This window comes from Pedobacter sp. MR22-3 (assembly GCF_026240075.1).
In the GTDB taxonomy this organism is placed as follows: domain Bacteria; phylum Bacteroidota; class Bacteroidia; order Sphingobacteriales; family Sphingobacteriaceae; genus Pedobacter.
In genome coordinates this window covers 346,028-403,698 of the sequence record NZ_JAPIVF010000006.1, presented here as the reverse complement: position 1 = coordinate 403,698, position 57,671 = coordinate 346,028, and the positions used below count along the sequence as shown (strand labels likewise).

54 protein-coding genes (1 of these 54 cut by a window edge) are annotated in these 57,671 nt (G+C 38.6%); 22 read left to right on the top strand and 32 right to left on the bottom strand.

Annotated features, from left to right (window positions below; translation table 11 throughout):
* Positions 1-132 precede the first annotated feature (132 nt).
* From lepA to OQ267_RS16965, 4 genes are all read left to right on the top strand, one after another.
* A complete protein-coding gene (gene lepA / locus OQ267_RS16980) occupies positions 133-1,920 on the top strand; it encodes a translation elongation factor 4 (protein ID WP_088301437.1) in 1,788 nt (595 codons plus the stop codon).
* 86 nt (positions 1,921-2,006) lie between these two features.
* Positions 2,007-2,888, top strand: coding sequence for a bifunctional 5,10-methylenetetrahydrofolate dehydrogenase/5,10-methenyltetrahydrofolate cyclohydrolase (locus OQ267_RS16975; protein ID WP_088301438.1), 882 nt, complete (start codon positions 2,007-2,009; stop codon positions 2,886-2,888).
* Between the two features lie 147 nt (positions 2,889-3,035).
* Positions 3,036-3,185: a DUF6364 family protein gene (locus OQ267_RS16970; RefSeq protein WP_265837080.1), complete on the top strand. Its 150-nt coding sequence runs from the start codon at positions 3,036-3,038 to the stop codon at positions 3,183-3,185.
* A 114-nt stretch (positions 3,186-3,299) separates the two neighbouring features.
* Entirely contained in the window at positions 3,300-3,557 is a 258-nt protein-coding gene (locus OQ267_RS16965) for a hypothetical protein (protein WP_265837078.1), read from the top strand.
* Positions 3,558-3,791: 234 nt separating this feature from the next.
* Here OQ267_RS16965 and OQ267_RS16960 read toward each other — a convergent pair whose 3' ends face one another.
* Positions 3,792-4,127 carry a Rieske (2Fe-2S) protein gene (locus OQ267_RS16960; RefSeq protein WP_265837076.1) on the bottom strand — a complete coding sequence of 112 codons (336 nt, stop codon included), beginning with the start codon at positions 4,125-4,127 and terminating at the stop codon, positions 3,792-3,794.
* 105 nt (positions 4,128-4,232) lie between these two features.
* Between OQ267_RS16960 and OQ267_RS16955 the strand changes: the two genes are divergently transcribed.
* Both OQ267_RS16955 and OQ267_RS16950 read left to right on the top strand, forming a co-directional pair.
* Positions 4,233-4,856: a 7-carboxy-7-deazaguanine synthase QueE gene (locus OQ267_RS16955; RefSeq protein WP_265837074.1), complete on the top strand. Its 624-nt coding sequence runs from the start codon at positions 4,233-4,235 to the stop codon at positions 4,854-4,856.
* Between the two features lie 37 nt (positions 4,857-4,893).
* Positions 4,894-6,780, top strand: a complete 1,887-nt coding sequence (locus tag OQ267_RS16950) for an OmpA family protein (RefSeq protein WP_265837072.1) — start codon at positions 4,894-4,896, stop codon at positions 6,778-6,780.
* A gap of 28 nt (positions 6,781-6,808) precedes the next feature.
* Here OQ267_RS16950 and OQ267_RS16945 read toward each other — a convergent pair whose 3' ends face one another.
* The 3 genes from OQ267_RS16945 to recQ form a co-directional block, all read right to left on the bottom strand.
* Positions 6,809-7,525, bottom strand: coding sequence for a YqjF family protein (locus OQ267_RS16945; protein ID WP_265837070.1), 717 nt, complete (start codon positions 7,523-7,525; stop codon positions 6,809-6,811).
* A 2-nt stretch (positions 7,526-7,527) separates the two neighbouring features.
* Positions 7,528-8,340, bottom strand: a complete 813-nt coding sequence (gene kdsA, locus OQ267_RS16940) for a 3-deoxy-8-phosphooctulonate synthase (protein WP_265818151.1) — start codon at positions 8,338-8,340, stop codon at positions 7,528-7,530.
* Between the two features lie 89 nt (positions 8,341-8,429).
* On the bottom strand, positions 8,430-10,619 hold the full coding sequence (recQ, locus tag OQ267_RS16935; RefSeq protein ID WP_088301444.1) for a DNA helicase RecQ: 2,190 nt from the start codon (positions 10,617-10,619) through the stop codon (positions 8,430-8,432).
* 91 nt (positions 10,620-10,710) lie between these two features.
* Between recQ and OQ267_RS16930 the strand changes: the two genes are divergently transcribed.
* The gene (locus OQ267_RS16930) at positions 10,711-11,679 is read left to right on the top strand and encodes a KpsF/GutQ family sugar-phosphate isomerase (protein WP_265837069.1); all 969 of its coding nucleotides are present in this window, start codon (positions 10,711-10,713) and stop codon (positions 11,677-11,679) included.
* Between the two features lie 14 nt (positions 11,680-11,693).
* Positions 11,694-12,785: a mannose-1-phosphate guanylyltransferase gene (locus OQ267_RS16925; protein WP_265837067.1), complete on the top strand. Its 1,092-nt coding sequence runs from the start codon at positions 11,694-11,696 to the stop codon at positions 12,783-12,785.
* A gap of 101 nt (positions 12,786-12,886) precedes the next feature.
* Here the strand turns inward: OQ267_RS16925 and rlmB are convergent, their stop codons facing one another.
* Positions 12,887-13,657, bottom strand: a complete 771-nt coding sequence (gene rlmB, locus OQ267_RS16920) for a 23S rRNA (guanosine(2251)-2'-O)-methyltransferase RlmB (RefSeq protein WP_265837066.1) — start codon at positions 13,655-13,657, stop codon at positions 12,887-12,889.
* Between the two features lie 350 nt (positions 13,658-14,007).
* Between rlmB and dnaB the strand changes: the two genes are divergently transcribed.
* Positions 14,008-15,588 carry a replicative DNA helicase gene (gene dnaB / locus OQ267_RS16915; RefSeq protein ID WP_265837064.1) on the top strand — a complete coding sequence of 527 codons (1,581 nt, stop codon included), beginning with the start codon at positions 14,008-14,010 and terminating at the stop codon, positions 15,586-15,588.
* A gap of 193 nt (positions 15,589-15,781) precedes the next feature.
* On the opposite strand, the gene chrA is transcribed toward dnaB, so the two are convergent.
* Together chrA and OQ267_RS16905 are read right to left on the bottom strand one after the other, a co-directional pair.
* Positions 15,782-16,999: a chromate efflux transporter gene (gene chrA / locus OQ267_RS16910; protein ID WP_088301449.1), complete on the bottom strand. Its 1,218-nt coding sequence runs from the start codon at positions 16,997-16,999 to the stop codon at positions 15,782-15,784.
* Between the two features lie 41 nt (positions 17,000-17,040).
* Positions 17,041-17,376 (bottom strand): tetratricopeptide repeat protein, encoded by a 336-nt coding sequence (locus OQ267_RS16905; protein WP_265837062.1) that lies wholly within the window; start codon positions 17,374-17,376, stop codon positions 17,041-17,043.
* Positions 17,377-17,438: 62 nt separating this feature from the next.
* Here OQ267_RS16905 and OQ267_RS16900 point away from each other — a divergent pair, with 62 nt between their 5' ends.
* The 5 genes from OQ267_RS16900 to OQ267_RS16880 all read left to right on the top strand — a co-directional run bounded on the left by OQ267_RS16900 (position 17,439) and on the right by OQ267_RS16880 (position 22,597).
* Positions 17,439-18,176, top strand: coding sequence for an electron transfer flavoprotein subunit beta/FixA family protein (locus OQ267_RS16900; protein WP_029284248.1), 738 nt, complete (start codon positions 17,439-17,441; stop codon positions 18,174-18,176).
* 79 nt (positions 18,177-18,255) lie between these two features.
* Positions 18,256-19,224 carry an electron transfer flavoprotein subunit alpha/FixB family protein gene (locus OQ267_RS16895; RefSeq protein WP_265837061.1) on the top strand — a complete coding sequence of 323 codons (969 nt, stop codon included), beginning with the start codon at positions 18,256-18,258 and terminating at the stop codon, positions 19,222-19,224.
* 75 nt (positions 19,225-19,299) lie between these two features.
* Positions 19,300-19,914, top strand: a complete 615-nt coding sequence (locus tag OQ267_RS16890) for a bifunctional nuclease family protein (protein WP_265837059.1) — start codon at positions 19,300-19,302, stop codon at positions 19,912-19,914.
* A 156-nt stretch (positions 19,915-20,070) separates the two neighbouring features.
* Positions 20,071-21,456: a nucleoside permease gene (locus OQ267_RS16885; RefSeq protein ID WP_265837058.1), complete on the top strand. Its 1,386-nt coding sequence runs from the start codon at positions 20,071-20,073 to the stop codon at positions 21,454-21,456.
* Between the two features lie 19 nt (positions 21,457-21,475).
* Complete coding sequence (locus tag OQ267_RS16880) at positions 21,476-22,597, top strand: DUF3667 domain-containing protein (RefSeq protein WP_088301453.1); 1,122 nt, start codon at positions 21,476-21,478, stop codon at positions 22,595-22,597.
* Positions 22,598-22,755: 158 nt separating this feature from the next.
* On the opposite strand, the gene OQ267_RS16875 is transcribed toward OQ267_RS16880, so the two are convergent.
* The 9 genes from OQ267_RS16875 to OQ267_RS16835 form a co-directional block, all read right to left on the bottom strand.
* A complete protein-coding gene (locus tag OQ267_RS16875; RefSeq protein WP_265837056.1) occupies positions 22,756-24,045 on the bottom strand; it encodes a citrate synthase in 1,290 nt (429 codons plus the stop codon).
* Between the two features lie 134 nt (positions 24,046-24,179).
* On the bottom strand, positions 24,180-24,710 hold the full coding sequence (locus OQ267_RS16870) for a DUF3347 domain-containing protein (protein WP_265837054.1): 531 nt from the start codon (positions 24,708-24,710) through the stop codon (positions 24,180-24,182).
* Between the two features lie 96 nt (positions 24,711-24,806).
* Positions 24,807-25,355 carry a hypothetical protein gene (locus tag OQ267_RS16865; RefSeq protein ID WP_265818158.1) on the bottom strand — a complete coding sequence of 183 codons (549 nt, stop codon included), beginning with the start codon at positions 25,353-25,355 and terminating at the stop codon, positions 24,807-24,809.
* Between the two features lie 151 nt (positions 25,356-25,506).
* Positions 25,507-26,028 (bottom strand): outer membrane beta-barrel protein, encoded by a 522-nt coding sequence (locus OQ267_RS16860; protein ID WP_265837052.1) that lies wholly within the window; start codon positions 26,026-26,028, stop codon positions 25,507-25,509.
* 116 nt (positions 26,029-26,144) lie between these two features.
* Positions 26,145-27,071: a tRNA (adenosine(37)-N6)-dimethylallyltransferase MiaA gene (gene miaA / locus OQ267_RS16855; RefSeq protein WP_265837051.1), complete on the bottom strand. Its 927-nt coding sequence runs from the start codon at positions 27,069-27,071 to the stop codon at positions 26,145-26,147.
* Between the two features lies 1 nt (position 27,072).
* Positions 27,073-27,870: a hypothetical protein gene (locus OQ267_RS16850; protein ID WP_265837050.1), complete on the bottom strand. Its 798-nt coding sequence runs from the start codon at positions 27,868-27,870 to the stop codon at positions 27,073-27,075.
* A gap of 52 nt (positions 27,871-27,922) precedes the next feature.
* Positions 27,923-28,285: a hypothetical protein gene (locus OQ267_RS16845; RefSeq protein WP_265837048.1), complete on the bottom strand. Its 363-nt coding sequence runs from the start codon at positions 28,283-28,285 to the stop codon at positions 27,923-27,925.
* 49 nt (positions 28,286-28,334) lie between these two features.
* Complete coding sequence (locus OQ267_RS16840; protein WP_265837047.1) at positions 28,335-29,429, bottom strand: MBL fold metallo-hydrolase; 1,095 nt, start codon at positions 29,427-29,429, stop codon at positions 28,335-28,337.
* A 100-nt stretch (positions 29,430-29,529) separates the two neighbouring features.
* On the bottom strand, positions 29,530-30,480 hold the full coding sequence (locus OQ267_RS16835) for a helix-turn-helix domain-containing protein (protein ID WP_265837045.1): 951 nt from the start codon (positions 30,478-30,480) through the stop codon (positions 29,530-29,532).
* A 153-nt stretch (positions 30,481-30,633) separates the two neighbouring features.
* Between OQ267_RS16835 and OQ267_RS16830 the strand changes: the two genes are divergently transcribed.
* The 3 genes from OQ267_RS16830 (at position 30,634) to OQ267_RS16820 (ending at position 34,195) form a co-directional block, all read left to right on the top strand.
* Complete coding sequence (locus OQ267_RS16830; RefSeq protein ID WP_265837043.1) at positions 30,634-32,712, top strand: TonB-dependent receptor plug domain-containing protein; 2,079 nt, start codon at positions 30,634-30,636, stop codon at positions 32,710-32,712.
* Between the two features lie 11 nt (positions 32,713-32,723).
* On the top strand, positions 32,724-33,797 hold the full coding sequence (locus OQ267_RS16825) for an HmuY family protein (protein WP_265837041.1): 1,074 nt from the start codon (positions 32,724-32,726) through the stop codon (positions 33,795-33,797).
* 116 nt (positions 33,798-33,913) lie between these two features.
* Positions 33,914-34,195, top strand: coding sequence for a pyrimidine/purine nucleoside phosphorylase (locus OQ267_RS16820; RefSeq protein WP_265837039.1), 282 nt, complete (start codon positions 33,914-33,916; stop codon positions 34,193-34,195).
* A gap of 59 nt (positions 34,196-34,254) precedes the next feature.
* Here OQ267_RS16820 and OQ267_RS16815 read toward each other — a convergent pair whose 3' ends face one another.
* Positions 34,255-35,526, bottom strand: coding sequence for a M16 family metallopeptidase (locus OQ267_RS16815; protein ID WP_265837038.1), 1,272 nt, complete (start codon positions 35,524-35,526; stop codon positions 34,255-34,257).
* Positions 35,519-36,763, bottom strand: a complete 1,245-nt coding sequence (locus OQ267_RS16810) for a M16 family metallopeptidase (RefSeq protein WP_265837036.1) — start codon at positions 36,761-36,763, stop codon at positions 35,519-35,521. Before OQ267_RS16810 ends, OQ267_RS16815 begins: the two co-directional genes overlap by 8 nt.
* Before the next feature lie 165 nt (positions 36,764-36,928).
* Here OQ267_RS16810 and OQ267_RS16805 point away from each other — a divergent pair, with 165 nt between their 5' ends.
* The 3 genes from OQ267_RS16805 to OQ267_RS16795 all read left to right on the top strand — a co-directional run bounded on the left by OQ267_RS16805 (position 36,929) and on the right by OQ267_RS16795 (position 39,425).
* Complete coding sequence (locus OQ267_RS16805; protein WP_265837035.1) at positions 36,929-37,558, top strand: hypothetical protein; 630 nt, start codon at positions 36,929-36,931, stop codon at positions 37,556-37,558.
* Between the two features lies 1 nt (position 37,559).
* Positions 37,560-38,237, top strand: a complete 678-nt coding sequence (locus OQ267_RS16800; RefSeq protein ID WP_265837033.1) for a hypothetical protein — start codon at positions 37,560-37,562, stop codon at positions 38,235-38,237.
* Positions 38,238-38,300: 63 nt separating this feature from the next.
* Positions 38,301-39,425 carry a CofH family radical SAM protein gene (locus OQ267_RS16795; protein WP_265837032.1) on the top strand — a complete coding sequence of 375 codons (1,125 nt, stop codon included), beginning with the start codon at positions 38,301-38,303 and terminating at the stop codon, positions 39,423-39,425.
* A gap of 1,366 nt (positions 39,426-40,791) precedes the next feature.
* Here the strand turns inward: OQ267_RS16795 and OQ267_RS16790 are convergent.
* The 14 genes from OQ267_RS16790 to OQ267_RS16725 all read right to left on the bottom strand — a co-directional run bounded on the left by OQ267_RS16790 (position 40,792) and on the right by OQ267_RS16725 (position 56,241).
* Positions 40,792-41,868: a phytase gene (locus OQ267_RS16790; RefSeq protein ID WP_265837031.1), complete on the bottom strand. Its 1,077-nt coding sequence runs from the start codon at positions 41,866-41,868 to the stop codon at positions 40,792-40,794.
* A 4-nt stretch (positions 41,869-41,872) separates the two neighbouring features.
* Positions 41,873-43,129: a right-handed parallel beta-helix repeat-containing protein gene (locus OQ267_RS16785; protein ID WP_265837029.1), complete on the bottom strand. Its 1,257-nt coding sequence runs from the start codon at positions 43,127-43,129 to the stop codon at positions 41,873-41,875.
* Between the two features lie 23 nt (positions 43,130-43,152).
* Positions 43,153-45,930 carry a TonB-dependent receptor gene (locus tag OQ267_RS16780; RefSeq protein ID WP_265837028.1) on the bottom strand — a complete coding sequence of 926 codons (2,778 nt, stop codon included), beginning with the start codon at positions 45,928-45,930 and terminating at the stop codon, positions 43,153-43,155.
* A gap of 260 nt (positions 45,931-46,190) precedes the next feature.
* Positions 46,191-47,795 (bottom strand): tetratricopeptide repeat protein, encoded by a 1,605-nt coding sequence (locus OQ267_RS16775; protein ID WP_265837026.1) that lies wholly within the window; start codon positions 47,793-47,795, stop codon positions 46,191-46,193.
* 155 nt (positions 47,796-47,950) lie between these two features.
* Positions 47,951-48,544, bottom strand: coding sequence for an NAD(P)H-dependent oxidoreductase (locus OQ267_RS16770; protein ID WP_265837024.1), 594 nt, complete (start codon positions 48,542-48,544; stop codon positions 47,951-47,953).
* 75 nt (positions 48,545-48,619) lie between these two features.
* A complete protein-coding gene (locus OQ267_RS16765; protein WP_265837023.1) occupies positions 48,620-49,162 on the bottom strand; it encodes a Crp/Fnr family transcriptional regulator in 543 nt (180 codons plus the stop codon).
* Positions 49,163-49,263: 101 nt separating this feature from the next.
* Entirely contained in the window at positions 49,264-50,373 is a 1,110-nt protein-coding gene (locus tag OQ267_RS16760) for an AI-2E family transporter (RefSeq protein ID WP_265837022.1), read from the bottom strand.
* 51 nt (positions 50,374-50,424) lie between these two features.
* A complete protein-coding gene (locus OQ267_RS16755; protein WP_265837021.1) occupies positions 50,425-51,783 on the bottom strand; it encodes a paraquat-inducible protein A in 1,359 nt (452 codons plus the stop codon).
* A 40-nt stretch (positions 51,784-51,823) separates the two neighbouring features.
* Positions 51,824-53,149 carry a paraquat-inducible protein A gene (locus tag OQ267_RS16750; RefSeq protein ID WP_265837019.1) on the bottom strand — a complete coding sequence of 442 codons (1,326 nt, stop codon included), beginning with the start codon at positions 53,147-53,149 and terminating at the stop codon, positions 51,824-51,826.
* Between the two features lie 115 nt (positions 53,150-53,264).
* Positions 53,265-53,486, bottom strand: coding sequence for a hypothetical protein (locus OQ267_RS16745; protein ID WP_265837018.1), 222 nt, complete (start codon positions 53,484-53,486; stop codon positions 53,265-53,267).
* Between the two features lie 104 nt (positions 53,487-53,590).
* Positions 53,591-54,019 (bottom strand): EamA family transporter, encoded by a 429-nt coding sequence (locus OQ267_RS16740; protein WP_265837016.1) that lies wholly within the window; start codon positions 54,017-54,019, stop codon positions 53,591-53,593.
* 48 nt (positions 54,020-54,067) lie between these two features.
* Positions 54,068-54,334 (bottom strand): DUF3072 domain-containing protein, encoded by a 267-nt coding sequence (locus OQ267_RS16735; protein ID WP_088300401.1) that lies wholly within the window; start codon positions 54,332-54,334, stop codon positions 54,068-54,070.
* Positions 54,335-54,563: 229 nt separating this feature from the next.
* On the bottom strand, positions 54,564-55,670 hold the full coding sequence (locus tag OQ267_RS16730; protein ID WP_265837014.1) for a hypothetical protein: 1,107 nt from the start codon (positions 55,668-55,670) through the stop codon (positions 54,564-54,566).
* A complete protein-coding gene (locus tag OQ267_RS16725) occupies positions 55,654-56,241 on the bottom strand; it encodes an RNA polymerase sigma factor (protein ID WP_265837013.1) in 588 nt (195 codons plus the stop codon). Before OQ267_RS16725 ends, OQ267_RS16730 begins: the two co-directional genes overlap by 17 nt.
* Positions 56,242-56,458: 217 nt before the next feature.
* On the opposite strand from OQ267_RS16725, the gene OQ267_RS16720 reads away from it, so the two are divergent.
* Positions 56,459-57,313, top strand: a complete 855-nt coding sequence (locus OQ267_RS16720; RefSeq protein ID WP_265817818.1) for a hypothetical protein — start codon at positions 56,459-56,461, stop codon at positions 57,311-57,313.
* Positions 57,314-57,315: 2 nt separating this feature from the next.
* Positions 57,316-57,671 carry the 5' portion of a c-type cytochrome gene (locus OQ267_RS16715; RefSeq protein WP_265817817.1) on the top strand. The gene runs 13 nt beyond the window's last position, so 356 of the gene's 369 nt are visible here — the first part of the coding sequence; the start codon lies at positions 57,316-57,318; its stop codon lies beyond the right edge, outside the window.

The window sequence follows — 57,671 nt, the reverse complement described above, 5'->3', positions numbered from 1 at the left end:
TTTTTTCATCAGGAGCAGCAAAAAGCAGGACGACCTTCACTTAAAACTACTGAATTTGCTTTTCAAATATTTAAAAAACCAGCCATTTTTCCATCTTACAAATTCCATTAAAAACTATATCTTTGCGCAAAGATGAAGCATATACGTAATTTTTGCATTATTGCACATATCGACCATGGTAAGAGTACTTTGGCTGATAGGTTATTAGAATATACAGCGACGATTTCGCAGCGTGAAGCGCAGGCGCAATTGCTCGACAATATGGATTTGGAGCGCGAGCGGGGCATTACGATTAAAAGTCATGCCATACAAATGAATTATAAAGTTGGAGATATTGAATATAACTTCAACCTGATTGATACCCCCGGACATGTCGATTTTTCGTATGAAGTTTCGCGTTCAATTGCAGCATGCGAAGGTGCTTTGCTTATTGTTGATGCTTCTCAGGGTATTCAGGCACAAACCATTTCGAACCTATACCTGGCTTTAGAGCATGACCTTGAAATCATCCCGATTTTAAATAAAATGGATTTACCAGGTGCCATGCCAGAAGAAGTTAAAGACCAGATTATTGATTTAATTGGTTGTAAACGTGAGGATATTATTCCCGCATCCGGCAAAACTGGTATGGGTATTCCTGATATTATTCAAGCCATTGTAGACCGGGTTCCAGCACCTGTCGGTGATCCGGAAGCACCGCTCCAAGCATTGATTTTCGATTCTGTTTTTAATTCATTCAGAGGGATTATCGCCTATTACAAAGTAGTTAACGGTGAGATTAAAAAAGGAGATAAAGTAAAATTTATTAATACAGGCAAGGAATACCTGGCTGATGAAGTGGGTATTTTAAAACTGGATATGGCGCCACGTAACGTGGTCAAAACAGGCGATGTGGGTTATATTATCTCAGGAATCAAAGAAGCCCGTGAAGTGAAGGTTGGAGATACCATTACCACTGTTGCAAGACCATCATTAGATGCTATTCAGGGTTTTGAAGAGGTTAAACCAATGGTTTTTGCGGGTATTTATCCTGTTGACACTGATGAATTTGAAGAACTTCGCGAAGCGATGCACAAGTTACAGTTGAATGATGCCTCTATTGTTTTCGAACCGGAAAGTTCAGCAGCTTTAGGCTTTGGTTTCCGTTGTGGATTCCTGGGCATGCTGCACATGGAGATTATCCAGGAACGTTTGGAGCGTGAATTCGATATGACCGTAATCACTACGGTTCCTAACGTATCTTACATCGCGCACACCACTAAAGGCGATGAAATTATTGTTAACAACCCCTCCGACTTACCAGATCCAAGTAAACTGGATTCGGTTGAAGAACCTTATATCAAAGCCAATATCATTACCAAAGCTGAATTTGTAGGGCCTGTAATGTCGCTTTGTATACAGAAACGTGGTATTATCGTGAACCAGTCTTACCTGACATCTGATCGGGTAGAGCTTATTTTTGAGATGCCAATGGGTGAGATTGTATTCGATTTCTATGATAAACTGAAAACAATTTCTAAAGGTTATGCTTCTTTCGACTACCACCAGACCGGTTACCGTAAATCAGATTTGGTTCGTTTAGATATGTTATTGAATGATGAACCAGTTGACGCTTTATCATCTTTGATCCACCGCAGTAATGCTTACGATTTCGGAAAGAAAATCTGCGAGAAACTGAGAGAATTAATTCCCCGTCAGCAGTTTGAAATTAAAATTCAGGCATCTATCGGTGCTAAAGTAATCGCACGCGAAACGCTTAGTGCTTTGCGTAAAGATGTAACTGCTAAATGTTATGGTGGCGATATTTCACGTAAACGTAAGTTGTTAGAAAAACAGAAAAAAGGTAAAAAACGCATGCGCCAGGTTGGAAATGTAGAAATTCCACAAACAGCGTTTATGGCAGTTTTGAAATTGGATTAAAATAGATTGGAGATATTAGATTTGAGATTGGAGATGATAACCGTCTAATCTCAAACCTAATATCCAATGTCTCACATCTCATAAGAATGAAATTATTAGACGGTAAATACGTATCAGAAAAAGTTAAAGTTCAGATTGCAGAAGAGGCTGCAGAATTTTTAAATAAAAGCGGACGCAAACCTCATTTGGTCGCTATCTTAGTTGGTAACGACGGTGGAAGCGAGACCTATGTAGCTAGTAAGATGAAAAACTGTGAAAAGGTAGGTTTTAAATCTTCACTACACCGATACGATACCTCGGTGACAGAAGCTGAATTGCTAGCAAAAATTGAAGAAATTAATCAGGATGAGGATGTGGACGGGTTAATTGTTCAGTTACCTTTACCAAAGCATATAGACCCTGAAAAAGTTACCGAAAAAATTGACCATAGAAAAGATGTGGATGGCTTCCATCCTGTTAATCTGGGTAGAATGATGCGTAATTTACCGTGCTTTATCCCGGCAACGCCTTATGGCATTTTATTGATGCTGCAGGAATATAATATTGACACCACCGGGATGCATTGCGTTGTGGTCGGTAGAAGTAATATTGTAGGCAGTCCGATGAGTATTTTAATGGCGCGTAATGCTAATCCAGGAAATTGCACCGTAACACTCACACACTCCCGTACAAAAGATTTGAAGGAGCAGGTTTTGCAGGCAGATATCATCATTGCAGCAATTGGTAAAAAGAACTTCATCACAGCTGATATGGTGAAACCAGGTGCAATTATTATTGATGTGGGTATCAACCGTGAAACGTCTACAGAAACAAAATCAGGCTTTAAGCTTTATGGTGATGTTGATTTTGAAAATATAGCGCCGATTTCATCTTACATCACGCCTGTTCCAGGTGGCGTTGGTTTAATGACAATTGTTGGCTTACTGAAAAATACACTCGCCTCAGCAAGGAAAGAAATCTATAACTAGGTAGAGGCTATAAAGATTGAGGGCGTAAGGTAAAATCTCATCATTATAAAATCACAAAGGCAATTCAAACATTTGAGTTGCTTTTTTTACGTGTAAATACTTTTTATTATACGTAAAGCAATTATATTTATTCGTAAACATGATGTTATGGATTCGAAACTTACCTTAAGCTTTAACCGGGATGTGGTTACAAAAGCTAAAAAATATGCTGCTGATCATAACATTAGCTTATCCCGCTTAATTGAGCATTTACTAATGCAAGTTACATCCGGTGATTATAAATCCCTTGAAGATTAGCCCATTTCTGATTGGGTAAGTATGGTTGCAGAGGGAGAAGTAGAATACAAAAAAACAGTAAAAGCTAGCAGAAAGGCCTCAAAAGATGAATTCTTTTCTTCTAAAAAGTAGTTGATGAAGATATTTTTAGCTGCAAATGTGCTTACTTCCGTTTTAAATAAAGAATACCCGCTTTTTACATGTTCTTCGAGGATTTTAAGTTTGGCATCACATCCAAAATTTGAAGTTTACACTTCGCCGCTTTGTTTGGCAATTGCTTTTTACTTTGCTGAGAAGAAACATAAACCTCAATTGGCGAAGCAGAAAATCGATTTACTCTGTCAGCATATTAAAATTGCAGGAAATATATCAAAAGGTGTTTTTGATACATGATCAAATAAATCCATCCACGATGTTGAAGATGGCCTGGAATATTATGCAGCGGAAGCAGTTGGTTGCACCTGCATCATTACAGAGGATATTAAAGATTTTTATTTGCAGAACTGGAAATTTTAAATTGCCAGGAGTTTTTTAAAAAACATTTGCGGTAGGAACAAAGGTAAATGAGCAAAGATCAAGGATTCAAACCAACCCTTCTCTTTTATTTGCTCCTTGTTCTTTTATTTATCAATCCCAAAGCTTACTCCACCAACTCTCCTCAAAACCAATATATAATCCATCTTCCCGAAGCTCTGTTGGATAAAGATTAATGTAATCTCCTTGCCCTTCTGCTCCTCTTCCACTTTCTAAATCATATTCATAGCGATGAATCGGACAAATCAGCTGACCATTTTTGCACCAGCCACCAGAAAAATGACCACCGGCATGCGGACAATGAGATTGTGTCGCTGTAATTTTATCATCATTATTAATGATACAAAGCTGTTTTCCATTGACTTCAACAGTTATAATTGAATCAATAGCAGGAATTTGAACTTTATTCAACGCTTTAAACCACTTCATTGACCTAAAATAAGAATTTAAATATCAGTGTTATTTCATCTTTGCATTAATTTTTAGATGAGGAACATTTCCACCATATTTTTTAGGATATTTGCATCCTCAAAAATGAAACAACAGATACCAGAAGACGGCACATTACTTCCTTTAATGGAAGAGTTCTACACGATACAAGGCGAGGGATTTAATACTGGCAAAGCGGCCTATTTCATTCGCCTGGGTGGCTGCGATGTGGGCTGCCATTGGTGTGATGTGAAAGAAAGCTGGGATGCCGAAATGCACCCGTTAACACCTGCTGATGTGATTGTTGAACATGCAGACAAGTTTCCAGGGAAGGCGGTGGTTATTACGGGTGGTGAACCGTTAATTTATAACCTGGATTATTTAACTAACAAGCTAAAAGAAAGAGGCATTTTAACTTTTATCGAAACTTCTGGTGCTTACCCCCTTTCCGGAAACTGGGATTGGATTTGTTTATCGCCAAAGAAATTTAAAGCCCCTCGACCAGATATCACCCCTTTTGCGCACGAATTAAAAGTTATCGTTTTTAATAAAAGTGACTTCAAATGGGCTGAAGAATATGCGGCAATGGTATCTCCAACCTGCAAATTATACCTGCAGCCGGAGTGGTCGAAATCAAAAGAAATTACCCCATTGATTATTGAATACGTAATGGCTAATCCAAAATGGGAAATTTCACTTCAAACGCATAAATTTTTAAATATCCCTTAAAAAGCAATACATTAGCTTAATAACCAATATGTTGTTTATGAGGCTTTACTTTACCCTTCTTTTCATTGCTATTAGTCTCCGTGTTTTTTCTCAGGCTTCAAATCATAAAAAAGCACAGCAATTATTTGAAAATGCTGGTATGTTTATTGAAAAATCGGATTATGCTGAAGCAGAACGGGTACTTAAAAGTGCTGTAGATGCTGACCCATTATTTCAGGAAGCTTATATTCTTCTGGCCAATGTGCAGAAACTGCAAAAAAAATATGTGGAAGCAAAAGCGGCTTACCAAAAGTCGGTTTTAATTCATAAAAACGTCGCTCCGGCAGTAATTTACAGCCTTGCTGAAACTGAATTTGCAACACAGGAATTTGAACAGGCGAAAATACATTTCAATGCTTTTTTAATGTTGGATGCTTCTTCAGATAGGGCAAAAAAAGCGAGAAAATACCTGCTTGACTGTGATTTTGCTTCCTTAGCCATTAAAAAACCTGTAAACTTTGTTCCTGCCAATCTGGGTCAGGGGGTAAATACGAATAATGCTGAATATTTTCCTGCATTAACGGCAGACGGAGAAACATTAATTTTTACAAGACAAATAGGCGGCAATGAAGACTTCTGGACTTCGCAGTTTAAAAATCATACATGGAATGAAGCAGTACCATTATCTCCTAAAATTAATACTTTAAAGTATAATGAGGGCGCACAGACCATATCTCCCGATGGAAAATATTTGTTCTTTACAGGCTGTAACCGCCCAGATGGATTAGGCCGCTGTGATATTTACGTCTCCCATCGGGAAGGAAACGATTGGGGCGAACCATACAATTTGGGAAAGCCTGTTAACTCAGAATATTGGGAATCACAACCTGCCATCAGTCCGGATGGAAAAACACTGTACTTTATCAGTAATCGCCCTGGTGGGTCGGGCGGATATGACATCTGGAAATGCAACATTACTGATGAAGCAAAATGGGGACCTGCTATTAATCTGGGACCAAGCATCAATACACCTGCTGACGAAAACACACCATTTTTGCACGCGGATGGCCGGACACTATACTTTTCATCAGATGGCTGGCCGGGCTTTGGCCATAAAGATATCTTCTACAGCAGGATGAATGAACAGGGACGGTTTGAAAAGCCTGTTAATATGGGGTATCCGATTAATTCATTCGAAGATGAAAATGGACTTATTGTAAGTGCAGACGGCAGTTTTGGCATGTTTTCTTCTAATTTAAGCAATGGTTTCGGCCTTCAGGATATTTATCGTTTCGGAATTCCGGAAACTGCAAAACCCCTGAAAGTTTCTTATGTTAAAGGAATTGTAAGAGATAAGGACACCAAGAAAACAATTGAAAGCAATGTTCAGGTAATTGACCTGAAAACTAACCGCGCTGTTTTTGATGATGATACAGATCCCGAAACAGGTCAGTTTTTAGCCGTAATGCCTGTTGGGAGCAATTACCTTTTTAACGTAAATGCAGAAGGCTATCTGTTTTATTCAGAAAATTTTGAGTTAAAGCAAGGTGATATGAGCAAACCTTATGAGGTTGAAGTTTACATCGAAAAAATTAAACCTGGAGGAAACGTTACGCTGAAAAATATCTTCTTCGATACAAACAAATATAATCTCCTACCAGCATCCATACGCGAATTGAATTTATTGATTGATTTCCTACAGCAAAACGCAAGTGTTCACATCGAAATCCAGGGGCATACGGATAATGTTGGCGATAGTAAATTAAACGAAAAACTATCCTTTGACCGGGCAAATGCTGTATATAATTACCTGATTAAGAATGACATTGGAGCTGATCGCCTCACTTTTAAAGGTTTTGGGGCTGACAAACCGCTTCAGGATAATAAAACGGAAATGGGTAGGAAAAGCAATCGACGTACTTCTTTTTTAATTACCAAAATTTAAATGAAACAGGTGTCATCAGGCATTCCGATTAAAATTTCTTTCCTTTCATGACCCTGATTTCAGATCCTTCTGCCAGCATCACTGAATTCGGTTCGGCATCATTTAGAAAAGCAAAATCCTCACCGTAATTTGCCTTAAAATCTACATTTATAGCATAATGTTTAACCGGGTAAACTTCCCAGCGGGGATGTTCCACGCCATATTCAGAAGTTTTATCCGGACCAATTTTGGTATAACCCCAATAGTGTTCAGTAATAAATTCTTCTTCACTACCCATCAGGATATCTACTGTTTTTGAAGATGCTGTAATGGAGAAACTATTCCATTTTTTAGCCTTCCAGAGGTACTCCACCTGAAGCTGATTTTCTTTGGCTGTCCAAACATGCTTCATAGGCAGAGTTTGATAATTTTCCTTGTAAAGGGTATTCGCAACAAAAGTAATGGCGGGCAAGGGAACAATTTCCTTGATAAAAACGACACCCCGTTTCCATTCATTACCATCTTTAAACTTGACGTAAAATCTCAGATTAACTTCTTCAAAATTGGTATGAAAAGGAATATTTAATCCACGCAATTTTACGTCTACAAACATAAAACCTACCAGGCTAACATAGAATTTTCCCTGCCAGTCATCCAGTAGAGTATTTGGTGGCAGGTATTTTTCAAGAATCGCCTGATCTACCTCATACTGTGCTAAAGCAAGCTTTCTCCATTCTGCAGTAAGGAATACTTTAGATTTACTCAAAATTATAAAATGGCTTGTCTGATACGAATCAGCTTAACTAATGTTTCTTCCAGTAAATCTAAGTGCAGCATGTTCGCACCGTCTGATTTTGCATTGGCCGGATCAGGATGCGTTTCAATAAATAAACCATCAGCACCAACTGCAATTGCCGCTTTAGCTATGGTTGATATCAATTCAGGCTTCCCTCCTGTAACACCACTACTTTGATTGGGTTGCTGTAAGGAATGTGTACAGTCCATCACTACCGGAACACCAAAACTTTGCATTTCGGGTAAACCACGGTAATCCACAATCAGATCCTGATAGCCAAAAGTATTGCCCCTATCTGTTAATATGACCTTATCATTCCCGGCTTCTTTAATTTTTTCTACTGCAAATTTCATGGAGCCCGCAGAAAGAAACTGACCTTTTTTTACGTTAACCACTTTTCCGGTTTGAGCAGCAGCAATTAACAAATCAGTCTGGCGACAAAGAAATGCGGGAATCTGCAATACATCTACATAAGCGGCCGCCATTGCGGCTTCATCACTTTCATGAATGTCTGTAACAGTTGGCACACCAAATTCACGGCCGATTCTTTCCAAAATCCGAAGGGCTTTTTCATCTCCGATTCCGGTAAAAGAGCTTCCTTTACTTCTGTTTGCTTTACGGTATGAACCTTTAAAAATATAGGGAATCCGAAGTTGATCAGTAATGGTAATTATTTTTTCGGCAATGCGCATGGCAATGTCTTCGCCTTCGATAGCGCATGGACCAGCCATTAAAAAGAAATTTCCGGAATCGGTATTTTTTATATTATCTAGATAGTTTATCATTTTTGAGATGTGAGATGTGAGATGTGAGATGTGAGATTTGAGATGTGAGTTTATCTCAAATCTGGCTTCTCCTATCTCACATCTATTTTTTAGTTTCCTAATTCTGACATAAATTTAATTCGCATCAACTGAATTTCTTCGCGGGTATAATCTGTTTCACCCAGCTCATTCAGTGCCTCATCAATTGAGTCACTCTCGGCTGCCCTGAAATAATCATATACTTCATCCTGCCGGTCATCATCAATCACTTCATCAATGAAATAATTGAGGTTAAGTTTTGTCCCGGAGTTTACGATAGATTCTACCTCTTTCAAAATTTCCTCATAAGTAATCCCTTTTGAATCGGCAATGTCTTCCAGACCAATTTGACGGTCAATATTCTGTATGATGGAAACTTTCATTTGCGATTTATTCGCCTGCGTTTTAATAATTAGATCAATCGGCCGTTCAATGTCATTATCCTCTACATACTTTTTGATCAGCTCAATAAAAGGCGTACCAAATTTCATGGCTTTACCGGAACCAACGCCGGATATTTGTTTGATTTCCTCCGTAGTGATGGGATAGTGCGTACACATCTCTTCTAAAGACGGATCCTGAAAAACGACAAATGGCGGAACATTCTTTTGCTTGGCAATTTTTTTACGCAAATCTTTCAGCAACTGCAGTAAGTGTGTATCCAAAGCACCGGAACCTTGTTTTACATCATCGTCATCATCGTCTGTACCTGTTTCAATAGGTTCATTCAGAACAAACTTCAAACTATAAGGATTGATAATAAAATCTTTTCCCTGTTTGGTTAGTTTTAATAATCCATAATTATCAATGTCTTTGAAAAGGAAGTTATTCAGCACGGCCTGTCTGATCACAGATTTCCAGAGCAATATTCCTTCTTCCTTACCAATTCCAAACTCAGGCACCTTACTATGTTCATAGGCAATAGTTTGCGCGGTTTCCAAGCCTAAGAAAACATTTAGCAAATGCGCATCATCAAACTTTTCTCCGGTTTTTTCAATAAATTTAAGCAGGGTTGTAAGTTGTGCTTCTGCATCAAATTGTTTTTTGGGTTTTTTACAATTATCACACATGCAATTGCAGCCTGTTTCATTGAAATTTTCTCCAAAATAATGCAGGATTTGTTTCCGGCGACAAACCCCTGACTCGGCGTAATCAATAACCTCTTTTAGTATTTGTGTACCAATTTCACGCTCAGAAACTGGCTTATCTTTCATAAACTTGGCCAGCTTATCTACGTCTTTCTGTGCATAAAATGCAATACAGATGCCTTCTCCGCCATCACGACCAGCTCTTCCTGTTTCCTGGTAATAACCTTCCATACTCTTCGGAACATCGTGATGAATTACAAAACGAACGTCCGGTTTATCGATCCCCATACCAAATGCGATGGTAGCCACAATCACTTCTGCATCTTCCATCAGGAATTTGTCCTGCGTTTCTGCCCTCACTTTAGGATCTAATCCTGCATGATAAGGTAAAGCACTGATACCATTTAAGTTTAAAGCTTCGGCTACTTCCTCTACCTTTTTACGGCTGAGGCAATAAATAATACCGGATTTACCCGGATTGGATTTGATATATTTTATGATTTCCTTGTTGATATCGCGCTTGGGACGGATTTCATAAAAAAGGTTGGGGCGGTTAAAAGATGATTTGAAAAGTGTGGCTTCAGACATCCCCAGATTCTTCATAATATCCTGCTGAACCTTTGGCGTGGCCGTAGCTGTAAGTGCAATAATGGGAATGTTATTACCCAGGCCAGCAATTACCTGCTTAATTTTGCGGTATTCCGGCCTGAAATCATGACCCCATTCAGAAATACAATGTGCCTCATCAACTGCAACAAAAGAAATTTTAATCAGGTTTAGAAACTCAATATTATCTTGCTTGGCCAGAGATTCCGGTGCCACATACAATAACTTGGTTTGCCCGCTGAGCAGATCAGATTTAACTTGTGTAATTTCGGATTTGTTTAAGGATGAATTCAGGAAATGCGCAATGCTGTCATTTCCTCCAAATGCCCTTAACTGGTCCACCTGGTTTTTCATTAATGCAATAAGAGGCGAAATCACAATTGCCGTTCCTTCACTCATTAGCGCTGGCAACTGATAGCAAATAGACTTCCCTCCGCCCGTTGGCATAATCACAAACGTGTTGTTGCCTTCTAGAATATTTGTTATGATCGACTCCTGATCACCTTTGAAATTATCAAACCCAAAGAAATTTTGCAGGTTATCAAATAACGACTTTTTCACGTCCATTTTGTGTAATAAAATATGCGATGCTATTTTTCTATCCAAAATAACATAATTTTACAAGAAATTCAAGTATCCACAAACAATTTTTTTCTCTTTGAAAAGTAAAAAATATATTCTCCAGTCAGCTTTAAACACATTAGCACTCGAAGCGGCGGCAATATTAAATGTTGCTAAAAATCTAAACGATGATTTTGAGAAGGTAGTATCCACTATTTTAAATTGCAATGGCCGTGTAATTGTTACCGGAATAGGCAAAAGTGCCATCATTGCGCAAAAAATTGTGGCCACTTTAAATTCTACCGGTACGCCGGCTATATTTATGCATGCTGCTGATGCCATCCATGGAGATCTGGGCATGATCCAGCAACATGATGTCATTATTTGTTTATCCAAAAGTGGTAACACTCCTGAAATAAAAGTATTGGTCCCACTGCTTAAAGCTGCAGGAAATATTTTAATTGGTATGGTTGGAGAACTGGGTTCTTTTTTAGCCGAACAGGCACATCTGATTCTAAATACCGTGTTTGAAAAAGAAGCCTGTCCGCATAACCTGGCACCTACCACCAGTACAACAGCCCAATTGGCCTTAGGCGATGCCCTGGCCATTTGTCTTTTAGAATGCAGGGAATTTAATGCTGCTGATTTTGCCAGGTATCATCCCGGCGGCTCACTTGGTAAAAAATTGTACCTGAAAGCAGGTGATTTAGCTTTAACCAATGAAAAACCTGCTATCCATCCGGATGCTCCGGTAAAAGATGTTTTAATCGAAATTAGTAAAAACCGTTTGGGTGCTGTGGCTGTTGTAGATACCGAGCATCATGTGCTTGGTGTAATTACAGATGGCGACATCAGGAGAATGCTTGAGAACAATAATTCAATAGCAGGATTAAAAGCAGAAGATATTATGGGCAGGCAGCCCAAAAGTATACAGTATGACTCACTTGCAGTTGATGCGCTACACATAATTAAGGAAAATAACATTACACAGTTGTTAGTGTTAGAACAAAATACTTACTTTGGAATAATCCACATGCATGATCTCCTGAACGAAGGTATTGTGTAACATTTAAATATATAATGAATAAAGATTACTATGCATTAATTATGGCAGGCGGTGTTGGAAGTCGCTTTTGGCCGGTAAGTAGAACAGAATACCCTAAACAGTTTATAGATTTCTTCGGCGTTGGCAAAACGCTGATTCAAAGTACATATGAAAGATTCTTAAAGATCTGCCCACCGGAAAATATTTTTATTGTTACCAACGATATCTATTCAGATCTGATCAAGGAACAACTTCCTCAATTAAGCGATAATCAGATTCTTGCTGAGCCTTTAATGAGAAATACAGGACCTTGTATTGCTTATGGAAGTTTTAAAATTGCCCAATTGAATCCAAATGCAACCATCGTGGTGGCACCATCTGATCATACCATTGCAGATATGGATGGGTTTATTGCATCTATTGAACAATCATTGGAAGCGGCATCAAAAAATGATTGCCTGATTACTTTAGGCATTAAACCTAACCGTCCGGATACTGGTTATGGTTATATTCAGCATACCGATCACGTACTGAATACAGATACTGATTTACACAAGGTGAAAACTTTTACTGAAAAACCAAACCTGGAGCTTGCAAAATCCTTTATACAAAGCGGAGATTTTTTATGGAATGCGGGCATTTTCATCTGGTCGGCACGTGCCATATTAAGTGCTTTTGAAAGGCACCTGCCCGATATGTATGAGATTTTCAACGTTGGCAGATCCGAGTTAAATAAAGGTAGTGAAAAGGAATTTATCAACAATGCCTATTTCCAATGCACCAATATTTCTATTGATTTTGGGATTATGGAAAAGGCTGATAACGTTTATGTATTGCCATCCGATTTTGGCTGGTCTGATTTAGGCACCTGGGCTTCCATCTATGAAATGGCCGATAAGGATTATGTTGGCAATGCCGTGATCCCTTCTGAGCAGGTAATTATGTTTGACTCTTCTAATTGTATGGTGAACGTGCCGAAAGAAAAGCTGGTTATTTTAAACGGATTACATGATTATATTGTGGTAGAAAACAACAATATGTTGATGATCTGTCCAAGAAATGAAGAGCAAAAGGTGAAAGAATTTGTAGCCGAGGTGAAATCAAGATTCGGTAACAAATTCATTTAAGCTAAAAAGTAAATGAATAAATTAAAATCCTAACGGCTATATAGCCGTTAGGATTTTTTTGTTTAACAATTCTTTATCTGGCAGATGCCTAATTGAAGGTTCTAAGAAATGGTTCTTTGCCTTACCGCCTCATACAAAATCACACCGGCAGAAACTGAAACGTTAAGTGATTCTATTTTCCCAGACATTGGAATCTTGGCCAAATGATCGGCTACACGCAAAAGATCGTTGGAAATACCTTCATCTTCTGATCCCATTACAATTGCGGTTGGCATAGTATAGTCTGGTGCATAAATCAAATCACTCGTTTTTTCAGTACAAGCTACAATCTGTAAGCCACTGTCCTGTAAATACAAACAGGTTTTATGAAGATTGGCATGCCGGCATATGGGAATACTAAATAAAGCACCAGCTGATGTTTTAATAGCGTCGGCATTGATTTGAGCCGCATTTTTTAAGGGGACAACAATGGCATGTACACCAACGCAGGCAGCTGTACGGGCAATAGCACCCATATTCCGCACATCAGTTACACTATCCAACACCAAAATTAATGGCACCTCTCCTTTTTCAAATATCGCTGGAACAATATCTTCAATATTTTGGTAAGTAATTGGTGATATCACTGCAATTACGCCCTGATGATTTTTCTGCGACATGCGGTTCAATTTCTCAACAGGAACCGAGTTTAAGGGAATTAAGGTATCTTTTAGAAGTGCTTTCAGTTCAAGAAAAAGTTCTCCACCTAAGCCACGTTGCTGATAAATCGTTTCAATATCCCTTCCTGCTTTCACCGCTTCTATAACGGCCCTGATGCCGAATACAAACTCATTATTTTCTTTTACGCGCTGTGGCCTTCTAAAATTATCCATGTTTCGAAATTGTTTGCAAAAGTAATTGTTTTAAGGCAAAGGAGAGGAAATATATTTTTAATTGAATAATAGATCAGTCCGATACCACCTACAATCTAAGCATGGTAACTGGAAATTGATAATTAGGAATTGACTGGTATGGCATCTTCCTATTCTCCATTCCCTATTTTCTATTACTTTTACAATTCTTTCTTCTCCTCTATTTAAGATTTTCCATTTCCATCTCTCTCTTCACTGTCTGATTCAAACATTAAAAATTTTAAAAAATAAATTTATTAAGACCCAATTTGTTAACAAAGTGCTAGTAACTTGTTAAAACATTCCGATAAACTTTTAACTACTTTTGTAGAATGAGTATCGATAACGGACAAGGTGGAAAAAACAGTTTAACAGCGAGGAAGGCCCGGCTAACCAGCACAGTAAGTACCATGGGGAAATTACCCCCACAGGCTTTGGATTTAGAAGAAGCGGTTTTAGGTGCACTAATGCTTGAAAAAGATGCTTTATCTGCTGTAATTGATATTTTAAAGCCAGAAGTTTTTTACCAGGAAGCGCACCAGAAGATTTTTGAAGCCATTCACATGCTTTTTGAAAAATCTAAACCCGTTGATATTCTAACGGTTACTGCAGAGCTTCGCCAGATGGGTTCGCTTGAAATGGTTGGAGGTGCCTATTATATTACCAACCTTACCAATCGTGTTGCATCAGCAGCCAACATTGAGTTTCATGCGCGGATCATCTCCCAGAAATATATTCAAAGGGAATTGATCCGTATTTCTACCGATATCATCACTACAGCTTACGAGGATACTGCAGATATCTTTGATTTGCTGGATCATGCAGAGAAAGGTTTATTTGATATTGCCCAAAATAACTTGCGTAGAGATACACAGAAAATGGACGATATCATTAAGCAGTCTTTGGCCACACTGGAAGAACTCCGAACCAAAACAGATGGTTTAACGGGGGTACCAACTGGTTTTACGGGCCTTGACCGGATCACCGGTGGTTGGCAGAAACAGGATTTAGTGATTATTGCTGCCCGTCCGGCGATGGGAAAAACCGCATTCGTTTTAACCTGTGCCAGAAATGCGACTGTAGATTTTGCAAAGCCAACAGTGGTTTTCTCTCTAGAGATGTCATCGGTTCAGCTCGTAAATCGTCTAATTTCAGGAGAAGCAGAAATTGAGCAGGAAAAAATCAGAAAAGGAAATTTACAGGAATGGGAATGGCAGCAGCTGCACAGTAAAATTGGCCGTTTAACAGAAGCACCTTTATTAATTGATGATACGCCTGCACTAAATATTTTTGAATTCAGGGCAAAATGCCGTAGACTTAAATCACAATACGATATCCAGCTGGTTATTGTGGATTACCTGCAGCTGATGCACGGCAAAGGCGAAGGAAAAGGTGGTGGTAACCGTGAGCAGGAAATTGGTAGTATTTCAAGGGCTTTAAAATCAGTGGCAAAAGAATTGGATGTACCGGTACTGGCACTATCACAGTTGAGTCGTGCAGTGGAAAGCAGGCCGGGTTTACAGGGTAAACGCCCCATGCTGTCCGATTTGAGGGAATCGGGATCTATCGAACAGGATGCGGATATGGTACTGTTTTTATACCGTCCTGAATATTATGGAATTACCGAAGATGAGCAAGGACGTTCGCAGGCTGGTATAGGAGAAGTAATTATCGCCAAACACCGGAATGGTGAAACAGGAATTGTTCCGCTTCGTTTCGTGGGTAAATTTGTAAAGTTCACCGATCTGGAAGAAGACTTCAATTCTCCAATGTTAGGATCAGGAGATTCTAGTGCCGGGATGATGCCATCACAATCGTTCGATAACTTCAACAATCCCAGACCACAGGGAAATACCATCATTATGCCTTCAAGAGGTAATGATATGCATGATGATGACGACCCACCGTTTTAAATTTAAGAACTTTGCCTGTTGTACTTAACTACTGCAAACCCTGCATAGCGGAATAACCTTGAGTCAAACATTATCCCGCGCAGATTTAGCTGATATCTGTAGAAGCAAATGTCATAATCTGCGCTGTTTATATTGATCTGCAGGACAGAATCTCCCGTTCATATTCAGTATCATTTTTTTGAAGAATTACTTCTCAAAAAATATACCCGATTAAAATTCCAGCCAAAACAATTACCGGCGGACTAATTTTCGTGAAATTCAGCAGGCAAAATGTAATTAACATAATTATTAAAAAGAGCCAGTTTGTTGCCATAGGAACCAGCAATAAAATAAATGCGGCGATAATAAAACCTACACTAACCGCATTGATTCCACTAAGACTATGCCGTATCCTGGAAATTTTCTTCAGGTCATCCCAGAATGGAACTATAAACAAAACCAGAATTAATCCCGGCAGGTTAATCCCCACCACACCGATCAAACCACCCAAAATTTGTCCTGACAAGCCATAACCGAAATTTTTCATGCTTAATGCCCCCAAATAACTGGTAAATGAAAATGTTGGTCCCGGGAGTGCTTGCTGTAATGCAAAACCCGATAAAAAACCAGGTGCAGCCAAATAATGCTTCATATCAACAAACTCAGTAAACATCAATGGAACAAGCACCTGACCACCACCAAAAACCAGGATACCGTTACGGTAAAAATTCTCCAGTAAACGAATAGGCAAACTGAAGGGAGACGTCCGGTTGATGATTGCGCCCACCAAAGCAAACAATAGCAATGCACCTAAAAAATAAATCATCTTTTTAGGATTTAAGTTAGCAAATAGCTTCACCCTCAATTCTGCTTCTTCTTTTGGCGTTTCTACGGCAGATGAAATGATTCCGCCTACCAAAATGGCTAGAGGAAATACATAAGCATTTCTTAATACAAATGTAGCCACTACCGATCCGACAGCTAAAAACAGTGACACTTGTGAGGTTAATACTTTTCTGCCTAGTTTCCAGGCACCATAGGCTACAATACCTAAAGCGATAGGTTGGATATATTCCAGTACGTCATTAAACTTTTGCTTCTGATCAAGCAAGGCATAGCTTATCGCTGCAAAGGTCATGATTGCAGCAGTGGGTAAAATCCAGATAAGGAAGGTAATAATAGCCAGTTTCAGCTTACCTACTTTCCAGGCAATACCAACCAAAGTCTGCGTAGATGCCGGGCCCGGTAAAACCTGCGCCAGTGCATTTAATTCTAATAATTCCTCCTCTGAAATAAACCTGGTGCTGTGCACAAAATATTTTAACAAAAGCGCCAGATGTGCCTGTGCGCCACCAAAGGAGGTAAAAGTAAAAAACAATACATTACGGATAAATAACCATTGCTTCTTAGCTGAGATGGGTTTAAGTTGCATTTGAAGAGATTAATAAATGTGAAGATGGTTTATTGCAAAAACTAATCATCTTCATAATCCAGGCCTGCAGCAGAATTATAAGCACCCTGAAGTTCCGAAAAAGCATGCATATCACGTTTATTTCTGGCAGTTACCATTCCTTTCTGATACACTTCGATTGCTTTCTCTTTTTTCCCGTCTTTTTCATATAGTTTTCCTAAATGGTAATAAGTCCCCACATAATCAGGGTGTTTATCCGTTAACTGAAGGTAAAAAGAATAGGCCTTTTCCTTATCATTCTGGTTGTTATACTCTGTGGCTAAGGCATATAGGATAAATGGATCATTAGGTTCACTTTCTAAAAACTCCAATAACTTGACTAAACGGGTTGATGACATTTTATTTCCTTGCTTTTTTAATTAAATTTGCAGAAAGACCTTATATATAAATCTCAATAAATATGAAAATATTAGTTTGTATCAGTAACGTGCCCGACACGACGACAAAAATAACTTTTACCAACGATAATACCGAATTCAATACGGCAGGAGTGCAATATATTGTTAATCCTTACGATGAAATCGCTTTATCAAGAGCAATTGAACTAACTGAAGGTGGCAAAGGTACAGTAACCGTGATCAATGTTGGTGAAGCAGCTAATGATCCAACGGTTAGAAAAGCACTTGCCATTGGTGCTGATGATGCTGTTCGTGTAAATGCCGCGCCGCGTGATGCTTACTTTGTTGCAAAACAAATTGCAGAATATGCCAAAGATAAAGATTTCGACATGATCTTAACTGGTCGTGAATCTATTGACTACAACGGGAACCAGGTTGCAGCAATGGTGGGTGAGTTTTTAGATATCCCTTCTGTTTCCATCATCAAGAAACTGGATTATGATGGAAGCTCGGCTACCATTGAAAGAGAAATTGAAGGTGGTAAAGAAGTCGTGACCGTTTCAGGCAAATTTGTGGCAAGCTGCGCCGAGGGTGTTGCCGAGCCAAAAATTCCAACCATGCGTGGAATCATGAGCGCCAGAACCAAACCCTTAAATGTAGTAGAAGCCGTAGCGATTGAAGAGGTAACTAAAGTTGCCAAATATGAAACCCCTGCCCCACGCGGCTCTGTTAAATTAGTTCCTGCAGATCAGGTAGAATCGCTGATTGGCTTATTGCACAGCGAAGCTAAAGTCATTTAATGCCTAAAGCCCGAAAAGGAACTTAGTTAAATAATCAAATCGTTTACACACATCCGAATAAGGATCAAGAAATAAATATATGTCAGTATTAGTATATGTAGAACAGGCTGAAGGTAAATTTAAAAAATCTGTTTTTGAAGCAGTTTCTTATGCCAAAGCCATTGCCGATCAACAGTCAACAAATTTAACCGCTATTTCCATTGGTGATGTGGCTGAAAGTGAATTAAAAGAATTGGGAAAGTACGGTGCTGCTAAGGTATTAAATGTAAGTGCAGACCAGTTAAAAACTTTTGTTAATCAGGCTTATGCCAGTGTAATCGCTGCCGCGGCTGAAAAAGAAAGTGCTGATATTATTGTGTTATCCAACTCATTCTCTGGAAAAGGGTTGGCTCCCAGGATTGCAGTAAAACTTAAAGCTGGATTGGCTGATGGTGCCGTTGAACTACCCAGTAATGATGGTAAATTTTCGGTTAAGAAAACAGCCTTTTCCGGAAAGGCTTTCGCCGTTACAGAACTGACTTCAGCCAATAAAGTGATTGCACTGAACCCGAATGCATTTGGAGTAAAAGAAAATCCAACAGAAGTGACAGTTGAAAACTTTGCTGCAGACATTAAACAATCAGACCTCGGAACTGTTATCAAGGAGATTGTTAGGGCTACTGATAAAGTTTCATTGCCGGATGCAGAATTAGTGGTTTCTGCAGGAAGAGGCTTAAAAGCACCTGAAAACTGGGGAATGATTGAAGAATTAGCAGGCTTACTGGGGGCAGCAACAGCTTGTTCAAAACCAGTATCTGATGCAGACTGGAGACCTCACTCTGAGCACGTTGGTCAGACCGGAATTTCTATTAGTCCGAATTTGTACATTGCTATCGGAATTTCCGGCGCGATTCAGCACCTTGCAGGTGTAAGTTCATCTAAAGTGATTGTAGTGATCAACAAAGATCCGGAGGCACCTTTCTTTAAAGTAGCGGATTATGGCATTGTTGGTGATGCTTTTGAAGTAGTACCTAAATTAATTGAAGCTTTAAAAGCCCATAAGGGATAATCCAATCATGTCATCCTGAGCCTGTCGAAGGATTATCCAAAATGTTTCGACAAGCTCAACATGACATCAGCAAATATGAAAAAAGTTAAGTTAGATATTGTAGGTTTATCTTACAGCCAGACCCAATCTGGTGCCTATGCCCTTGTTTTAGGAGAAGTAAATGGACGGAGACGTTTGCCCATCATTATTGGTGCATTTGAAGCGCAAGCCATTGCGATAGAGATTGAGAAGATGACACCCAGCAGGCCCTTAACACATGATTTATTTAAGTCAATGGCCGATACTTTTCATATCAACATCGAAGAAATTATCATTTATAACCTGGTTGATGGTGTTTTTTATGCCAAGTTGATCTGCAATGACGGCAAAAACAAGCATGAGATAGATGCGAGAACATCAGATGCCATTGCTTTGGCTGTTCGTTTTGACGCCATGATTTATACCTATGAGTTTATTCTCTCTTCTGCAGGGATTGTTATTGAGGGCAATGACTTTTTGTTTCTGGAGAATATGGATTCCATCGCCAAAGAACCTGAATCAGATAGTACACCAACCATAAACAAACAACAGGGCTTCAATGATTTATCAGTGGAAGAACTGCAGCAAAAATTACAGGAAGCCATAGCTGATGAAGCTTATGAAAAAGCGGCAAGGTTAAGAGACGAACTGAATAAAAGAGGTACATCATAACTCGCATGGTGACATTAAATCCGGTATTTTTCATAAAATAACCAAAAGTTAAAATTGCCCAGATTATTTTAAATAATTTGGGTTTATTTTTGAATAATGTTTCAAATTAGTTCTATATTCAGCCTTTACTTTAAAAAATCAAACTAAACTATTATTATGAACGTTAAGTTTCGCTTAACTATAATGAGTTTCATGCAATTTTTTGTGTGGGCTGCCTGGTTAATTACCATTGCAAATTACTGGTTTGGTACCAAACAATGGGATGGTGCTAATTTTGGAATTATTTTTTCTACAATGGGTATTGCATCGCTGTTTATGCCAACCATCACAGGCATCCTGGCCGATAAATGGATCAACGCAGAAAAACTGTATGCCATTTTACATCTTCTCTACGCTGCTACCATGTTTTACCTTCCACAGGTAAATGATCCCCATACATTTTTTTGGGTGATATTGGTGGCCATGTGTTTTTATATGCCAACCATTGCATTAAGTAATTCCATCAGTTATACTACCCTAAAAAATGGAAATTTCGATGTGGTAAAGCACTTTCCGCCCATTCGTGTATGGGGAACAGTGGGTTTTATCGTAGCCATGTGGATTACGAACTTAACAGGCAATAAAGCCAGCGCAAATCAATTCTACATTGCGGGCATAAGTGCTTTGTTTCTGGGTATTTATTCATTCACACTTCCGGCCTGTAAACCATTGAATCTGATTAGTGAGAAAAAAACATTCGCCCAAAAATTAGGACTGGAATCATTCAGGCTTTTTGCAGATTATAAAATGGCTTTGTTTTTTATCTTTTCCATGTTTTTGGGTGCCGCTTTACAATTAACCAATGCCTATGGCGATGTTTTTTTGGATGAATTTAAATTATTTCCTGTTTTTGCAGAATCTTTTGTCATCCGTTACTCCACCATTATTTTATCCATTTCACAAATATCAGAAACACTCTTCATTTTGGCTATTCCATTCTTTTTGAAAAGATTCGGAATTAAATGGGTAATTGCAATTGCGATGTTTGCCTGGGTGTTACGCTTTGGTTTGTTTGCATTTGGTGATCCGTCGGCCAACTTATGGATGATCATTACCTCTTGCGTGGTCTATGGCATGGCCTTCGACTTCTTTAATATCTCAGGATCATTATTCGTAGAAACTTCTACCACGCCTAAAAACCGTTCATCTGCGCAAGGTTTATTTATGATGATGACCAATGGTTTTGGAGCTGTATTCGGAAGCCTGGTTTCCGGCTGGATGATTAATAAATATTTTACAACCTATTACAGCAATATTGGTTCACTTTCCAGGTATGTAAAAAGTAATGAAGACAACGTTCACTTGCTTAAATTTTTAAAAGACAAAGGGATCAGTGTTTTAAAAAATGGCGATTTAAGCAGGTCATTAGATGTTAAAGACTGGCACAATATCTGGCTTGCTTTCACTATATATGTACTGGTCATTGCCATTGTTTTTGTATTTATTTTTAAACACAAACATACCAAAGCTGAAGAGAAAGCTATTGAGGCCATTAGTCATTAATTAACGCTCAAAATTACATATGTCATCTGGTAAGTATAGAAAAGAACATGATTGCCTCAATTGTGGTGCACATGTAGAGAAACACTATTGTAGCCAATGTGGCCAACCCAATTTAGAACTTAAAGAAAGTTTCTGGGGCTTCATCAGCCACAGTATTGCACACTATTTCCATTTTGATAATAAGTTTTTCCAAACACTCTCCCCTCTCTTAACAAAACCAGGTCAGGTTACACTTGATTATTTAGCTGGGAAAAGAGCCCGGTACATCAATCCGGTAAGTATGTATATTTTCGTATCTATTGTATATTTTTTGGTGGTATATTCTCCAAAACATGGCGAAAAAGATACGGACAATGTTCATGTTAATATTGAAAAGAAAAAGAATCAAAATGTAACAGACAGTGTAAACAAAGCATTAAAACTTACTGGAATACCTAAAAAAATTGCTAATAAAGCCACTAAATCGATTGATGAGGCAATCAAGAAAGAAGAATTTATTGCATTGGGCTTTGCCGATCAGGAAAAAGAATTAAACAGACTAAAAGCAGAAAATACCAGGTTAAAATCTGATTCTATAGCAAATAGGATTGAAGATTTTAATGAGATCCACATTGAAAGGAACGACAGTACCTATGCTGCCTATCTTCTACGCCAGAAAAAAATGTCTTTAGCCGAGCAAGACAGTTGGTATGAAAAATTGATTAAAAAAAGGGCAATTACTATTGGGGAGAAATCTGAAGTTATCCAGGAGACTTTAGAACATAACAGGCCAAAACAATATTTTTTATTGATGCCTTTGCTGGCAGGGTTCATCATGCTCAATTTCAGGAAAAATCACATTTACTATTTAGATCACCTGATTTTTACCATCCACGGAATGATGGTTTATTTTATCGTCTCCATTATAACCAAGCCAATCATGATACATGTATTTGGAGAGGATTCTTTTTTAACTAAAATTATAGAGATCGGCGTGACCATTTATTTATTTTGGTATATGTTTAAAGCACTCACCGTTTTTTATCAGCGTAAAACGTGGAGCACAGTCTTTAAAATCTTTTGGATTTTAATTCTTTATGCAGTTGCCTTTAAGCTATCAGAAATGGCGATGATTAATTTAATTTATTATGTAGCTACTTAGACTTAATATTCGTGCTGAACTGTTTCAGCATCTTTTATGCTGTACAACATATATAATAAGACCCTGAAATAAATTCAGAGAGACGACTGTTCAAGATTTAACGCCATAAAAAAACCCACTCGACATTATCGAGTGGGTTTTTTTATGATTTATCATAATTATTTTCTGTCTTTCAATTCAACAAATTCTCTATCGGTTTCACCAACGTAAATCTGACGTGGACGACCAATTGGCTCTTTGTTTTCATGCATTTCTTTCCATTGTGCAATCCATCCAGGTAAACGGCCTAAGGCAAATAATACCGTAAACATTTCAGAAGGGAAGCCTAACGCACGGTAAATAATACCTGAATAGAAATCTACATTTGGATAAAGCTTTCTATCAATAAAGTATTGATCAGTTAAAGCAGCTTCTTCCAGCTTCTTCGCAATCTCTAAAATTGGATCATCAATTCCCAGGTTTTCTAGAATATCATCACAGGCTTTTTTAATAATTTTAGCACGCGGGTCAAAGTTCTTATAAACCCGGTGTCCGAATCCCATCATGCGGAAAGGATCGTTTTTATCTTTAGCTTTGTTAATCCATTTTTCTGTATCACCACCATCAGCCTTGATTAATTCCAACATATCAATTACAGCCTGGTTGGCACCACCATGCAGCGGACCCCAAAGAGCAGCAATACCTGCAGCAATAGATGCATATAAATTACAATCAGAAGAACCTACAATCCGAACAGTTGATGCAGAACAATTCTGCTCATGATCAGCATGTAAAATCAGCAATTTATTCATGGCATTTACCACAATCGGATTTACATCATAATCTTCTGTACGTTGTCCGAAAGTCATCCAAAGAAAATTGGTTACATAATCATATTTATTTTTCGGATAAATCAGCGGGTGACCCAACGATTTTTTATAAACAAACGAAACTATCGTCGGAAATTTAGCTAAAAGCTTAATGATGGTCAGGTTTTGCTCTTCTGCAGTCTGATTTGGCTTTAAACATTCCGGATAAAAAGTTGATAACGAGAATATTAATGAGCCCAGCTGCCCCATCGGATGAGATCGTGATGGATATCCGTCAAAAAATTTCTTCATATCCTCATGGATGAGGGTATGCCTGTTAATTTCAGCCTGAAAATCTTCTACCTGTGTTTGTGTTGGAAGATCTCCGTATATGATCAAATAAATTACTTCTAAGAAACTGGATTTTGCGGCAAGCTCTTCAATTGAATAGCCCCTGTATTTAAGAATACCTTTTTCACCGTCTAAAAATGTGATTTTACTTTTAGTTGAACCTGTATTTTTAAAACCAGTATCTAAGGTTACAAAACCAGTAAGATCCCTTAATTTCGAAATATCTATGGCTTTTTCATCCTCAGTTCCTGTAATTACTGGCAATTCTAACGTCTTACCATCAACTTTAATCTCTGCAATATCTGACATATTATTGTATTGTGTTTATAGCTTTCTAAATTATATAAAATTAATATACGTGCATAACAAATCTGTTAAATTAATATGAACAATTAGTCAGAAAGACGTAACAATCATGCTTAATTTAATATAAAACCGATTTTCTAATTTGCTTTTAATTCTTCTGTAACCCTACCACATTCCAGCATTTCATTTCCATAATACGGGTTTCTGATTTCCTTTTCTGTAGATAGCCAATCGCCGCCATCTCCTTTATTAGCCATAGGGCAGTGTTGAACAAAAATTGTTCCTTTTTCTATTTCTGCACCTTTCATCAATGCAATCAAGTCAGAACTTAAAATGGTAAAACCTTTCCGCTGATCAATAAGATTTCCACTGCCTGCTATTTTACCGGCAACCTCAGCTGTAGGTTCACAACCTTCAAAATCAGCCAGGCTCTTCTGTAAATCTGCGGCATTTTTTTGAGTAAGCTTCTCATCCGATTTAACCAGGGCATTTTTTAGATTCACATACTTGATCAGGATATCTTCTTTCTTTTTATCTTTAATAGAAACCTGGTTATTTTTACTCAATGTATCTGATTGTATAGAATCAGTTCTACCTGCCGACTTTTTTTCTGATTGGTTGCAAGCAATAAAAGTGAAGAGTATGGCAAGTCCGAATATTTGTTTCATGGTATTTGGTTTTGGGTTCAAAATAGGTAATTTAATATTAAATAAACGAAAAAAGCCCCGCAAATTGCGAGGCTTTCAAATTATATGATGTTTTAATTATAATTTGAAATTATAAGCCAGTCTTAAAGCATACTGACCTGTTTTTCTGAAATAGGTTGTTGAAGCGCTGTCATTCACATAACCTTCATACCTGATGCCGGCATCAAAACCGCCAAATTCATAGCCTAAACCACCAGAGTAGATAAAGTTTGTTTTAGCACCATCCTGGATAGCGAAACCTGCACCAGCTTCAGTAGCCAGATACATTCTTTTAATAGGAAATACTTTTACACCGCCTTTTGCCGGAATGAAATCAGCATCTACCGCATTGTCTTTAGCAATTAATTTAGTGTAACCACCTGATGCAGTAACTGCTACGTAAGGAGATAAGTCCCATTGTAATTTCAGATCTGCTCCATATGCATAATCCATTGGCGATTTATCGCGAAAAACACCGCCATTAATACCCACACCCACTTTGAAGGCCATACCCTTTGGAGCCGGATTTGGATCAGGTTCTGTCATTGTTTGGGCACTTAAGCTTGTTGAAGCAAAAATTGCAACAGCTGTTGCTGCTGTTGCGAAGATTTTAGTAATCGTTTTCATATCAGATAAATTTAAGTTATTAATAAGGTTTTGATTGATATACGTAAAATAATTTCATCCAGATTTATTTATTTTCATTTTTTTCAGAAATGATGATAAATAAAAAAAGCCCCGGCTGTTGCCGGGGCTTTCTGTAATGAATTATATGATCTTACAAATTAAATCCATAAGCTAAACGTAAGCCAAAGAAACCAATGCTACCACCGTCTCTTGATAAACCTTCATATTTAACGCCTAAATCTAAACCATTACTCCAAGCATAACCTACAGCTGGAGAATATACGAATGAGGTCTTGCTTCCAGAATTAGTACCAAAACCAGCACCCAGTTCTGCTAAACCGTAAACACCTGCCCCAGAATCATTAAAAAAGTACTTTGCACCAACTTTTACAGGGATATAACCAAAATCTGTACCATCAAAAGTTGCATTACCTACTGTGAAGTCTTTAGCAAACATGCGAGTATAACCAGCAGTAACAGGAATTGATAATTGCTTATCAACATCGAACTGATAACGAACATCCACCCCACCAACAAAATTATAAGCATCATTTGTTGGGATACCTGCAGTTAGTCCTATTCCTAATTTTTGTGATTGTGCATTTGCATTAGTCGAGAAAAATAATGCCACTACAGCTGCTGAAGTAGCAATAATTTTAGTAAATGTTTTCATGAAATATTATTTTTAAGTTAAATAAATATATCATCATAGTTACAAAACCTATGCCAAAAGCAATGTCAAAACAACTTTTAGGAATTTAAAGACCAAACATCCTTATTTTAAGATATTTATACTTTTGAGTAGATTTTATCCATAACTTGCTGTGTGAGCGCCTGGGCAGGAAAAGATGCATCAAGCCAGTGAATGTTCACCTGATCCTTCTCCATCTTTCTGAAAAAAGTATTTTGCCTCTTGGCATACTGGCAAATGGCTATGCCAAGCGCAGACTTTAATTCCTGATAGTTGAGCAGTCCATCAAGATAATTGGTTATAAATTTATATTCTAAACCATAAAAGACTAAAATATCTTTCGGAACACCACCGGCTATTAACGACTCCACTTCTTCTATCATCCCATTTTCAAGCCGGTGATCCAGACGCGATAAAATCTTTGCCCTGGTAATTTCGATTTGATTCTTTAAACCAAAAATAACGGGCCTAATTTCAGGTGTTATCTTCTCTTTAATATCATGGTTTTTTAAGTAAGCTGCAATTTCTATTGCCCTGATCAATCTCTTTCTGGAGGATCGGTCTGCATGAGCGGTATGTGCTTCCGGATAATTGCTTAACAGCTCCACCAGTTGATCCTTTTCAAAAGATAACAATTCACTTCTTAAGGCATCATTTATGGGGATAGCAGTATATGGCTGATTTTGCAGCAAGCTATGGATATACATTCCGGTTCCACCACATAGAATTGGCCATTTGTTTTTTGATTTGATCGTTTCAAATGCACGATAAAAATCATTTTTGAATGCATCTACATGATAACGTTCGCCAGGATCCAGGATATCAATCAGGTGATGCGGAATAATTTTATTGTTGATTTCATATTCATGGAGATCCTTTCCGGTTCCAATATTCATTTTTCTGAAAACCTGGCGACTATCTGCACTGATCACCTCGCCGTTTAACTGACCGGCTACCTGTACGGCGAGCCTGGTTTTTCCTGATGCCGTTGCACCCAGAATAATGATTAAATTATAATCTGCCATTTTAAAACTCCAGGATAAATTTATAACTACCCGTATTAAAAACCAAAGGATGAAATGAAACAGACACCTGGTCCTTCCTGAGTTTCCGGTTCAGGTGTTCATCCAATAGAAATTCCTGAGGTTCAAGTAAACCAGTTAGTTTAAAACCAAGTGTTGCATAAGCCTCACCCGCTGACCAGTCTCTGTCGGCATATGTCATTAAATCATTGGGCTTTTGAATAGCATGAAAATGCGAGATCAGCTTACTTAAACCACCTGTAACTGTATAACCCGCTTTTACGGCAAACCTGATTAACTCCGCTGACTGATAATTTTCGGTATGGTTCATTCTCCGCAGTGCCGAAAAAGTAGCTACTGCAACCAGGTGTTCCCCTTCAAATAAGCCCAGCTTATACCGGCTGCTCACTGCGCCCTGCAAATGATTTTCATTGATAAAATGATCAGCAATTGGCTTTGCAATTTTATTCACCTTTGTTTTTCTGCCATGAATCCGTTCATTTAGCCCAAGCAATGATTTTATTCTGGCCAATACCTGTGCTGGCCGGCTTACCCAGATATCTTCCCAAAGGTGGATGAGTTTCATTCCGGAATTATTGTATTTTTCCTGCAACTGAATAAGGTCAGCAGGCCGAAAATGATTCTTAAGCTTGATTAGATGAATGGCAATGTGATTTTCGCTGAATAAAATTAAGCTGAAATTATCTTCAACAAAAAAATGGCATTTCAATCCGGAATCCTCTAATCTGGATTTCAGTTGATCATGCCATTCGATGTTATTTTTAGATGAAAGGTGATTCAAAGATGCTATTTTATGCAACAATAATGTGTCAGCAAATTTAGCTATCAAATCATTAAATCCACTCTTTTTCTTTAAAGTTCGTGTGAATAATTTCAATAAAGTTTTGTACCTCACTTAATTTCTGATCGTCTAAAGCAGTAATTTGAAATCCGGTTTTATGATCATCGAACTGGTGCAAGCCAGATATATCAGCCGTAAATTCTGCTGTATTCAGCTTCACTTCAACTTGATCTCCATTGATATAAATGCCTATAAAGAAACGTTCTGTGATTTTTCCTTCAGAAGTTTCGATATTTTTTTCGCTGTAGAGGTCATATCCGGTTTCAGAATTTTCATGAACGGTATAACCGCGTGTGGCATAAGGTTGTACTCCGGCCCTAATGGTTTGAAAAATTTCTATAAGGTCTGTTTTCATAATTTAGCTGCGTTTAAAATTAAACACAGTGTGAGCATTATTGTTTAATTTATTCTTCCTGCCACCAATTTGTATCAGGCAGATAGCTATTTAACCGGATGGTTTCACCCAGCCTCGGTGTCACCAAACGCAATCCATTTTCCTTTGCGGCCTTTACCACCCTGTTTATCGGATCGTTCCAGGGATGCATGGACAAACTAAATTTGCCCCAATGCACCGGTAATAAAACTTTAGCCTGAAGATCAATTGCAGCTTTCACCGTTTCCTCCGGAAACATATGAATATATGGCCAATAGGCGTCATATTGCCCGCATTCTAAAATCGCCAGGTCAAACGGACCATGCGCTTTACCTATTTCAGTAAAATGGGTATCGTATCCGGAATCTCCACCAAGGAACAGTTTTGATTGGGAGGTTTCCAATACAAATGCAGACCACAGGGTTTGATTTCGTTTAAACTTCCTTCCTGTAAAATGCCTGGCAGGCACTGCTGTAAACTTTAGGTCTTCAGCTAATGAAACCGTTTCATGCCAGCAAAGTTCATGGATTTGATCAACAGGTATCCCCCATCTTTGTAAATGCGAACCCACACCAATGGAAGTGACGATTTTTTTAACATGAGGTATAAGGGTTGAGATTGTTTGAAAATCCATATGATCATAATGATCATGCGTAATGAGCAGGACATCAATATTTTTAAATTGCGCGGCCTTCACAAAATCTGTTCCCAGGAAAGCCTTACTTCCTATAAATGAAAAAGGTGAGGGTACTTTACTAAATACAGGATCGACCAAAATGCGGAGATCATTTATTTTAATCAGGTAAGACGAGTGTCCAAACCAGATCACTTCCGGCAGATGTTGATCCGGTACAGCATCTATATCAGGCTTAACAGATTTTAATGCTTTAACAGGAATCTTATTGGGATGATTTTCAAAGAAAAATGCTTTCATTATGGTAAAGAAACTAATCCCTTCCGGCTGCATGGGGGTAACAGATAAGTTTTGTAAGGCACCATTGCGGTAATTCGGTAAATGACGAATTTTATCTAGCCTTAAACCACTGGGTGAACTTCCGAAAACAGGTAGATTGATAACAATTAAAACCAATATGGCAATGGCTACAATAATATAAAGGATGATCATGTTCTATAATTAATCCGTAAATGTAGTTATTGCAGAAAGTATTATGTACAACAAGCTGATCGTTCAGTGTTTTTTCACTTTATTCTTACAAAAAAACAAGTTATTCATCTATTTGGATCAGATTATTTTTATTCAGGCTTCCCGGCGAAATTCCATACTGTCTTTTAAAAGCCGTAATAAAATGTTGTGCATTTTTATATCCTACCAGAAAAGCAACTTCGTTTACTGTTTTCTTCTCCTGCAGGAGCAGGTGCTGTGCTTTTTCCATCCTTAATTTATAGAGATAACCAAAAACAGTATAGCCGGTCAGTATTTTAAAACCTTTCTTGAGTTTAAAATCATTAATCCCGGCCCGACGGGATAGCTCAATCAATGAACCCGGACGCTGCAAATTATTTTCAACCAGCTGTTTGGCAAACATAATTTTCATCAGATCATCTTCCTTAATTGGTACAGCTGCAGGCTCTTTTTTCTGCAGGTAAAAAATAATTAATTCGAACATTCTGGATTCCAGAAAAATCCGCTCTATCCGTCCCTGGTATGAATAACTTTCTAAACGATTAAGCCACAAGCCTACTTCTGGGGTTAATAGATGTTGTTGAATCATTTGATGATCTTTTAACTCCTGATTGGTAAGATGTTGAAAATAAGATGTTGTTAGCTGAACATATACGTAACAAGCCTTTTTGACAGCACGAATTACCAGGGGTTCAAGCCGGCCTGATAAAACATAATACTGGTTTTTAGCTATGTTGAGTAAATAACCGGTATTGGTGGCCCTGTTAAAACTTATCTTACCGTCTATACAAAAAAGGAAGCCGATATGATGAGCTGAAGATTCATATAAAAAATCTTCAACGCCATGATTGGCTATTTCAACCCTGCTGATGTGAACTCCGTCAAACCATTTTTCCTTTAATTTAATCTGATAATTATGGGTTTGAATTTGCTTCTCCATTTCTTCTATATCCTCCTTGATCTGGAAGTTATCCTTGTAAACCTGTTCATGGATGGTATGTTGTGATGCATACGCTGAGAGTTTAATTTTCATTTAGTTAAATTTTATAAAGGTTATCACAGGCATTAGCGTCTTTATCATATTCTGTTTTTAATCCGTATAACGGCATTAATTATCCGCCTGGCGTTATCTCCATTTTGTGATTATGTACAAATTTGCATAATTATTTATAATTAGTCTAAATAAATGAAAATATATCTGTCGTTTGCCTTCGTTTTATGTGGATTATCAGCTGTAGCTCAGCATGCTAAAGTTGATACCTTGGGGGTAAATGATTTAAAGGAAGTTGTGGTAACCGGTCAGTATGGCCCACAATCGATAAAAAATTCAGTTTACCAGGTAAGAACTATAAGTGCAGAAAAAATCAGACTGCGGGGTGCGCTGAATATTCAACAGGTTTTAAATACAGAACTAGGCTTCAGGTTCAGCAATGACCTGACTTTAGGCACCGCTGATGTTACTGTAATGGGCATGAGTGGCCGGAACGTAAAAGTATTGCTGGATGGTGTTCCGATGATTGACCGGTCGGATACCAGAGAAAGCTTGAATCAAATTGATATCAATACCATTGAGCGAATAGAAATAGTAGAAGGCCCGATGTCAGTCGTGTATGGATCAGACGCTTTGGCCGGAGTGATCAATATCATCACGAAGGGAGCCGGAAAATCGAACTTAAATGTTACAGCAAGAGTACAGGAAGAAACAGTAGGGAAAGAACATACTCCATTTTCTGGTAAAGGCAATCATATTCAAAACATTGGTTTGAGCTGGCAAAATAAGGGATGGAGTGCTTTGGCTGGTGTTACGCATAATGATTTTGGTGGCTGGAATATTAAACCCAGTACCACGCCAAGAGATATCGTAGATCAGGATCTGGCCAGTGGAAACCGCTGGAAGCCAAAAGAACAATGGCTGGCCAATACTAAATTCGGCTATCGCAATGAAAATTTTAATATCTGGTACAGGTTGGATGGTTTAAAGGAAGAAATTATCAGTCGCGGAGGGATGAATCCTTTAAATTATATTGCAGAATGGCAAACCTATAAAACTACCCGTTATACTAACCAGTTACAATCGGAATGGAAATTAAGTCCTTCTCTTCAAATTACTGCAATTGCAGGCTATTCTGACTTAAAAAGATTAACCAAAACAGTCAACCATAATTTTAGCACCGGAACAGACATTTTAGGTACAGATCAGGGTAAACAGGATACTGCTAAATTCAATTCGGTAATTTTCAGGGCTACTGCCCAGTATATCCTGAACGATAAAGTGTCCTTTCAGCCCGGGATAGAATACAACAGGGATGCAGCCGGCGGACAAAGAATTAATGGTACACCCGTAATCAATGATTATGCTTTCTTTATATCATCAGAAATCAAACCAATAGCTGGCATTAATATCAGACCAGGATTAAGGATCATTAAAAATTCTGTTTACACTGCGCCACCAGTCATTCCATCAATCAATGCCAAGTTTGCATTAGGTAGAAAATTAGATTTAAGATTGGCATATGCACGAGGCTTCAGGGCTCCAGCTTTGCGCGAATTGTATTATGATTTTGTAGATGCCAGTCATAATATTCTCGGCAATCCGGATTTAAAGGCAGAAGAATCAAACAGTTTTAACGGTTCATTAACATGGGAAGCCCATAATACTTCCGAATTTAAACTTCGTACAACTTTAGCTGCCTTTTATAACCTGTTCAAAAACCGCATCACATTTGCACAATCAGCGCAAAATGCAACAATCACGACATTATTCAATTTATCAAAATTTAAAACTACAGGCTTTACCGTAGATAATACAGTCATTTATAAAAATATCAATGCCACTATTGGTGCTTCTTACATTGGCCGATATAACGAACAATTGGTGGAAAACCCAAGCCTGACTATTCCAGCATTCTCATGGTCTCCTGAAATTACGGCAACAATAATGTATAACCTGCCTCAGCTTAAAGGAAACATCAGCTTATTTTACAAATACACCGGCAAGTTACCCAGCTATCAAAACAATGGTGCCAATGCAGCAGATTATAAGCAGGTTGAAATCGGTGATTTTAGTTTAGCCGATTTAATGTTTAACAAACATCTTTATAAATACTTCACGATTAATGCAGGGGTAAAAAATATGTTTGATGTCACTCAACTCACCAATTCTTCTACGGCATCAGGCGGTGCCCATAGCACAGGCGGTGGTGCGGTGCCCTACAGCTATGGTCGCTCTTATGTACTCGGAATAACTTTTAACTGGAACAAATAATAAAACAAAAAATGATGAATAAACTTCACTCTATGATTGCAATCGCCGTTTTGGCGATCACTTTTACTGCTTGTAAAAAAGATAATGATGAACCTATAATTGTTGTACCACCATCAGGTGGAAGTACGTTAACTTTAAGTGGTAAAACCGCTGAGTCTAATTATGCTAACATTGTGTATGCAGATTTAAGTACAGATAAATCAACGTCGGTTAATAGAAAAAGCTGGGCTTTAGGATTTTATAACGGCGCTGATTTTAAAGTCGTACTTAATCAATCCTTTCAGGCGCTAGCCCAGGTTGTTAATAAAACTGATATTAATACCGTAACGTTGAATGATGCTAAAGCCTCAATGGTTTATAATATGAGTTTACAAGCATCTCCCCCATTGGTAAATGCGGTTAGTTTAGTTGATAGTTATAACGGGAGCTTAAATCGCACTGCTATAGCTGCAGTATCTGCAACTGATGCCGAAAATAAAGTATATATTTTAGGTTTAAACGGAACTTATACAGAACCAAATCTTTACAAAGTGAGGGTATTAAGAAATGGCACAACTGGCTATACGTTACAATATGCAAAAGTTCAGGAAACTACTTTTAAAACTGTAAGTATTTCAAAAAATGCCGATTTTAATTTGTCGTTTGTCTCTCTCGGAAATAATAATGATGGAGTTGTAGTCAATGCAGAGCCTAAAAAAGCAGAGTGGGATTTTCATTGGAGCTTCAGTACCTATAGATCTTTAGCCAGTGACCCGGAATCCAATCCATATTTTTACCAGGATTTTATCACAACCAATAATTTAGGTGGCGTAAGCGCACTTCAATTTGAAGAAACAGTCTCAATAACATATACAAATTTTACTGAAGCTAACCTGACTGGACTGATATTTTTAACTTCAAGAGATGTTATTGGGAGCAACTGGAGAGTAACAACAGGTACGGGAATCATTAAAAAATACTTCTATTTAATAAAAGACAGTGCAGGTAACATTTACAAATTAAGATTTGTAAGCATGGGTGTTGGTAGCGATGGCGGCGAACGCGGCAAACCGGTAATTGAATACAAATTAGTTAAAAAAGGATAGTAACCTAAAAAATATGTTTTGTTAGTTGGATAGATGCTCCCCGCGATGGGGAGCTTTATCTTTTTACAGGTTTTACCATTATCTCAAATTTTATAGCTTTACAAAAAGATCGAAAGATGATAATAGAAAATACTTATTTTAACGGAAACGTTAAATCTCTTGGTTACGAAACCGCAGAAGGGAAATCTACTCTGGGAATTATAAATCCCGGTGAATATGAATTTGGGACGGCGGACAAAGAAATTATGCATATTGTGGAAGGAAAACTATCAGCATTGCTGCCCGACCAAACCGACTGGCAGCATTTTGAAGCTGGAAATAGTTTCGAAGTTCCGGCCAATTCCAGGTTCAAAGTTCAAACAGAGGTCCCTACAGCTTATCTTTGCCAGTACAGATAATAAAAAAACCTATAAGGTCTTAAACACCTTATAGGTTTAGATATAGCTTTCTAAATTAATTACTTCTTCCCTACTACCACTTCTGTAAAATCTTCGAGATTAAAATACTGATTGGCTAAAGAACGGATTTCTTCGGCCGTTATTGACTTTACTTTTTGAATGTAGTTTTCATAATAATCATAACCTAAACCAAATAAATGAATGTTTTTGAACTTATCTGCGTGAGAAAAAACATTTTCAAGACTACCCAGCATTGACCCGAGCATATAATTTTTAACAAGCATAAGCTCCTCTTCCCTAACCAGCTCGTTTTTAAGCAATTCAATCTCTTTATAAATTTCAACCAGGGCATCAGCACAAACTTCAGCGCCTACTTCAGTTGCGATAAACAGGTAACCTGCATCCTGCAGGGATGATATTCCAGAACCGATACCATAAGTATATCCTTTATCTTCACGGATATTGTTCATCAGGCGTGAACCGAAATATCCGCCTAAAATGGTATTTAAAATCTGTAAGCCCGGAAAATCTTCATGCGTACGATTGACGGCCAGCTTTCCTATTCTAATGGCAGATTGTAAAGCATCAGGACGCTCTTTATAAATAACTTTACGGGGCAGGATGTTGAATTTAAAATTATTTTTCACAGCCTTGCCATTTTCCCAATGATGACCAAATTGTTCATTTAGCAGGTTAAAGCTTTCGTTTTCAAATTTACCCGACACTACAATCATACAGTTATCCGGTGCGTAGGCAGCCTTGAAATAAGCAATTAAATCTTCCCTTTTCAGTTCGTCATAATGCCGCTCTTCAATGTTTACACCATAAGCCGTATCTGCAAAAAGTGCCTGTGCAAATTCCTTTCTGGCGACAATATCATTCTTTTGCAGGTTTACCTGCAGTTTTTGCTTCTGATTCTGAATATAAATATCCATTTCAGCCTGCGGAAACTGGCTGTCAGTGATTACATCTTTTACAATGGGCAATACAGCTGCCAGGTGCTTGTTTAAGGTATAAAGTGTCACCGTTGATTGATCCTGTACATATTCCGTTTGAAAAAATGCACCGTAAAAATCAATTTGCTCTGCAATTTCTTTTGATGAAAGTTTACTGGTTCTATTATTTAACATGGCACTAACGGCAATGGCCTGCAGCGGTTTTTCAATATTCCAGTTTACGTTATTGAAAATAAATTCTATACGTACCAAATCCTGCTCACCAGAATAAATGGTATAAACCGGAATACCATTATCCAATTTGTGATGAATGGGCTGTATAAAATTGATGGTTGATACCTGCTTAAAATCAGGCGCTAATTGTCTGTTAAGCATCTTTTTCAGTTAAATAATATAAAGTTGATGATTGTTCCCTGCCAAAAGTCTCGTTTGCGATTCTTTTAATATCTTCGTCTGTTACTTTTAAAAATTCTCCTGCCTCCTGATTCAATAGGGTAGCATCGCCCAATAGCTCATAATAGGCCAGGTTCATGGCTTTATCCAGTAAGCTCATTTCAGAAAACACCAATACCGATTCTACCTTATTCTTGACCTTCGTTAATTCATTTACAGATACGAGTTCGGCTTTAAGCTGATCCAATTCTTTCCAGATGGCTTTCTCGGCAGTTTCCATCGCCACCCCCTCTACCAGTTTGCCCTCTACAATAAATAATCCGGTATCCAGACTGCTGGAAATATAAGCATTGATATCACTAAATAATTTTTGCTCCTTTAAAAGGCTGTTGTATAAACGTGAAGATTGTCCGCGCGATAAAATATCTGAGAGCAAATCAAATGCGTAGTAGTTGGAATTAAGCCTTCCTGGCATCTTAAAAGCCATATAAATAGCATTTAAGGGCACATTGGCTTTTACAGTTTCCGTTCTGGCCTCAGTTTGAACATCTTCCTGTACCAGGTTTCTGACATATTTCTCTCCAGCCGGAATAGGTTCAAACCATTTTTCTGCCAGTTTTTTAACATCTTCCGTTTTTACATTTCCACCTACCACTAAAATAGCATTCTGGGGTGTATAATGTTTTTTAAAGAAAGCCTTCACATCATCCATGGTTGCATTTTCGATGTGCGAAAGTTCTTTTCCAATGGTGGCCCACCGGTAAGCATGTTTTTTATATGCTAAAGGGCGTAATTTTAACCAAACATCACCATATGGTTGATTAAGATAACGCTGTTTAAATTCTTCACAAACCACGTTCCTTTGTGTTTCCAGGCTTTTCTCAGAAAAAGCTAAGCTTAACATACGGTCGCTTTCCAGCCAGAATGCCGTTTCTATATTTTCTGCAGGGAGTGTAATGTAATAATTAGTGATATCATTACTGGTAAAAGCATTATTTTCACCACCTACCCTTTGTAAAGGTTCATCATAACTGGGAATGTTAACCGATCCACCGAACATTAAATGTTCAAATAAGTGAGCAAAACCAGTTTTATCAGGGTCCTCATCACGGGCACCCACATCATACAAAATATTTAAAACTGCCATTGGAGTGGTCGGATCTTCGTGAACCAAAACCTTTAATCCGTTAGCCAGTGTAAAACGATTAAAATCTACCATAGCCAACAAAGATAGACGAATTGTTGAATTGCTGAATTGTTTAATCACTTAAACAGCCAATGGATGATTAATTTTTATGATTTGTTAAATGATGAAAACACCATTTGTAATTTCTTTATTACATTTAATTCTTTAAATTTATTGAAAAATTAAACCAAAAAAAATATGCTGACATATGTGATAATATCGCTCATTTTAGTTGCTATAAGTCTTTTTTTACTCAATTTTAGAAGAAATAGCCCTTGGCGTAAAAACAATAATGACACGTTTAGTTTTATTATCTCCCTCATTTCTACTTTTACAGGATTATTTATTGCATTAGCTGTAAATACTTTTCTGGATAACATCAACCAAAAGAATAACTTAATTAAGCTTCTTAACACCACCAATTTAGCCATCGAAAATTGCCAGATGAAAACCAAGGGAATGTATCTAAATACTTCAAATTCCGGAGTCAACTTGACTGAAACCTTGAAGAAAACACCTGTTACATTGCCGAAATTATACCCACAACTCGAAACCAATAATTTGGTTAATGATTACTTTACACCAAATGCTTTTCAAGCTTATATTGTTTGTATAGATAACATGGAAACCTTCGTTAAAAACCTAAGCAATACTGAACAAACCAACAATGGAACGAAAATAGAAATCCTTAGCAGATACTTAAAATATTTAGAATTCGCGAAGAGTATTAACAATTTAGAGATTGAAAGACTGGGTGGGAACATAACAGAAGACCAGGAAACCAGTTCTTTAAAGAAAATAGTTAGCCAATTTACTACCTCAAAATAATATGAAAAATATATTTTTAATTTGTCTGTTAACCTTCAGTCTAACAGCATGTAATACCGCAACAAAAAACGAAGAAAAAATTGACTTTACTAAATCTTATGAAGCTGCGGCCCTCGCACTTACCGATGCCCAGTTAAATTATGATGCAGCTGTTGCAAGTAACGATGCCGCAAGAATAGCAACCGCAAAAGTACAGTTAGAAACCGCCAAAACAACTTATTTAAAAAGTAAAACCTATTATACCGCAAATGGTGGCATAGTAAAACCGGAAGATGAGCAATTACTTGGTAAAACAAATACTGCTTTAGGTAAACCTGTTAATGATACAACCACTATAGCCTTACCACCAACTGTAACAACCTCTAAACCATTGAGTAATTTAGAACAAACGCCAATGGCTGCTGCAGCTAAAAAGTTTATAGACAGTGGTAAAGTAAATGCCAATAAAAAAATAAAACAAGTTTCAGGCGCTATAAAAACTGGTGAGCAAACGGTTAAACAAGTTTCTGATGCGGTTACTACCGGGCAAAATACAGTTAAAAACAATGTAATTAAGGCCAATGAAAGTTTAACAAAAGTTAACGACAGCGCAAAAAAACGTTTAGAAGAATTAAAAAACCAAGGAAACAATTTGCGAAACCTGTTTAAACGTAAAGCAGATACAGCTAAAAATAATTAAGGCTACATTGTTTTTTTATAAAACTGTGATTATAGTGATACTTATTTCGAGTATTTTTGCTTCATGAATACAGCCGATTTACTGCAACGGGCGCTACATTTTGATTTTTTAACGCAAGAGGAAGGCGTATACCTATACCACCATGCCGATACTGCATCATTGATGTTTGTAGCCAATGAACTGAGAAAAATTCAGGTTCCGAGTGGTAAAGTAACCTGGCAGATAGATAGAAATGTTAACACCACCAACGTTTGTATTGCGAACTGTAAATTCTGTAACTTTTTCAGAAGACCTGGTCATGATGAAAGTTACATCACTGACATTGAAACTTATAAAGTAAAAATTGAAGAAACTTTTCGTTTAGGTGGCGATCAGTTATTACTTCAAGGTGGCCATCACCCGGATTTAGGGTTGAATTTTTATGCTGATTTATTTAGAAAGTTAAAAGAATTATATCCCGATTTAAAACTTCACGCTTTAGGACCGCCGGAAATTGCCCACGTAGCGAAATTAGAAGGCATTAGCCATACCGAAGTTTTAAGTGTATTAAAAGAAGCCGGGATGGATTCGCTTCCTGGTGCGGGTGCAGAAATTCTGAACGACCGTGTTCGGAGATTAATCTCTAAAGGAAAATGTGGTGGACAGGAATGGCTGGATGTGATGCGGGCCTGTCACCAGCTGGATATTACCACTTCTGCAACCATGATGTTTGGCCATGTAGAAACCATTGAAGAACGATTTGAACACCTGGTTTGGATTCGTCAGGTTCAAAGTGAAAAGCCTGCTGATGCCAATGGTTTTCTGGCCTTTATTCCATGGCCTTTTCAGGATGATGGCACTTTGTTAAAAAGATTACGTGGTATTAGTAATAATGTAACTGCTGATGAATACATCAGGATGATCGCTTTAAGCAGAATCATGCTGCCAAACATTAAAAATATTCAGGCAAGCTGGTTAACAGTTGGTAAAACAACTGCCCAATTGTGCTTACATGCCGGCGCAAATGATTTTGGATCAATCATGATAGAGGAAAATGTGGTTTCTGCTGCAGGTGCACCACATCGTTTTACAGCAAATGGCATTCAGCAATCTATTAAAGCTGCTGGGTTTGAATCACAATTACGTGGACAAAAATATAATTATCGTGATTTACCTGAACATTTAGAAGAACAGGTAATTACTTATTAGTCGCATCCGCGAACTCCGCGGCATGAAACAAGAAGCTCTAGCCATTAAACTGGGCATCAGCCAACAGTAGATTAGTAAATTAGAGCAAAGTGCCGATATTGAAGATTCTACTTTGGAGAAAGTAGCGAAGGTTTTGGGCTTATCAGCTGACTACTCATAAAATGATACAGCAACTGAAAAAACCGGTTGTTGTTTTGTTTAAAAAGACATCCTGTAAATTGTTAGCTGCATTTATAATGTTATTAACTAAAACCAACCTCTCCAATAAAGTTGTTAACTGCGCTGATAGAACTATCAACTGCAAACGTAAACCTGCCAACTGCAAGTATAATGTTGTTCACTGCGCATGCTGCTTAAAGGCAGTTCAAAGATTTCTCCGTTAAAGAATTTCCTTTGAAACACTACGGTAGAACCAGTGATTGATCGAGGTAGAATGACTTAATGGTAAAAACAATACTAATAAGATTGCTTCCTTGGCTGAAAAAGCCGCCTCGCAATGACGATCTAACTGATGATCTGCATCCCGTTATAGCCACCACGCTATCTGCACCCAGCTACCGGCTTGGGAGATGATGGAAGGAGAAGCCGTTGAAATTTTTGCACCACCGTTCAAATGACACCACTGCCCAAGGTAGCGCACACGGCTCCCTCGAAATTAATCTTTATGACCAAACAAAATCGAGTCCTTGTGCTACCGCTTTTAAAATTTCGACGCGCTAATCCAACATCAGCTCCAAGCCTTAATCGTTTGTTTCTTTATCATCAAGGATAAAGAAACAGCCGCTCGGCGGCGGTGAGCCGAGGCAAGCCAGAGCATGGGGCAAAATAAAAAAGTACAGCGGAATAGTGAAAGCATTAAGGTTCCAGCCTGCACGGGAATGAAGATCGCATTAGAAAAATTTTTAAAAGGTAAAATACAAAGATCTCTCCATTGCGGTCGAGATGACGATTGATCCCGAATGAAATTATGCGTAACATTCCTCTGCTCCCTGCTACCGGACTGGCAGATTTTCGCAGAAAAAAGCATGAAAATCTATGCACTTCCTCTCATTAACCCACAACCCAAGGCAGAATCAAGCTTGTGCGCTGGGATAAGAAAGGGGTAAGAAGCCTAGAGGCTGCCGCAATAAAGATTTTCGTAGCTTTTTACAAGAAAGGATGCAAGCCTTGGGTTTTTGTTTCTTTTGGGCTAAGCCAAAAGAAAGAGCCCCTCGGCGGCCAGCCGAAAACAACTCCTGCCAGTAATTACGGCAAAAGATTGCTTTCCCTAAAGGTCTGGACAGGCTGCCGGCTGAAAAAGCCGGCAAAGCAACGATGGCCTAACCGATGATTCTTTATAGGCTTACCTACAAATGCTCATCCTAAACTAGCGATTCATGTCAAGCCTTTTCCCGGCAAGGTCTTCCCAACGGTAAAAATGAAAGGTCTTATCATCACTCATGGCCACCAGCAAACCATGTTTAAAATCAGCATTTAAAGGTACTGAAACCACATCAATTCCGTCGGTTTGGTTAGCCGCATATTTTAAGGTGCTTAACAGCGGGTGCTGGTTTGGCGCACCATCTTTGCCTGTTCTGCCATATACCTTTAACTGCCTGGCCCCCTGATCTGAAACCAAAATATATCCCTTATTACCAGGGGTTTTATAAATAGCAATCCCTTCATTATCTACTGCAAAATCACCCTGCCCAAACAATGCCAGCTGTTGGTTGCCTTTTGCCGGATCTGCATAATATTTCCGAATGCCAAACTGTTCGTCACAGTAATACACAAAACCCAATTCATTATCTACTGCAATAGCCTCAATTTCCTTTTTGCCGCTGTAGCTACCAAACCTCCGCACTAAATCTGCCTTTACATGCCCATGGCCATCATCCTTTAAAAGGTATTGCCATAAATATCCGCCTTCATTCGGCCCGGATTTCCGACCAACTATGACATAAATTTGCCCTTTAGGATCAGTATACATCGAAATCCCCATCAGGTCGCGGTATTCTGCCCCGGTTTCCCCGACAAAAACCGGAATGCCGCCATTATCAACAGGTGTCATATCAGGCAAACTGTACATCCGCAGTTTGTGCGTATAGCGTTCGGTAGTTACGGCAATATCAGTCCTTTTACCGTCCAGATTTAAACCATAAGCAATATCCACATTATTGGGCCGCTTTAAACCCTTAACTGTTTTTGATTTGATGATCTTTCCTTTCAGGTCAAAAACATATAATCCGCCATTGGTATCCTTATCCGTACCAATCACCAATGATTTTGCCGGATTGGCCTTGTTAACCCAGATGGCCGGGTCATCGCTATCAAAATCAACCGGATCGGATACATATAAAGGTTTTACTTCATTATTATTCATTTGCTGTGCGCCGCCATTACAGGAAAGGCTTAGGCTTAACACCACAACTGATGCGATGTATATGAGGTTTCTGTGCTTCATTTGATTATTTTGTGCCATATGCGCCAATAAACGCAGCTGGTGCTGGTGAGGTGTAAGTTATTCCGTTTTTCATGACAATTCCTGCCTGATGATGACGTGTAAAGTTGGTAATCCCTTTGTTTAAAGCTGGTGAATTCCCCTGCAAATGAAAATCCCAGGCAGTATTAAAATCTGCATTGTTTACAGCGGTATTTAAAGGATAATTTACAAATTTAGGATCATTCGCACCTGCAGCACTACTGATCACATCATTTTTACCCCCAATAATATCGCCTTTAGGCTGAAACTGATTCACCGTAACCTGGTCAAAACCATAATACCAGTTGTTGCTGTATACAGAGCGTGAATCTTCCGGTTTTTTAGGATCTCTTTTAACACCAAAACGGGTATTGGCAAAGAGATTATTATACAAATCAGCCCGTACAGTACTTTCCAGCCATATTGAACCACCTTTTGCCGTTGGTCTTCTCCAGCCGGTATTCACCATGGTATTATTATAGGCAATAATATAGGCTTGCGGTACCTTATCGCCGGTATTGGAAAGTTTTAAAGCATTGGTGTTGGTACTGTAAATCAGGTTATAAGCAATATCTGCCAAACAGCCCGATTTAAAGTTCATGGCCTCGCCACCGCTTACCCCTGTAGTGTAGAAAATATTGTTGGCAAAAATGATTTTTCCACCTTCAATATAGGTACAATCTTCCTGCAGGTTTCTAAAAATACTATTTTGCACCACCAATTTACCTTTGGCATTGGCAAACCAAAGTGCTGGCAAATTTTCACCTGCAACGGCTTTGTAAAGGCCCATTTTTACCGAAGTGGAAGCATCTGAGGTACTGGAGCCGGCATATTCAATAATGGCGTGATCCAAAACCAGTTCTTCGCAAGTTGGCCCGGCCAGTATGCCACCCCAAAGCTTACCAAATTTCTTTTGGGTGGTTTTATAAAATTCATTTACCGTAAATTTAATCGGGTTATCTGCCGTGCCCAGGGCATATAAATTGCCTTTTACCACAATTTCAGGTTTAGCTACAGTATCCATTAAAATGGTTACGCCTTCTTCAATGGTGAGTGACTTACCTTCCGGGATAATGATATCGCCTTTTATTACCTGCGTACTTCCTTTTGCCCAAACACCGGATACTTCTCCGATGGCTGAGCCATTCACCTCGCTCGTATCTACATCAATATTGGCTTTTTCGCATCCGGCAAGGGCCAGCACCAACAGGATGAGTAATTTAAAAATCTGATTCGATTTCATCTTTTTATATTTTAAATTGTCGATTAGTTAAACTTATACCTGAAACCCAGCAAATAGCTCTGTCCGTAGTAATCACTTCTGATCAGTGTGTGCCCATCTTTAACCAGATCTTCATTGATTTTATCATTCTCAGGGTTGGTACCTTTAATAAATAATTTAGTAGGGGTATTTAAGATGTTGTTTGCCTTGATAAAAACACTGATCCCGCCTTTGAAACGTTTCTCGGCTGAGGCATCCATCTGAATAAAACCTTCCTGCCATAAATCATTATTGAGGAATTGTGAAACGGTATTGATCCGCGGACCTGTGTAAGCACCGGCCAGCTGGGCATCCCAGCCTTTTTTAGTATCCTTAAATAATAAAGAAAGGTTTCCGATATGTTCAGACTGTCCGAAAAGTGGACGTTCCTGATCTACTGAAAGCGCCTGAATATCTCCTGTAATTGCATTAATGGTTCGGGTTGTTTTAGGCGTAGTAATGCGGGAGTGCGTATAGGTATAATTCGCCTTTACCCCTATCTTGCTGAAATACTTGATATAATCTACCTCTGCACCATAGTTATGAGCTGTGCCGAAATTTCCCGGAGTATAGTAAATATCCTGTCCGCGAGTCGCATCAGCCTGAAAAGTATATTCAATAGGGTCTTTAATCTTTTTATAAAAAGCACCAACCATTAACTGTTCTGATGCACCTGGAAAAAGCTCGTAGCGTAAATCATAATTATCGGCCAGGGCACGCTTCAAATTTGGATTACCTCGTTCCTGAAACTCTTCATTAACAACCTTTCCAGGTACAATTTCATAAAACCCTGGGCGATTAAGTGCCTTATAATACGAAGCATGCAATTGTGCTTTTTCGGTTAAAAAGTATTTTGCCGTTAGGCTCGGTAATACATCAGTATATACTTGTGATCCCTTTGGAAATGTTTCTCCGGCAGGAAAAAGCAGGTTATAGCCCTGGTTGGTGTGCTCAATTCTGGCACCACCTACTACTTCCAATTTTGATACGCTATATTTAAACATCCCATAACCTGCACTGATTTTTTCCGATGCATCATAGGTTAAGGGATTAGCCACCGCACCTGTTGGGTTGGTTACAATTAAATTCAAATCAGTATAGTTCTGAAAATCTACCCCATAAACACGGCCTGCATCGGCAGCACCCGGTGAGAGTGTATAATTATTGAAAAAGCTGCTGCGCTGTTTATTGCGGTATAACCCACCAGCCATTACATCCAGCTTGTTATTTCCAATGGCGAAACGGTAAGTGAGATCTAAATAGCCTGCTAAATCTTCATCGGTATTGCGCTCCCACCTGCGGTTTACAGGAGAAGTATTTACCAAAGTTGTTCTGCTGCTTTGAAAGTGCTGCTGTAAGCCATTCAGGCTGATACTTGTATTATCCGGCACATCGTTTTTGGCTGAAGAATAAACCGCCGACCATTGTACCTTAAATTTATCATCAAAGAATTGATGATCGCCATGAAGTGTGCTGTTGTAAATCTGTTGTTCAGTTAAACGGCTCCGGGTATTGTAAACCAGTTCGGCATTACCAGCCGCTGGATTGTACACACTATTGTAAGTTGTGGTCACCGCATCTCTGAGCTGCTGATTTTTTAAATTAACGTAAACATTGTAAAACGTTAACTGGTGATTTTTATTGAAAACATAATCTACCTTTCCATGTAAACCTGTACGTTGCTGTTGCTCTGAAAATTCACGATAACTTTTGCTGGTAATCACAGCATAGGCATCTGTTCCGGTAACGGCATTATTATAAAAAGTACTGTTGCTGCCGCGATAAGTATTCTGATAACTACCGGCCAAAACTACGCCTAACTTATTATCTAAAAACCGCTGACTTAAAGATAAACTCCCGATAAGGTTTGGTGCCGGATTTTTATATTGATAATCAAGCGTTCCTTTAGTGAAATCGTTTTGGGTGGCACTATAGCTTTTACCATTACGTTCATAAGGTGATTTGTGTTGAATATCAGAAGCATTATAACTGGCAAATTTGCGGTCGAAAAACAACTGGTTATAGCCGGTAGAAAGATTGGCATTTACCTGGAACTTGCCCGGCGCATTTTTCATCACCATGTTGATTCCACCGCCTATGGCATCACCCTCCAAATTTGGTGTTAACGTTTTATAAACTTCTAAACGATCCAGCAAATCAGCCGGAAAAAGATCAAGCGGCACGTATCGGTATTTGTTATCCGGACTTGGGATCTTTACCCCGTTCACCAGCGTATAATTGTATCTTTTATCCATGCCCCTTAGAATAGCGTATTGCCCGTCGCCATTGCTGTTCCGCTCAATGGATACACCAGATACACGCTGCATCACATTCGCTACCGTTAAATCGGGTGAAATTTCAATGGCTTTGCCCGAAACAATATTCATTACCTGAGTGGCATTTTTCTCCAGTCTGCGGGCACCCTGGTCTGTTGAACTTACCGGATTTGATTTGATCGTGATATCATCCAGCCGCTTCGAATCACTTTCCATATAAAATTTTAAGTGTTCATTATCTTCCTTTGCCACTGTAAAGGTTTTGGTAATGGTTTTATAGGTGATATAACTTACACTGATAGAGGCTGATCCCGTAGCTACCGCTTTAAATTCGAAAGTTCCATCAAGGCCGGTATTGGTTACCCGCCTGGGGTTTTCCATCACTACCGTAGCACCAACAATGGCTTCCCCGGTTTGCTTATCGTAAACGTGCCCCTTTATTTTCGTGGCATGGGCTGTGCCCACACAAAAGAGAACAAAAAACAGAATTTGTAATAGTTTATTCATTGTGTTTGGTATGTCTGTTATGATCGACAAAACAAAGGTGTACACCCCGGTTCACAACAAAAAATTAATAGGGTTACATAAAGGCAACAGCGTTACAATAGGCATCAACGAAAAGGCAACAACAATACATAAAAAACTGAATGACAACACTTTAAATATTAAGAGAAACGCCGTTATGCTTTTATTACCGTTACATTAACTAATTGTTAAGCCTCAAAAACACCTGAAATGGCACATGAAATTCAGCAGCGATGTAACGCTTAGAGTGCCTGTATAAATGCAGAAAGGTTATCACCCTGGGCCAGGTTGAGTTTTCGCCGCAGCCTGTAACGCGATACCCTTAAGCTATCTGTAGATATGCCCAGCAAAGTGGCAATATCAGCAGAATCGAGGTTCATTTTGAGCAGCGCAATCAGTCGCATATCTGCCGAGGTAAGCGCATTGCTGAATTTTTTCAGGTTTTCCAGAAACTGATGGTGTACCTGTTCAAAAGCTTGGGTAAACTCTTTCCAATTGCGTTCATGGTTAAAGCTCTGGTTTATCTCCGCCAGGATTTGATTCATTTGCTTTTTCTGATCCCGCTTATCATCCTTCACCATCGCCTGCAAGGTGTTGCGCAAATTTTCCAGGAACTGATTATGCTTGATCAGGTTTAAGGTATGGTTGGATAATTCCCTGCTTTTCACTTCCAGCTGTTGTTTCAGGTGCTGTTCTTCCAGTTGAAGATTCTTCAACTCCAGGCTCGTTAAATCATGTTCAATTTCCTTTTGCTTGGCCAACATCTGCTGATCCCGAAGTCTCAATCGCTGCCTGCTGAAAACCACAAATCCCAATACCACCAGCAGTAAGGTCACAATAGTAGCCGAAGCGATGATAATGCGGTTAAATTTTTTATCATTTTGCAGCTTATTGATTTCATCAGATTTTTTATTGATATCATAAAGCACCTGCAAAAAAGCCACCTGCCTGGCCCCGTCTTCAGAGTATAAATCCAGCGTATATTTATAGCCCAGCTTAACGTAGTGATAGGCACTATCCATCTGGTTAGTCAATTCATAAGCCTTACCCAGATCCCTGTAACATGATGCCAGCTGGTAAATATTGCCCAGTTTATCTGCCAGGTTCATAGCAGCCTTTGTCTGTACTATACTTTCCTGGTAATGCCCTGTTTTACGTAAAATATCACCCAGGTTATTAATCACTTCAATACTGGCAACCTGGTTTCTATTCTGCTGATATAAACGGAGTGATTTTTTAAAATTGAGATCAGCCAAATCATACTTTTCTAAATCTTCATAAATACTTCCTATATTTTCATAAATTTTGGCTGCACCGGCCAGATCGTTATTTTTCTCACTTAATTTTAAAGCAGTTTTCTGATAATTAAAGGCCTGCTCATAGTTCTGCCGCTTTTCATAAAGCTGCCCGATATGCCCATATACAGCTGATTGTCCGCGTAAATGGTGTAACCGCTGATATGTTTTAAGTGCAGAGCGATAACATTTCAGTGCTTTATCCGGTTGTTTAATATAAAAATAGAGCACGCCAATATCACACTGGGTAGCCGCCAGCATCAGTGGTTTATTTGAAACATCAAAAATTTTATCGGCTTTAAGATAAAACTCTAAAGACTGCCTGAAATGCCCCTGAACGTAACACACCTTCCCCATTTGCTGCAGGCATTTTCCTTCTAAAATTACATTGCCATCTTCTATAGCTTGCGCATATATTTTTTTCAGCTTGGTAAGCGATTCAATTGGTTTTTTAGCGTCCTGATCAAAAAAAGATAATGGTCCGGCTTTCTGGCTGTAAACGGTCGAGATGGGAAATATGAAAAATAAACAAATCCAAAAATACTTTATCATGCTAAAAGCTGGTTTTTCAGCAAAGTAAGCGCTTGCATGTTAAATTAAGGTTAAGCAGATCGCTTGATCAGGATCTCTTTTCTTAAGAAGATTTCATAGCATTGCGTACCAGGAAAACTTCATCGGACTCAACACATTTAAATAGTAATCATCAGCTAATTTAAGGATGCAAATCTGCTTTCTAATTTGTTTAGCCATTTTTCTCTTTTTTCGGGCGTTACCATTTTAACTCGATTGAAACTCATCCATTTTCTGTTTTTATAACCCATTTTCCAAAATGTACCGAGCAGCATTGCCTTTTTTATAGCATTGCCAAAAATTAAGGCATAAAGCCAGCCGGGCGTATTCATTGTGGTAATTATGGTTACACTTTTTAATTTGGTGAGCAGTGGCTTCATCAACGTATTTGAGGCATCCTTATAATCATATGCAATGCCAGGAAAAATTACTTTGTCGATAAAACCCTTCATCATGGCGGGCATCAACTCCCACCATATCGGGAATATAAAAATGATGTGATCAGCATCAATTAACCGTGCCTTGTAATCGATTACAACCGGGTCAACGGGCATTTTTCTACGGAATGCGTTTAGGTCATCAGCTGTCATCACCGGGTTAAACCCATCCCGATCAAGATGAATTAAATCAACTTCATATTCGGCTTTTTTTAGTCCTGCTGTGACAGATTGAAGGATAGCGTTACAATAACTTCCTTCATATGGGTGGTTGAAAACGATTAATACTTTCATATTTGTGCTTTTAAATGATATAGCACAAAAGTGATTCTTTACAAAATGGAGGACGATAACAATTGTTAAGTAATATTATTTCCGGTTTCTGATCCTGCTTAAGGAAACAGATGTAATGCCGAGATAAGAGGCGATGTAGTGTTGAGGTACCCGCTGTAATATTTTTGGATATTGTGTCAGCATATTTTTATATCGCTGTTCAGGATTATCTCTGATACGGGATAGAAACAGTTGCTGATAAAAAACCAACCTCTGAAAGATATGTTCTTCAACTTCATTTTTAACCTGATCAGATTTTTCTATGATGGATTGGAAATCTTTTTTGGTAATACATTCAAGCACTGAAGGTTCTATACTTTCTAAAAAGAAATTGCTCGGAAGGCCAGATCTAAAACTTTCCAAAGAAGATACAAATTCCCCCTCAAAGAAAAACTGAAAGGTAATATCTCTGCCATGATCATTGAACCAAAGCCTTAAGCAACCATTTTTGATTAGAAAAGCATGTCTAGCGACCGTCCCCTCTTCTAACAAAATTGTTTTTGCCGCTACCGTTTTTGACTTAAAATAAGGACTAAACGTTTCTGGTAAAACTAATGCTGATAAGGTATTTAAAATCATTAGGTATATTTTAAATGGTGAACCACAAATCTAGAAACAGAAAAGTGGAACCTGTAAATGATTCCACTAATTTAAGTAACAAATTTCGCAAAAAGAATTGATTAACTTTTACTTCGCTTAACGGTCATGCGTTTAGCCAATCTGTTCTGTTTCTTTTCTTCATCACCCAAAATTATTCCCCAGGGTTTCAAACTTTCAATCCGGTCAAAAATAATTTTAAGTACGGCAATCACCGGGATGGACAGAAACATTCCGGATATACCCCAGAGCATTTCACCCACAATTACGCCCAATACGGTGATTAAAGCATTAATTCTCACTTTAGATCCCACTACAATCGGCAACAGTACATTACTGTCAATCAGGTGGATAAGCACCAGGGTAACCACCACCAATATTACTTTGGTTAACACGGCTGCAGTAGCAAAAGTGATTAAGGTGCTTAATAAAAGGGCCACAAAAATCCCGATGTACGGAATAACATTTAGAATCCCTGTGATTAGCCCAAGCAGGATGGCATATTTGATGCCCAGCGCCCAGAAAATAATACTTACCGCTGTGGCGACAATGCCCATTTCAATCAGGAGGCCAATAATATATTTCCTGATAATGTATTGCACTTGCTCAATGATATCATAAACCAGTTTTTTATTCTCTTCCAGAAAAACCGAAACCAAAAACTTCATAATTAAGCTACGGTATAAGAGAAAGAAAAAGGTATAAATAAAAGTAAAGACCAGAAAAAGTAAAATGGATGAGAGTGACAGCACGGTAGCACTCACTACCGTTGTACTGGAAGCCAGTGCTTTAGTGGTAGCACTATGTACATAATTAAGTTGGTGTGCCGCATCAATATTAAAGCGGGCATCAATCCACTGTTGAAGATTTGATATTGAAACGCTTAATTGCTCTTTAAACTGAGGCCAGTCTGAAGCAAGGTTACTCAGCTGTGACCCAATCACATAAAGCACGAGGCAGATAATGCCCAGCATCAGAATTACAGATAACATTGAAGCCGCACTTCTGGGCAGGTTAAATCGCCTTTCAAAAAAAGAAGCCATCGGCAACAGCAAAATGGAAAACAAGCATGAAAAAATCAATGGCGAGAGAATTTCTTTCGCGATGATGACCAGGTAACCAAAGGCAATCAGGCTAACCAGCACGCACATGGTTTTGACATAAAAAGGGCGTTGCGAGAATTGAAGATCCATAACTATATGTTGTAAGGGTTTATATTGGTAAGCTGATCAGCATTGTTGTTTTTAAGTGGGAACATTTTCTTCATCCAATACCTGTGGCTTTTTCTCTTCCGGTTTGGCAATGCGTTTTAATATATACGATAAAACCATAGCGAAAATGACGTAACCCACAAAAATTAAATATCCGGGTTGTAAACTGCTGTTATTCTCAGTTACGGTTTTCAATGGTCCGGTATCCATATTGAGGTTAGAAAGCTGACTTTTTAAAATACCATTTAAACCGATATAAGTCATGGCGACACCTACCACCATCACATCAGACATATCCCATTTGCCAGATTCAAAAGCCAGGTAGCGCACTACCTTACTGTCAGCAAAACGATCGCTGCCCCATACATGCAGCCCCTTCCCCAATAGCCTCAAAACAGGCAGTGCAATAACAAAAAGCATTAACAGCGCGCCAACCAAAATCGAATCAGGCTTGGGCTGCTTCATTAAGGTTTCAATAATCCCCAGAATACTTTTGCTTTGAAAAAATAACACCTGATTGGTAAATGCGATATTTTCATCAAAAAGCTTAAAGTTCAGGGTTTGGATTCTGGCATCTACTTCAATAATGGTAGTGGTAATACCCGAGGCCAATAATACCAGGGCAAACAAAAGCGACATGATAAAAAGTGTGGTTTGCAGTCCGGTCTTTTTTCTTAAGATGAACCACAATACCAGTGCACAAAGTACACATGCCATCATGGCATAAGCATAATGGTAAGTGAGGTTATTAATGGCCCTCAGCTTATTTTTAACTGATTGATCAAAGGCAGACGCATTTGAGACCTGATACTTGGCAAACATCTGGCGCGTCATGGCATTTTTAGCAATTTCAGTTTTATCATAAGTTTGATCTTCCAGCTGATCCATTTTACTGTTCGCAATGCGCTTAAGCCTTCTTTTACTTGCCGGACTATTAATCTTGGTGATAATCGTTTTGGAGAAAACAGGAACCAGCGCGTGGAGTTCATCTTCGTCTACAAAACTGTTAAAAGCCAGTTTTTTGAGTTTACCGCCAAGGCTTTTTTGCGGTTTATTAATTTGTGCTACTGTTTTATTGATTAAGCCATTCAGCTGATCAGTAACCTGAGCCTGTAAGGCTGCTTTCTGTTTGGCTGTCATACTGAAACCATTCACTTGCTGCCCTACCACGGCAGAAATTTTCTCGCGCCATTGGTCAACAGAAAAAATACCAAAGGTAATGCTGTTCACCACGCTGTAATCTTCTTTTATCTGCTCCTGCTCCGCAGAAATGGTATGCAGGCGATAGCCAAAATAGCTTTCCCCGCAAAGCAAAATCCCCAGGCCTGCAATAAGCAGCATATTGGCCACGGTGGTTTTTCTTTTGGCTGGTTGTTGAATATGATTTGTCAATGCTGATTGTATATGATGGTGAAAAATACTTTTAAGTGAGTTAGTGCGAATCGTGCGGCGTGATAAACTTTAAAATGGTAGACAACGTTAATCCGTACAGTACAAAGCTGATAAAGATGATGTAGCCGGGCTGAAGTGCAGTATTATTGGTCGTGATGATGGTTAAAAGATCACTATTGATGTGCAGACTTTTCAGTTGAGCCTCCAGCAGACCATTCAGGCCGATGTAAGTCATTAATATCGCAATTACAATTACATCTGCCATGCTCCACTTGCCTGATTGAAAAGCAAAATATTTAATAAATTTATTTTCGGCAAACTTCTTGTTGCCCAACAGGTGAATACCGGTCGAACTCAATTTCATAATTGGGAACAACACACTAAATACCAGGATCAAAATACCTACTAAAATGGAGTCAATGGCTGATTGGCCGATTAAAACCAGTACTACATCCATAATACTTTTACTCTGGAAAAACAGTACCTGATCTTTAAATACCACATGTTCGCCCAGCAAGGTGAAATCAAGAGATTTAATCCGTGCATCTACCTCAATCATAGAAGCGGTTAATCCAACTGCCAGTAAGATAAAAGCAAAAAGTAATGACATTATAAATAGTGTGGTATGCAGTTCAGTGCGTTTTCTGAAAGCCCACCAAAGCGATAGTACGACCACAATGCAGCCCAGCATTCCAAAAGAATAACCATAGGTAGATTTCCGGATGTCAGCAAGGCTGGTCGTAAATTTTTGATTCAATTCTTCCGTTGAGGATACCTGGTACTTTTTGTACATACCCTTTGTGGTGGTTTCAATAGCGGTCAAAGTACTGTCAATGGTTCCGGTACGTTCCATTTCTGTAAATTTACCCATGGCCATTTTACTCATCTTTTTCTTATTCGCTGCATTATCAACCTGGGCAATAATGGTTCTGGCAAAGGCAGGGGCCTGCGCTTTAATCTTATCTACGTCTACAAATGTATTGATCACGAACTTTTTGATCTTTCCATCCACCGTTTTCTTTGGCTTATTTACCAAAGCCTCAGCCTTATCGATCAACGCCACAATGACCTGTTCCACTTCCGTTTGCAGTTCCTTTTTTTGACTCTTGGTCATGTTAAAATTCCGTACCTGGTGGTGGATAATCGCAGCAACCTTATCATGCCATTGCGCTACCGAGAAAAGACCATAGGTGATGTTGTTGATATCAGCATAATCTTTCTTAAGATGTTCCTGTTCACTTGAAAGAATGTGTAATCTATAGGCAAAAAACCCCTCAACGCTAAGTAAAATGGCGAGGAAGAGAATCAGCAGGATTCTGGGCACAAAAGATTTTGTCCCGTTAACGGCTTGTTGTGGTGTAGTCAAGTGTATAAATTTAGGTTTGTTGGCTGAACGGATAGTTAATCTGCAAGTTAAAACTGGTGATCAATCAAAAATATATGGTGCTAAATAAATTTGTTACTGGCCCATGGCAGATGGATTAATCATATCTTAATCCACCATCATTCCATTTAATATTGGTTAAATTAGATAGCTTAACAGCCAACTGCCGAGATGGTTTTACCAAATGGATAATATAGTTTAAAGGAGTATGATTTTTAAAGCCATTTATCCAAACGCTTTGCATTTTTGATCGTATCAGCCCTGATAAATCAAGATTGGCACCAAGCGTATCGCCTCCAATATATTTCTGGAATTTCATCTTTCTGAGAGGGATATATACCAAAAAAGCCAGTCATTTTTTAATGACCGGCTAATGATTTTTATACATTTTGAATATCCTGCGGATAAAATTTGATTTCAGCACTACTCTCCGGGATCTGAAAATGCAATTAACATGGCACCACCGATAATGGCAATTCCGCCTACGATGATTTGCCAGGTGATTTTCTCCCTTAAGAAAATGATGGATAACAAGATGGCAAATACCAGCGAAGAGCGTTCTATGGCTGAAACATAGGATGCTGGCCCCATAGACAGTGCTTTATAAGAAAATAAGGTAGATAGAGAGGTAAAAACACCCGCTGCCAGTAAAAACATCCATGCATTTTTTTCTATACCCTTCCAATCGCCAATATTCCCCTGATAAAGTACAACGCTCCAGGTAATGAGCAAAATCAATACCGCCTGTATGGCGAAGGCCAGGCTAGAATCTACATTTTTCAAGCCGGCTTTGGTTAATACGATTACCAGCGCCGCTGATATGGCAGCAAGCACTGCCCATAATATCCACATGTTTATCTTTCAAATTAATTTTAAAGCATCCGAAATGGTCAATGGTGATTATTCTTCCAGGCCTCTGCCGGTTTTATGCTGCAGTTCATCAATCCGTTTTGAAGCTTCAGATTTACTTAAAGTATCATCAAATGCTTCACCCGCTTCATCAGAAAGTGTTTTAAGATAAGATTGCTGTGCGCCCGTCATAGGTTCGTCACCTGTAGTCCACTCATCCGGATCTTTGATGGTATTGGATCCTTTTGCCTGATGGTTGTTAATTTCTTCCGTTTGATCTTTTCCGCCTGCTATCGGTTGCTCGTCTTTGTTTATCATTACCTTTTATCATTAGTTTGATATAGGAACAAATCTTTTGATTCAAAAGTTTGGCGGGATTTCGCCAGGAGGAAGATTATGCGTAAAGCCAGGCAGTTATCGTATAGCTGAATTTAGCGAGATGGTAATTTCAGAAAGCCTGTCATCCAGAACTTTTCAGGAAAATATATCATATTGCAGGGCAGATCATTCATAATGATAAAAACCCAAGCCACTTATCTAAAAGAAGTTAGTTATTACTTAAACCTTTGATATTAACCAATATAGATACACCGGCAGAACTGAGGTTACCTTCATATTTTCCAATACCGGTTAAGGGAACTTTTAAAAATGGCTGTAATCCAAGACTTAAACGTGAATTTACTTTACGCTCCACCCCTATTGAAAAATTGGCAATGCCCATAAAATGCTTGTTACCGGTAACCTCTTCATTGGTCACTGTTAAATCGGGGCCGCTGGTTAACTGGTATTTTTCATTCAACATGATGTAGCTGGAAAGTCCGGCACTCGCATTAACAGTAATGCTTCTTTTCTTGAAAACCCGGTAATTGATATTAACAGGTATATCAAGCACTCTACAATCTGCATTTACTTGCCACGGGCCGGCGCTATAACCAGGTAAGGAAGCACCTGAACCATTATAATCGTATATTTTTTTTGCATAAATAACACCTGTTGTAATTCCTATTTTTTGGGTTAATGCATAGTTCATCATTAGACCAAAATTCGTACTGACTTTATTCCCCACACTCGAACTGGTAGATGAGATATCTGGTGCCGCCATTACCGTTAAAGAAAACCGGCTTGGCGTAACAATCTTCTGCAAATCTTTTCCTGAAGGCATTGGTTTGCCTGCACTTAAGGTCAAGGGCAGTAGCCCATCCGTTTTCAGCTGTGCCAGTGATGCATTATTAACATCATTTTCATCTATAACAACCTTTGATAAAACAGGTTGCAGGTTTCTGATCGCAGCGGCAGGTACACTGGCTAAAGCATGCTGCTGAGCCATAACAGGGGCTTGCTTCTCTATTGACGGTTTTTTCCCTTCAGGATGAATCAGCATATCAGCAGTAGTGTTTTCAGGCGATATTAAAGGCTGGTGTTTTTCTATCCGGCTTGCCGTATGGTTGTTTTTAGGTGTGTTAAAAAAAATAAAAAATACTAAAACTGCAGCTGCTGCCGTAGCGCAAAGACTCCACCAAAGTGGAAAATTCGTTTTTTTATCCTGCTGATCAAGTTTTTTGGACATTTCCGCCCAGTCTGGCTCATGAAAGGGAATATCAATCTCATCCAGCCCCTCTTTAAACAACTTATCCAGATTATGCTCGTCTTTCATTATTAATCCTGATTTTTTCTTGGTTAGAAACAACTTTCATTCTCGCATTCAGGGGTTCCATATCCCTGATCATCTCCTGAAGCCTTTGCCTGGCTTTAAAGAGGTTTGACTTGGAAGTACCCACTGAAATATTTAAGGTTTTTGCAATCTCATCATGCGAATAGCCATCAATGGCATACATATTAAAAACTACCCTATAGCTTGGTGAAAGACTTTGTACTAACATTAATAACTCTTTGTAAGCCATTTGTTCATACACAATGGCCTCCGTACCGTTTTGTTCATATTCACTGATATCATCATAGGTGGTAAAGCGCAGGTTTGCCCGATAATGATCGATCGCTGTATTCACCATAATCTTACCTATCCATGCTTTAATGGGTTTGGCAGGATCATACTTATTTATATTATTGAAAATTTTTAAAAATCCGTTGTTCAGTACATCTGCCGCTTCAAAATCACTGATGGAATATCTTTTACATATCCCCATGCAGTAACTGTAAAATTCTTTGTATAGCAGATGCTGACTGGCTCTATCCTTCCTGATACATCCACTAATAATTTCGTTCACTAACAAGTCTATGTTATTGTTTTGTTCTTCTTTATACACGGTATACGGGACAAGCACTCAAAAGGTTGCCAAAGCTAGCAAAAATACTTTAGAAGAATTTAAGCAACTGTTTAATAGCCGTTTAAAAAAAAACTAAAACAATTTGAATCCATGCAGGCAACCTTTTGCCTGACAGCGCCGTAACCCTGATAATTAAACAATTTTAAAATTATCTTTTATGAAACTTAAATTCAAGAAAAACTGGTCTCTGTTCGCTCTTTTATTCGTTACCGTAATTTCTTCCTGTTCAAAAAACAATGTGGCCAGCCCCGATCCAACAACTGCAACAGGGAAAAAAACATTGAAAACAGTTTCAAATGCAAATTTTGGAACAGTCATCACTGATGGAGATGGCAGAACATTGTATTTCTTTTCTATGGATGCCAATGGCAGTTCAGGCTGTACCGGTGGTTGCGAAACAGCATGGCCGGTATTTCTAGCTGACGATCTAAGCAGCATGCCCGGTTTAAACGCAGCAGATGTTTCAACGATTACCAGGACAGACGGAAAGAAACAAACCACCTACAAAGGCTGGCCATTATATTATTATGCTGGTGATGTGGCGGCTTTGGATATTAAAGGTGATGCTTCCGGAGGCACCTGGTTTGTGGCCAAGCCAGACTATTCAGTAATGCTGGCGAATACCCAACTGGTTGGAAACGATGGAAAAAACTATCTTGAAAATGCTACCGCTGGCGATGGCATTACCCAGTACCTCACCGATGCATCGGGCCGTACACTCTATGCATTCGCTCCGGATACTTATAATGTAAATACTTACACCAAGGCCGATTTAAGCAATAATAACATCTGGCCGATTTATGAATCGGATGTATTAAATGTGCCTTCTGTACTTTCAAAAAATGTGTTCAGCCAGATTACAGCCGCAGGAAAAAAACAGCTGACCTACAAAGGACATCCACTATATTATTTCGGACCAGATGCTAAACGTGGCGAAACAAAAGGTGTGAGTGTACCAAATCCTGGTGTTTGGCCAATTCTGACAAAATCTACCATTGCCTTAAACCCATAACGATGAAAAAAAATCAGAAACTAATATACGCTGCCCTGGTTGTCGTATACATCTTAATGAGCATCAGTTGCTCTAAAAGACAGGCCGATGAAATGGTTCCGAAACCCACAAATCCGGGTGGCGGAACATCAACGGTTACTTATACCAATTTTACGCAAGCACTTATCCAAACAAAATGCGCTGGTTGCCATGCGCCCGGAAGGTCTGTAGCATCTGTATGGACTTTCAATGGCCTGGCATCAATTACAAGTAATGAAACCAGAATCAGACGGGTTGTACTGGAAACCAAATCAATGCCCGTTGGAGGTTCATTAACTGCTGCAGAGCTCTCATCACTACAAGAATGGTTTGATAACAA

Bases quoted from the DNA above. Each gene is read 5' to 3' on its own strand.
- lepA (WP_088301437.1), top strand. From the start codon at position 133: ATGAAGCATATACGTAATTTTTGCATTATTGCACATATCGACCATGGT.
- OQ267_RS16975 (WP_088301438.1), top strand. From the start codon at position 2,007: ATGAAATTATTAGACGGTAAATACGTATCAGAAAAAGTTAAAGTTCAG.
- OQ267_RS16970 (WP_265837080.1), top strand. From the start codon at position 3,036: ATGGATTCGAAACTTACCTTAAGCTTTAACCGGGATGTGGTTACAAAA.
- OQ267_RS16965 (WP_265837078.1), top strand. From the start codon at position 3,300: ATGAAGATATTTTTAGCTGCAAATGTGCTTACTTCCGTTTTAAATAAA.
- OQ267_RS16960 (WP_265837076.1), bottom strand. From the start codon at position 4,127: ATGAAGTGGTTTAAAGCGTTGAATAAAGTTCAAATTCCTGCTATTGAT.
- OQ267_RS16955 (WP_265837074.1), top strand. From the start codon at position 4,233: ATGAAACAACAGATACCAGAAGACGGCACATTACTTCCTTTAATGGAA.
- OQ267_RS16950 (WP_265837072.1), top strand. From the start codon at position 4,894: ATGAGGCTTTACTTTACCCTTCTTTTCATTGCTATTAGTCTCCGTGTT.
- kdsA (WP_265818151.1), bottom strand. From the start codon at position 8,340: ATGATAAACTATCTAGATAATATAAAAAATACCGATTCCGGAAATTTC.
- recQ (WP_088301444.1), bottom strand. From the start codon at position 10,619: ATGGACGTGAAAAAGTCGTTATTTGATAACCTGCAAAATTTCTTTGGG.
- OQ267_RS16925 (WP_265837067.1), top strand. From the start codon at position 11,694: ATGAATAAAGATTACTATGCATTAATTATGGCAGGCGGTGTTGGAAGT.
- rlmB (WP_265837066.1), bottom strand. From the start codon at position 13,657: ATGGATAATTTTAGAAGGCCACAGCGCGTAAAAGAAAATAATGAGTTT.
- dnaB (WP_265837064.1), top strand. From the start codon at position 14,008: ATGAGTATCGATAACGGACAAGGTGGAAAAAACAGTTTAACAGCGAGG.
- chrA (WP_088301449.1), bottom strand. From the start codon at position 16,999: ATGCAACTTAAACCCATCTCAGCTAAGAAGCAATGGTTATTTATCCGT.
- OQ267_RS16905 (WP_265837062.1), bottom strand. From the start codon at position 17,376: ATGTCATCAACCCGTTTAGTCAAGTTATTGGAGTTTTTAGAAAGTGAA.
- OQ267_RS16900 (WP_029284248.1), top strand. From the start codon at position 17,439: ATGAAAATATTAGTTTGTATCAGTAACGTGCCCGACACGACGACAAAA.
- OQ267_RS16895 (WP_265837061.1), top strand. From the start codon at position 18,256: ATGTCAGTATTAGTATATGTAGAACAGGCTGAAGGTAAATTTAAAAAA.
- OQ267_RS16890 (WP_265837059.1), top strand. From the start codon at position 19,300: ATGAAAAAAGTTAAGTTAGATATTGTAGGTTTATCTTACAGCCAGACC.
- OQ267_RS16885 (WP_265837058.1), top strand. From the start codon at position 20,071: ATGAACGTTAAGTTTCGCTTAACTATAATGAGTTTCATGCAATTTTTT.
- OQ267_RS16880 (WP_088301453.1), top strand. From the start codon at position 21,476: ATGTCATCTGGTAAGTATAGAAAAGAACATGATTGCCTCAATTGTGGT.
- OQ267_RS16875 (WP_265837056.1), bottom strand. From the start codon at position 24,045: ATGTCAGATATTGCAGAGATTAAAGTTGATGGTAAGACGTTAGAATTG.
- OQ267_RS16870 (WP_265837054.1), bottom strand. From the start codon at position 24,710: ATGAAACAAATATTCGGACTTGCCATACTCTTCACTTTTATTGCTTGC.
- OQ267_RS16865 (WP_265818158.1), bottom strand. From the start codon at position 25,355: ATGAAAACGATTACTAAAATCTTCGCAACAGCAGCAACAGCTGTTGCA.
- OQ267_RS16860 (WP_265837052.1), bottom strand. From the start codon at position 26,028: ATGAAAACATTTACTAAAATTATTGCTACTTCAGCAGCTGTAGTGGCA.
- miaA (WP_265837051.1), bottom strand. From the start codon at position 27,071: ATGGCAGATTATAATTTAATCATTATTCTGGGTGCAACGGCATCAGGA.
- OQ267_RS16845 (WP_265837048.1), bottom strand. From the start codon at position 28,285: ATGAAAACAGACCTTATAGAAATTTTTCAAACCATTAGGGCCGGAGTA.
- OQ267_RS16840 (WP_265837047.1), bottom strand. From the start codon at position 29,429: ATGATCATCCTTTATATTATTGTAGCCATTGCCATATTGGTTTTAATT.
- OQ267_RS16835 (WP_265837045.1), bottom strand. From the start codon at position 30,480: ATGAAAATTAAACTCTCAGCGTATGCATCACAACATACCATCCATGAA.
- OQ267_RS16830 (WP_265837043.1), top strand. From the start codon at position 30,634: ATGAAAATATATCTGTCGTTTGCCTTCGTTTTATGTGGATTATCAGCT.
- OQ267_RS16825 (WP_265837041.1), top strand. From the start codon at position 32,724: ATGATGAATAAACTTCACTCTATGATTGCAATCGCCGTTTTGGCGATC.
- OQ267_RS16820 (WP_265837039.1), top strand. From the start codon at position 33,914: ATGATAATAGAAAATACTTATTTTAACGGAAACGTTAAATCTCTTGGT.
- OQ267_RS16815 (WP_265837038.1), bottom strand. From the start codon at position 35,526: ATGCTTAACAGACAATTAGCGCCTGATTTTAAGCAGGTATCAACCATC.
- OQ267_RS16810 (WP_265837036.1), bottom strand. From the start codon at position 36,763: ATGGTAGATTTTAATCGTTTTACACTGGCTAACGGATTAAAGGTTTTG.
- OQ267_RS16805 (WP_265837035.1), top strand. From the start codon at position 36,929: ATGCTGACATATGTGATAATATCGCTCATTTTAGTTGCTATAAGTCTT.
- OQ267_RS16800 (WP_265837033.1), top strand. From the start codon at position 37,560: ATGAAAAATATATTTTTAATTTGTCTGTTAACCTTCAGTCTAACAGCA.
- OQ267_RS16795 (WP_265837032.1), top strand. From the start codon at position 38,301: ATGAATACAGCCGATTTACTGCAACGGGCGCTACATTTTGATTTTTTA.
- OQ267_RS16790 (WP_265837031.1), bottom strand. From the start codon at position 41,868: ATGAAGCACAGAAACCTCATATACATCGCATCAGTTGTGGTGTTAAGC.
- OQ267_RS16785 (WP_265837029.1), bottom strand. From the start codon at position 43,129: ATGAAATCGAATCAGATTTTTAAATTACTCATCCTGTTGGTGCTGGCC.
- OQ267_RS16780 (WP_265837028.1), bottom strand. From the start codon at position 45,930: ATGAATAAACTATTACAAATTCTGTTTTTTGTTCTCTTTTGTGTGGGC.
- OQ267_RS16775 (WP_265837026.1), bottom strand. From the start codon at position 47,795: ATGATAAAGTATTTTTGGATTTGTTTATTTTTCATATTTCCCATCTCG.
- OQ267_RS16770 (WP_265837024.1), bottom strand. From the start codon at position 48,544: ATGAAAGTATTAATCGTTTTCAACCACCCATATGAAGGAAGTTATTGT.
- OQ267_RS16765 (WP_265837023.1), bottom strand. From the start codon at position 49,162: ATGATTTTAAATACCTTATCAGCATTAGTTTTACCAGAAACGTTTAGT.
- OQ267_RS16760 (WP_265837022.1), bottom strand. From the start codon at position 50,373: ATGGATCTTCAATTCTCGCAACGCCCTTTTTATGTCAAAACCATGTGC.
- OQ267_RS16745 (WP_265837018.1), bottom strand. From the start codon at position 53,486: ATGAAATTCCAGAAATATATTGGAGGCGATACGCTTGGTGCCAATCTT.
- OQ267_RS16740 (WP_265837016.1), bottom strand. From the start codon at position 54,019: ATGTGGATATTATGGGCAGTGCTTGCTGCCATATCAGCGGCGCTGGTA.
- OQ267_RS16735 (WP_088300401.1), bottom strand. From the start codon at position 54,334: ATGATAAACAAAGACGAGCAACCGATAGCAGGCGGAAAAGATCAAACG.
- OQ267_RS16730 (WP_265837014.1), bottom strand. From the start codon at position 55,670: ATGAAAGACGAGCATAATCTGGATAAGTTGTTTAAAGAGGGGCTGGAT.
- OQ267_RS16720 (WP_265817818.1), top strand. From the start codon at position 56,459: ATGAAACTTAAATTCAAGAAAAACTGGTCTCTGTTCGCTCTTTTATTC.